The sequence below is a fragment of the Streptomyces sp. NPDC001728 genome, assembly GCF_040297565.1.
Lineage (GTDB): Bacteria > Actinomycetota > Actinomycetes > Streptomycetales > Streptomycetaceae > Streptomyces.
Map to the genome: position 1 here is coordinate 1 of NZ_JBEOZK010000020.1, position 56,356 is coordinate 56,356.

Genomic DNA, 56,356 nt, shown 5'->3' on the forward strand with positions numbered 1-56,356 from the left:
GCGGCATTGGCGGCGGTCGCCTGCTCCTTGGAAGCGGTGACCAGCGCCTGGACCTTGCCCCGGGCCTTCGCGAGGTCCGTCTTCGCCTTGTCGAAGAGGGCCTGCTTGGGCTTGAGGATGTGGTCCGGGTCCCGCTCCAGCTCGTCGTGCCAGTACTTCTGCCAGCGCAGGATCTGGTCGGCGAACCAGGCCTGGCCGATGGCCTCGACCATGTTGTCGGTGGCCTTGCGGGTGGCCGCGGCGGCGTCCGCCTCGGCCTGCGTGATCAGCGTGCGCGGGGCGGCCTGACCGGCGTACTCCGCCTCCCACTCGGCCGAGGCCTGCGAGACGGCCTCGCTCAGGGCGTTGCGCGGGTCGGTCGGGTCCGCGTGGTTGCACGTGGCCCACTGCTGCTTGAGGTCCTCGACCTCGACCCGGAACTCGGGCGAGCCCTCGGTCAGCTTCTGCCGGGCGAAACCACCGTTGCGCAGGTACGTGGCGATGTCGGCGGACGTGGTGCCACCGGAGAACCGCGTCTGGTTGACGCTGGAGTCCCGCAGCATGACGTCGGCGGCGAAGTCGTGCCAGCTGTCGAGGCCGCGGTTCTGCTCGGTGATCTGGCGGGCCTTGGCGACGGCCTCGGGGCTCGCGTTGGTGTGCGCGTCCCAGCCGATGCGGTCGGCCATCTTCGCCTGCGTGGAGTACGTGTAGGCGCTGATGTCGGCGCCGAACTCCGGTGCGTGCAGCGTGATCCCGTCGTCGAACGAGCTCATCGCGTACGGGCGGTTGGCGTCCTCCAGGAGGGCCTTGCGTGCCGCGAACGTGTCGAGGTACGCGTAACCGGCCTCCCGGTCCTGGTCACTGGCCTGCCCCAGGGGCATGAAACCGATCCAGCCGATGTCCCCGATGACGGCCTTCAGGTCGTCGTTCGTCCCGGACAGGCCCTGGATCGCGATGGCCTTGGTCTTGGCGCCGCCCGCGTGCAGGGCGACACCGGCGAGGCACCGGTTGAGACGCGGGGTGCTGCGGACGTCACGGATGACGGCCGTCAGCTCGGTCAGCCGCCGCAGGGCGTTGTCGGCGTCGTCGAAGATCTTCCGCAGGCCCGTGGAGACCTGCTCGATCGCCAGCGCGAGCGCGGGCATACGACCCACGATCACGGCCGACGAGGGGATGTCGACGAGCTCCCACAGGCAGTCCTCGACATCGGAACCGGCCAGGCAGTCCTTGACCTTCGCGGCGTCGAGCTGCTCGAAGAGGATCTGCCCGCCGTTCGCGGTCGCCCACTCGACGATGTCCACGGAGACGGCCGCGAGGCCCTTGCGGTAGTCGTCGACACAGGTCTGGCCGCAGGCGTCGAGGAGGATCTTCTCCTCGCGCTGCCCGAGGACCGGCCAGTTGGACGCGCCGCCCTTGATGGGAGTGACGCCCTGGGCCAGCGCGTCCTTGTGCGCGGCCTCGTTGCGGTCGCGCTGCTGCTGCTCGGCGAGCCTGGCGGCCTCCTCGGCGGCCGTGCTGTTCCCGGCCGCGTCGGACGCCTTCGTCTCGGCGTCCTTGGCATCCTGCTCCGCCTGGGACGCCTTGTCCTGCGCGCCCTTGGCGGCATCGGCGGCCCGCCCGGCCTTCTCGTTCGCCTCGGCGGCGTGCCGCTCGGCGTCCGTGGCCTCACGGTCGGCCTCGATGGCGGCGTTGCTCGCCTCGTCCGCCGTGAGGCGGGCGGAGACGGCGTCGTTGCCGGCCTGGGTGGCGTGGCCCGAGGCGGCGTCGGAGGCAGCCTTCGCGCCCTTCTGGGCGCCGGAGGCCTCGGCCGCCGACGCCTGGGCGCGGGTCACGGCCTCGACGGCGCGGACCGAGTCGGCGGCGGCGCGGGCCGCCGCCTGGGCGGCGAGCTTCGCGTCACCGGTGGCCTGCGCGGCGGTCTGCTGCGCGGACGCGGCGGCCTCAGCGGCCTCCGTCGCCTTGGCCTCGGCCGCGGCGGCCTGCTGCTCGGCGACCGTCTTCGACGACTGGCCGACGAGCACGGCGAACGCGGCGGAGCTGTCCTTCTCCTGGTACGGCGTACCGATCGCGATGGCGTCGCTCGCGGCGGCCACCGCCTCCTTGGCGCTGTCACGGGCGGCGAGCGCGGCCTGACCGGCGGCGTACGCACGGCCCAGCACGGTCGCGGCCGACTTCAGTGCCTCGGCGGCGCTCGTACCGGCGGCGAGCGACTCCTGCTCGGCCTTCTTGGCGAGCGCGGTGGCGTTCTCCGAGGCCGTGGCGGCGTTGTCCGCGCGGGTCGCCGCGTCCTGGGACGCGTCGAGCGCGACGGCGGCGGCGGCGTGCGCGGTGGAGGCCGCGCCGACCGACGTGTAGTACGCCGACCAGGCGCTGCCCGCGGAGGCCTGGGCCCGCTCGGCGGCGCCCTCCGCCGTGGTGGCGGCGGTCCGCGCGGTGACGGCGGCGGCCGTGGCCTGGTCCGCCGCGGTCTGCGCGGCGGTGGCGGCTGTGGCGGCCTGGGTCGCTGCCGTACGGGCCGCCGTGGCGGCGGCCCGGGTCTCGGCGGCGGCGGCCGAGCCGGCGGCGGCGGTGGCCGCCGCTTCGAGGGCGGCGGCACGGGCGGCGGTGGCCTGCTTCGAGCGGAGCGCGGCGACGGCCTGCTCCCGGGCGGTCTGCGCGGCCTGCGCCCTGGTGTTCGCCAGGGTGCGCTTCGCGGTGGCGTCGGTGGTCGCCGTACCGGCGGCCGTATCCGCGCTCTGCGCCGCGGTCTTCTGCGTACCGGCCCGCTGCTCGGCCTCCACCGCCTTGGTGCGCTCGGTGGCGGCCTTGGCGCGGGAGGCGACGGCGGTGGCCTGCTCCGTCTGCGCCTTGGCGCGCTCGGCGGCGGCGGTCGCGGCGGCCGTCTTGGCCTTGTCGCGCTTCTGCTCGGCCGTCGTACGGGCGGCCTTCGCGGTGTTCGCGCTCTCGGTGGCGGCCGTGGCGTTGGCCTCGGCGCTGTCCGCGGCGGCCTTCGCCTGCGCGGCGGCCTCCTCGGCGGCGACGCGGCGGAACTCCGTGCTGATGGCGTGCGACTCGGTCTGCGCCTTGGCGAGGAGCGCGTCGCTGGTGGCGATCGTCGCGTTCGCGGCGGAGAGCGCCGTCTCGGTGGCCTTCGCCGCGGCGGTGGCCGCGGCGGCGGAGGCGCGGACGACCTGCACCGACTGCTGGGCGTACATCAGGCCCCGGCCGCGCGGCACGTGCGCGGTGTCGGCGACGGCCCACGCCTCCTGCTGCGCGGTGGCCGCCTGCGTCGAGGCGGTGGCGGCCTTCGCCGCCCACGCCTTGGCCGAGGTGACCGCGGCGGCGGCGTTGGCGCGGGCCTGCGCGAGGTCGGCGGTGGCCTTGTCGTAGAACGCCTGGTCGGGCTTCTCGAAGATGGTGTCCGGGTCGTTCGCGAGGGTGTCCACCCAGTGCTTGCGCCAGGTCAGGATCTGGTCGGCGAGCCACGCCTGCCCGATGGCCTCGACCATGTCGTCGGCGGCCTCGCGGGTCGCCTTCGCGGCGTCGGCCTCCGCCTTGATGATCGTGGCGCGCTGGGCCGCCTGCCCGGCGTACTCCTGCTCCCACTCGACCATCGCGGTCATGACCGGCTCGTTGAGGACGCGGCGCGGGTCGAACGGGTTCTGGTAGTCGCAGCCGGCCCAGGCCTGCTTGAGGTCCTCGACCTCGACGCGGTACTCCGGGGAGTCCTTGGCGAGGGGGGCGACGACATAGCCGCCGTGCTTCAGGTAGGACGCGATGTCGCTGGAGGTCGTCCCCCCGGAGTACCGGGTGTTCTTGACCTCGCTGTCCCGCAGCATGATGTCCGCGGCGAAGTCGTGCCAGTCGTCCTTGCCCGTGTTCTCCTCCATGAGGGCACGGGCGCGGGTGACGGCCTCGTCGCTGGCGTTGCTGTGGCCGTCCCAGCCGAGACGCCAGGCGAGCTGGGTCTGGGTGACGAGGGTGAAGTGGGAGACGTCCTCGCCGAAGGCGGGGGCGTGCCACTCCATGCCCTCGTTGTTCCAGGCGGACTCGCGGTAGGGCTCGTTGGCGGTGTCGAGGCCGTTGGTGCGGGCCTGCACCATGTTGGCGTAGGCGCTGCCGGCTTGTTTGTCGGCGTCGGCGGCGAGGCCGAGGGGGCCGAAGCCGATCCAGCCGATGTCGCCGATGGCGTCGCGGAGCTGGGTCTCGGTGCCGGTGAGGCCCTCGATGGCCTTGGCCTTCATCTGCCCGGCGCCGAAGTGGAGCGCCACTCCGGCGAGGCAGCGGTCGAGCCGTCGTGACGCGCCGATGCTGTTGCGGGTGAGGCCGGTGTCCTCCTCCGGCACCGTGTCGGCCGTGGCCGGGGGTGCCTGGACGAGGCCGGTGAGTACGGCCGCGGCGGTGACGAGGGCCACCGTGCTGGTGGCTCTGGTCACGGTGGACCGTAGGCGACGCCGGCGTCTGCCGGCGTCTCTGAGCAATGACATGGTCTGCCTTTGATCTCTCGATCGACCGGCAGTTTCAGCCATGGGCATGACAGCAGATCCCCGGGCACGGCAAGTGCCGGCGCCTTCGTCCCCCACGAACCGACACTGCCGCTTACCCTGCGACGATGTCACGCGTGATTGCTCGCGTGAAGATCAAATAAATGCCGCCAACCGCGTACGGGACACCGAGTGCGGACAAAGCAATCGCTCGGTTGATCATCTTGTTACCGGTTGTACGGAACCTCCGCGCATCCGGCCGTCCCAAATGTCGAGATCCCCGCCGGTCCGGGAATGACAGGCACAAACCCCAGGTTGACGCATGTCATGCCGTCAACCTCCGCCGAGCCCACCGACCCCACCGACAAGACCCCCGGGGCCACCGGGACCGCCGACGCCCACGGAGCCGGGCCCGCGCCCGTGCCCGGCGGCGACCGTCGCATGCCCCTCGCCGTCTACATCCTCGGCCTGTCCGTCTTCGCCCTCGGCACGAGCGAATTCATGCTCTCCGGCCTCCTGCCGCCCATCGCGGAGGACATGAACGTCTCCATCCCCCGCGCCGGACTGCTCATATCCGCCTTCGCGATCGGCATGGTCGTCGGCGCCCCGCTCCTCGCGGTGGCGACCCTCCGCCTCCCCCGCAAGACGACCCTGATCGCCCTGATCACCGTCTTCGGACTCGGGCAGGTGGCCGGCGCCCTCGCCCCCAACTACGCCATCCTCTTCGTCTCCCGGATCGTCAGCGCCCTCGCCTGCGCCGGCTTCTGGGCGGTCGGCGCGGCCGTCGCCATCGCGATGGTCCCGGTCGGCTCACGCGCCCGCGCCATGGCCGTCATGATCGGCGGCCTCTCCATCGCCAACGTCCTCGGCGTCCCCGCCGGCGCCTTCCTCGGCGAACACCTCGGCTGGCGCTCCGCGTTCTGGGCGGTCGGCCTCGCCTCCGTGATCGCGCTCGTCGGCGTGATCACCCGCATCCCGCACATCCCGCTCCCCGAGACCAAGCCCCGGCTCAAGCGCGAGCTCGCCATCTACCGCGACCGCCAGGTGCTCCTCTCCATCGTCGTCACCGCCCTCGCGGCGGGCGGGGTCTTCTGCGCCTTCTCCTACCTCGCCCCGCTCCTCACCGACGTCTCCGGACTCGACGACGGCTGGGTCTCCGGCGTCCTCGCCCTCTTCGGCATCGGCGCCGTCGTCGGCACGACCATCGGCGGCCGTGTCGCCGACGCCCACCTCTTCGGCGTCCTGCTCAGCGGCATCGCCGCCTCCACCGTCTTCCTGGTCGCCCTGGCCCTCTTCGCGTCCAGCCCGGCCGCGACGATCGTCCTGACCTTCCTCCTCGGCGTCTCCGCCTTCTACACGGCCCCCGCCCTCAACGCCCGCATGTTCAACGTCGCGGGCGCCGCCCCCACCCTCGCGGGCGCCACCACCACCGCCGCCTTCAACCTCGGCAACACCGGCGGCCCCTGGCTCGGCGGCACCGTCATCGACGCGGACCTCGGCTACGCCTCGACGGCCTGGGCGGGCGCGGCGATGACGGCCGTGGGCCTGGTGACGGCGGCGGTGGCACTCAAGCTCCACACATCCACCTCCCGCGTGGTGACGGCCGGAACCCCCCGGCGGGAGAAGGCCGTCTCGTCCTGCTGAACCCCTCGCGGACGCGCGCGGACGGCCCGCGCGCGTCCCCGGAAAATCGCGACGAGGCGGGCCGTCACCGGCCTAGGGTGGCGCGGTGACAACCCAGATGATCATTCTCAACGGTGGTTCCAGCGCCGGGAAGTCCGGCATCGTGCGGTGCCTCCAGGCCGTACTTCCCCAGCCTTGGCTGGCGTTCGGGATCGACTCCCTCATCGACGCCATGCCCGCCGCGATGCGGAGCTCCGACGACGGCATCGGGTTCGCCGCCGACGGCGGCGTCAGCGTCGGGGGCGACTTCCGCGCCCTGGAGGGCGCCTGGGCCCAGGGCCTCGTCACCATGGCCCGCACCGGCGCCCGCGTCGTCGTCGACGACGTGTTCCTCGGCGGCGCCGGGTCCCAGGAACGCTGGCGGGGCTTCCTCGGCGACCTGGACGTGCTCTGGGTCGGCGTCCGGTGCGAGGCCACCGTCGCCGCGGCCCGCGAGACCGCCCGGGGCGACCGCGTCGCCGGGATGGCCGCGAAGCAGGCGGACCTCGTCCACCGGGGCGTGGCCTACGACATCGAGGTCGACACCACCCACACCGAATCGCTCGACTGCGCCCGCGCGATCGCGGGGCGCGTTTCCTGAGGCGTACGGCTCGGTAGCCGGTACCGCTGAAGGACGCGGAGCGTCAGGCGGCGTGGACGTCCGAGCCGGAGACGGCCGCTTCCGGAAGCGCGTCCGGCACGAAGTCCGCGCCGAAGGACGGCGCCGGGTACATGAGGTGGGCGAGGCGGGACTGCTCCTGGCGCATGTGCATGAACGATTCCAGGATGTACCCGACCAGGAGCACGAGCACCGCGATGATCATGACGGAGGCGGCCAGGATGGCGGTGGGGAAACGCGGAACGGTGCCGGTCTCCACGAACTCGGCGATCACCGGCACGCCCATCGCGAGCGACACGAGGGCCAGCAGGCCGGCGATGGTGGAGTGGAACAGGGAGGGGCGCTGGCGGCGGGCGAGGCCCATGATCAGCTTCAGGATGCGCCAGCCGTCCCGGTAGGTGCGGAGCTTGCTGACGCTGCCGGCCGGCCGGTCCTTGAAGTCGACCTCCAGCTCCGCGGTGGGCAGACGCAGGCTGAGGGCGTGCACCGTCATCTCGGTCTCGGTCTCGAACTCCCGCGAGAGGGCGGGGAACGACTTGATGAAGCGGCGGGAGAACACCCGGTAGCCGCTCAGCATGTCGCTGACGTCGTTGCCGAACAGCGACCGCACGGCGCCGGTGAGCATCTTGTTGCCGACCGCGTGACCGGCCCGGTAGGCCGTGTCGGTTATCTCGCGACGGGCGCCGACGATGTGGTCGTAGGGGCCTTCGAAGAGCAGGTCGACCATCTCGCGGGCGCGCGTGGCGTCGTAGGTGTCGTCGCCGTCGATGATCAGCAGCGCGTCGGCCTCGACGTCGGCGAAGGCCCGTCGGATCACATTGCCCTTGCCCTTGCGCAGCTCCTGCCGCACGATCGCTCCGGCCTTGAGGGCCTCGGCGATGGTGTTGTCCGTGGAGGCGTTGTCGTACACGTAGATGACGGCCTCCGGGAGTGCTGCGCGCAGGTCACGGACGACCTTGCCGATCGCGGCCTCCTCGTTGTAACAGGGGACGACGCAAGCGATCACGGGGCTCATGTGAAGGTTCCTCTTGGTTACAACGAACGATGTGGAGTGTTCGAGAAATTCGTGGGGATGCTACCTCGCGTTTGTAGATTCAGGTCGCACAAGTTTACGTTTCCGCCATGATGCGGTTGACGGCTTGGAGCCGACGTGTGCCCGCCTGGGCGCGGAACATGGGGCGGGAGGTCGCGGCCTTCGGCGTGGTCGGAGCGCTCGCGTTCGTCGTGGAGACCGCGAGCTTCAATCTGCTGGTCTTCGGCCTGCCGTCCTCCGACGGCGGGACTCTCGGGAGCATGCCGGTCGTCGCATCGGTCGTCGCCACCCTGCTCGCCATGGCCGTGAGCTGGGTCGGCAACCGCTACTGGACCTACCGGGACCGCCGTGGTGCCGTCGACCGGCGTGAGCTCACGCTGTTCGTGGGCGTCAACCTGGTGGGCATGGCGGTCACCGCCTTCCCCCTGTACATCTCCCACGAACTCCTCGGTCTCGGGTCGCCCTTCAGCGACAACGCGGCCCGGCTCGTCGGCTGGGCCGCGGCGACACTGCTGCGCTTCATCGCCTATCGCAGCCTCGTGTTCACCCGCTCCTGAGAGGACCCGACCCACATGCCCGGCACCATCGACCGGTGGACCGCGACGCTACGCGACGCCCGACGGCGCGGCTCGCTCTGGCCGTGCGCCCTGGCAGCCATCGCCGCGGTCTGCGCCTACGCCGTGTCCGTCGTGTTCCACCCCGGATACTTCAGCGCGGACAGCCTCGTACAGATGAGGCAGGCGCTGGGCGAGATGCCCATGGAGGACTGGCACCCTCCGGTGATGGCCCTCCTGTGGAAGATCCTCATCGACTCCACGGGCGCCGTCTCGGCCATGGCCGCTCTGCAGACCGTCGCGCTGTGGGTGCCGCTGTGGCTCCTCGCCACGCTGGTGTGGAAGAAGACCGGCAGTCGCGGACTCTCCCTCGCGATGCTCGCCGTCGGCCTGGCCCCGCACGTCGTGACCTTCACGGGAGTGGTGTGGAAGGACGTGCACCTGGCGTACGCCCTGCTCGCGGTCTGCGTGGTCGCGCTCCTCGCACGTGAGCTGCCGGCGACCGGCCGGACCAGGACCCGCTGGGCCCTCCTCGCCCTGGGCGTGCTGTTCCTCGCGTACGCCGTCCTGGTCCGCAAGAACGCCTTCCCCGCCGTCATCCCGGTCTTCGTCCTGCTGGTCCTCGCGCTCTGGCCCGCCCCGGGCCGCCGTCGCTGGCTCGTCGCCACCGGTGTGCTCGTCGCGGTCACCGTCGGCGCCGACACCGCCGTGAACGCCGCCACCGACCCGCGGCCCACCCGCCAGTACGCGCAGATCCCGCTGGACGACCTCGTCCACGTACTCACCCCGGTCCAGGTGCGCGCCGCCGCCGACAAGGCCGGCGCCGATCCGGCCCTGCGTGACGGCCTGGCCACCGCCGCCGCCACGTGCCAGACCAAGAAGATCCCCTCGGACGCCTACTTCCACTGCTACCAGCGCGACACCGCACCGGACCCCCTGTCCCCGCGGAACGTCGACGTCATGCTGGAGATGTGGACCCAGCAGATGCCCAAGCACTGGCAGAGCTACGCCGAGTACCGCCTCCAGCTCTTCGGCAAGCTGCTCTTCCAGACCAACTACCCCTTCCAGAACGGCACACGGGCACAGCCGTCGCAGCAGCCCGACGCCATCGTGAACACCCCCTCCAACGAGTTCCTGAAGTCCACGCTCCGGTACTACGTGCTCGGCTTCGTCCGTGACGTGCCGTTCCTCTTCCAGGGGTGGTTCTGGCTGGCCGTCTCCATGGTCCTCGCGCTGCGCCGCCGGTGGATCGGCCCCTACACCCGAGAGCTCCGGCTGCTGGGCGCCAGCTCGGCCCTGTACATCCTGGCCTACCTGCCCGTCTCGCCCGAGTCCAACTACCGCTACGTGTACTGGCCCGCGATCGCCGGGACCGTCGCCGTGCTGCTGATCGTCTCCGCCCACGTGGTGAAGCGTCGGGCGAAGGCCGCCGCGAGCGCCGCGGCCGACAGGACGGAGGCACCCGAGGCGGACGAGGCCCGTCCCACCGAGTCCTTGGCCACGCAGCCGGCGTGAACGTCCGAAGGGGGGGTCCGGAGTGATCCGGGCCGCCCCTTCGGCGTGCCAGGAGGCCGACGGACCGTCAGGGCACGGCCCACCCCCGTAAACCGGCAGACCCCCCTCAGGGCGCCGGCCGCCCCTTCGGCCGGCGCAGCCCCGCCTCCGTGAGCCGCCGCAGCAGTTCCTTCGAGCCGACCTCGACCGCGCCGCCCTCCACCGCGTCCCGGTACCGGTCGGAGGGGATGTCGTAGTGGTCCCGCTCGAAGGCGCGGGGCGGGGCGCCGATCGAGGCGGCGAAGGCGTGCAGCTCGTCGAAGGAGACGTCGCTGACCAGGTGGGACCACATGCGCCCGTGCCCCGGCCAGGTCGGGGGGTCGATGTAGAGGGTCACGTCAGACCGCCCACCGGGGCGACGACCACGCCCTGCTTGCCGCAGACCCAGTGCGGGTCCGGGCCCAGTTCGGGTTCCACGTCCAGGGCGTGCGGGTCGCCGGTGGAGCAGACCGGGCAGAGCGGCCAGCGCCCGTAGCGTTCGAGCAGGGCGTCCTGGACGTCCTGGGCGACGAGTCCGGCGACGTACGTGACGCCCTCGGGCCACTGCTCGACCCACCAGCGCCGGTGGGTCACGGCGTCCTCCACCATCGACACGACCTCGGCGGCGGCGACGTCGCGGGCCACCAGGTCGGCCAGTACCAGCGCGCGAGCGGCGTGGAGAGCCTGCTCCACGGGGTCGATGTCGTCCATGGACTCATTGTCACTCGCCACGGGAGAACCGTACGAACGCCGCCGGCCGGCCGCACGACCGCCGCGCTGCCGACCGTACGAACGCCGCGCTGCCGACCGTACGAACGCCGCTGGTCGCCCCGTACGAAAGGGACCAAGGTCCCCTCCCGATCCGGGACCGACGGGGTCTTGTCGCCCACCCCCGCCGAAAGTATCTTTCAGATGTGACCAATATTGTGAAGGAAAGTTTCACGAGCGACGCGCCGCCCGCACCCGCCGCCCTCGCGGCCAAGGTCCGGACCCTCGCGCCGTCCATGACCCGCTCGATGCAGCGGGTCGCCGAGGCCGTCGCCGGAGACCCGGCCGGCTGCGCCGCGCTCACGGTCACCGGCCTCGCCGAGCTCACCGGGACCAGCGAGGCGACCGTCGTCCGCACCGCCCGCCTCCTCGGCTACCCCGGCTACCGCGACCTCCGGCTCGCCCTCGCCGGGCTCGCCGCCCAGCAGCAGTCCGGCCGGGCACCCGCCGTCACCGCCGACATCGCCGTCGACGACCCGATCGCCGATGTCGTCGCCAAGCTGGCCTACGACGAGCAGCAGACCCTCGCCGACACCGCCGCCGGACTCGACACCGTCCAGCTCGGCGCCGCCGTCGCCGCCCTCGCCACCGCCCGCCGCATCGACATCTACGGCGTCGGCGCCTCCGGCCTCGTCGCCCAGGACCTCGGCCAGAAACTCCTCCGCATCGGCCTGCTCGCCCACGCCCACAGCGACCCGCACCTCGCGGTCACCAACGCCGTGCAGCTGCGCTCCGGGGACGTGGCCATCGCCATCACCCACTCCGGCTCCACCGGCGACGTCATAGAACCGCTCCGGGTGGCCTTCGACCACGGCGCCACCACGGTCGCGATCACCGGCCGCCCGGACGGTCCGGTCACCCAGTACGCCGACCACGTCCTGACCACCTCCACCGCCCGCGAGAGCGAACTGCGCCCCGCGGCCATGTCGTCCCGCACCAGCCAACTCCTGGTCGTGGACTGCCTGTTCACCTGCGTCACCCAGCGTACGTATGAGACGGCGGCCCCTGCCCTCGCCGCCTCGTACGAAGCCCTCGCCCACCGCCACTCACCCCGCAGCCGCTGACCGGCCCCACCAGGCCACTCACACCCGCACCCGCACCCGCCGACCGGCCGCACCAGGCCGCCCGAACCCCCCCGCACCCGCCGCACCACCCACGAAAGAGCCTCTCGTGTCCACCACGTACTCCGAACTGCGCGCCCAGCTGGCCACCCTCACCACCGAAGCGTTCCGTCCGGAACTGGCCGAGATCGACCAGCTCCCCACCGCCGAGATCGCCGCGCTCATGAACGGAGAGGACGCCACCGTCCCCGCCGCCGTCGCCCGGCAGCTCCCCGCCATCGCCGCCGCGATCGACGCCACCGCCGAGCGCATGGCCCGCGGCGGACGCCTCGTCTACATGGGCGCGGGCACCGCAGGCCGCCTCGGCGTCCTCGACGCCAGCGAATGCCCGCCCACCTTCAACACCGACCCCTCCCGGGTCGTCGGCCTGATCGCGGGCGGCCCGTCCGCCATGGTCAAGGCCGTCGAAGGCGCCGAGGACTCCAAGGAACTCGCCGCCGAGGACCTCACCACCCTCGGCGTCACCGCGGACGACACCGTCGTCGGCATCTCCGCCTCGGGCCGCACCCCGTACGCCATCGGCGCCGTCGAGCACGCCCGCGCCCAGGGCGCGCTCACCATCGGACTGTCCTGCAACGCGGACAGCGCGCTCGCCGCCGCCGCCGAACACGGCATCGAGGTCGTCCCCGGCCCCGAGCTGCTCACCGGCTCCACCCGGCTCAAGGCGGGCACCGCCCAGAAGCTCGTCCTCAACATGATCTCGACGATCACCATGATCCGGCTCGGCAAGACCTACGGAAACCTCATGGTCGACGTCCGCGCCTCCAACGAGAAGCTCCAGGCCCGCTCGCGGCGGATCGTCGCACTGGCCACCGGAGCCCCGGACGAGCAGATCGAGGCCGCCCTCACCGCCGCCGACGGGGAGGTGAAGAACGCGATCCTCATGATCCTCGCCGACCTCGACGCCCCGACGGCCGCCCAGCGGCTCACCGTCTCCCAGGGGCACCTGCGTGCGGCGCTGCACGCGAAGTCCAGTTGAGCCCGCTCCCCTCACAAGCAGGCACTGAGCCCGCTCCCCTCACAGCAAGGCATTGAGCCCGCTCCCCTCACAGCAAGGCACTGAGCCCCCCTCCCCTCACAGCAAGGCACCACCGCACCATGAGCACAGACGACAAGAACCGCGCCATCGCCGCCGCGATCCTCCCCCTCGTCGGCGGCGCCGAGAACATCAGCTCCGTGGCCCACTGCATGACCCGCCTCCGGCTGGGACTGCGTGACCGCTCGCTCGTCCAGGACGAGGCCCTCAAGGCCCTGCCCTCGGTGATGGGTGTGGTGGAGGACGACACGTACCAGATCGTCCTCGGCCCCGGCACCGTCGCCCGCGTGACCCCGGAGATCGAGGCCCTGGTGGCGGCGGCGCCGAAGCCGGCCCACCCCGCCGACGGCCTCGCGGCCCACTCGGCCGACGACCTCGCGGCGCAGGGCGCCGCGATCAGGTCGGCGCGGAAGGCGAAGAACGCCACCCCGTTCAAGCTCTTCCTCCGCCGGATCGCGAACATCTTCGTCCCGCTGATCCCCGCCCTCATCGGCTGCGGCATCATCGCCGGCCTCAACGGCCTGCTGATCAACCTCGGCTGGCTGCCCGGCGTCACCCCCGCGCTCGCGGCGATCGCCAGCGGCTTCATGGCGCTCATCGCCGTCTTCGTCGGCTACAACACGGCCAAGGAGTTCGGCGGTACGGCGATCCTCGGCGGCGCGGTCGCGGCGATCATCGTCTTTCCCGGCGTCGCGAAGATCGACGCCTTCGGCCAGACGCTCTCCCCCGGCCAGGGCGGTGTGCTCGGCGCGCTCGGCGCGGCGGTCCTCGCGGTGTACGTGGAGAAGTGGTGCCGCCGCTGGGTTCCGGAGGCCCTGGACGTCCTGGTCACCCCGACACTGACCGTACTGCTCTCGGGCCTGGTGACCCTCTTCGGCCTGATGTTCCTGGCCGGTGAGATCTCCACCGCCATCGGCGAGTTCGCCAACTGGCTCCTCGCGCACGCGGGCGCCGGAGCGGGCTTCCTCCTCGGCGGCCTGTTCCTCCCCCTCGTCATGCTCGGCCTCCATCAGGCCCTCATCCCGATCCACACCACACTCATCGAGCAGCAGGGATACACGGTCCTCCTCCCCATCCTCGCGATGGCGGGCGCGGGCCAGGTCGGCGCGGCCATGGCCGTCTACCTCAAGCTCCCCCGCAACGGCTCCATCCGCCGCACCATCAAGTCCGCCCTCCCGGCCGGCTTCCTGGGCGTCGGCGAGCCCCTGATCTACGGCGTCTCGCTCCCGCTGGGCCGCCCGTTCATCACGGCCTGCGTCGGCGGCGCGTTCGGCGGCGGCTTCATCGGGCTCTTCAGCATGCTGGGCAACTCGGTCGGCTCGACGGCGATCGGCCCCTCGGGCTGGGCGCTCTTCCCGCTCCTCGACGGCAACAAGGGCCTGGGCGAGACGATCGCGATCTACGCGGGCGGCCTGCTGACCGGCTACCTGGCGGGCTTCGTGGCGACGTACTTCTGGGGCTTCAGCAAGGAACTTCTGGAGGAGTTCAACGTGGAGACGGAGACGGCGGAGGCGGAGGTGACGGTGGCGGCCGGCACGGAGTCCCCGGCGCGGGAACCGGAACCGGCGAAGGTCTGACGAGCAAGGTGCCAAGCAGGGGGGGGAGGGCCCGGCCGGAGGAATCCGGTCGGGCCCTCCCCGTATACGTGTGGTCTGTCCTACCGGCAGAGAACGTCCGCCTCGGGCCGGACGCCCTCCGTGAGGTACCGGGTCACGGCGGAGTCCCCGCACGCGTTGCCGTTCCCGAGGTAGACCCCGTGGCCGCCGTGGTCGACGGAGACGAGCCGGGCCCGCTGGCCGAGGGCGGCGCGCATGGCGAGGCCCTTGGAGTACGGGGTGGAGGGGTCGCGCAGGTTCTGGATCATGAGGATGTTGGACGGCCCGTGGTCGGTGATGCGGACGGGCTTCTCGGTGGCGCCGCCCTTCCAGTACGCGCAGGGGGTGACGTTCACGGGCAGGCCGGCGGTCAGCGGGTGGGCGGCGCGGTCGGCGGTGACGGCCCGCTGGTAGGAGCGGACGGGGGACCGGGGCCAGTCGACGTCGTTGCAGATGACGCCGACGGTGATGGCGGCGGCGTCGTCGGGCATCGGGCCGGCGAGCTCGCGGGGCAGTACGGGCACGCCGGCGGGGTCGAGGGCGTCGGTCACGAGCTGGGCGAAGGAGGGGAAGAAGGCGTCGGAGTAGAGGGCCTGCTGAAGGGCCTGGAGGAGCATGGCGCCGGTCAGGGGCGCGCCGGGGGTGTTCGAAGGGTGCGGCTCCCGGTCGAGCCGGGCGGCGAGATCGAGCACCAACGGCCTTACGTCCTCGGCGCGTTCGGCGAGCCGCAGCCCCTGGTCGGCCCGGTCGGGGTGGGCGGCCCAGGCGGCGAAGTCCGGGAAGCGGTCCTCGGCGCCCTGCGCCATGCCCACGAGCCAGCCGCGGGCGACGCGCTTGGGGTCGGGGTCGTTGCTGCTGTCGAGGACCCAGCGGTCGGTGCGGTCCGGGTACTTCTCGGCGTAGGCGGCGGCGACGTAGGTCCCGTACGACACGCCCCAGGCGGACAGCTTGCGCTCGCCGAGGGCCTGGCGGAGGCGTTCGAGGTCGCGCACCTGGTTGGCGGTGGTCAGCCCGCGCAGCATGGCGCCGCCGTTGCGGGCACAGGCTTCGGCGATCCGCTTGGACCGGGCGACGTTCTCGTCGATGTCCCCGCCCGCGCCCGGCCAGGACCGCAGGGTGACCATCCACCGGTCGCCCTCGTCGAGCCCGCACCGCGCCTTCGCGGAGCCGCCGATGCCGCGCGGGTCGAAGGCGACGAGGTCGTAGGCCCCGTCCAGCTGCCCGTCGAGGACGGCTCCCTTCTGGGCGAGCCGCTGCACACCGGAACTGCCGGGCCCGCCGGGAATGACCATGAGCGCCCCGCGCCGCGCCTCGGGCCGGGTGCTCCGGAGGCGGGAGACCGCGAGCTGGATCTGTTCGCCGTCGGGATCGGCGTAGTCGAGGGGTACGGAGAGCTTGGCGCACTCCTGCGCGGGAAGCGGCTTCACGGCGGGGTCGCAGACCCCCCAGTCGAGCCCGGCGGCGACGGCGGGGGCACCCCCACCGGATACGACCCCGGCACCGGCGACGGCGACGACGGAGAGAGCGAGAAGCAGGGCCTTGCGTCCACGGTTCGTTGTCATGCGCACAGCCTTCCGGACCCGGGCCCCCCGCCCCATCCGGCGAACAGGCGGATCGAGGGTGGGGGCAACCCCCGGGAGGGGGAGGGGTGTTCGGGAGGGGAGGTGGGGTCGTGCGGGTCAGAACCAGTGGAGGCAGTGCGGGGAACGGTCGGAGCGGAAGAGGGCGTCGGCGAGGGCGGGGGCGGCCGGGTGGTGGGCTCGGACGTGCCCCGCGCGCACGAGGGTGGTCGGGGCGGTGCCGCCGAGGTAGATCGAGCCCACGTCCCGTATATCCAGGGAGAGATCGGGTTCCCGGTCGGTGCGGACGCAGTCGGCCTCGCCGTCGCGGACGGTCAGCAGGTAGCGGTCCCGCTCGCCGAGGAAGGGGTCGTCGATGTCGAGGACGAGCTCCCCGTCCGCGTACCAGCCGCGCGCGGTCAGTGCGCGCGGGACGTCGAGGATCCGCACCCAGAGCCAGTCGGTGTCGCCGCCCACCTGCCCGGCACGGAAGTCCGCGAGCTGCCAACGCAGGGGGTGCTCGGGCGGGACGTGCTTGAACACGACCTGAGAGACCAGGTCGTGGCCGAGGAGGAACCGGGCGAGGGCCGTGAAGACGGCGTCGTCGGCGGTGATGACCTCGTCGATGGTGAGGGCGTTCTCGGAGTCGTCGCGCGAGTAGCTGGCGTATCCGTCGGGAACGCCGTCGGCGTCGTGGTGGACGACGACGTAGCGCGGCGCCGAGGAGACCGGGGGCTGCCCGGCACCCAGCGCCCACCAGCGGTGCGGCCGGGAGAGCGCGCCGGGCTGGGCGCGACGGTAACGGTCGTAGACCGCTTCCAGGATGTCGCCGCAGTCGGCGCGACGGAGCACTTCGACGGAGCCGGCGCCGGGCGCCGTGCCGGGCGCTTGGCCGTCGGCGGTTCCGGCCGCCCGGGGAAGGGCGAAGGCGGCCTGATGACGCGGCACCGTGAGCCGCGCGGTGTAGGTCGCGGGCCCGTAGCCGAACCGGCCGTAGATCGGGGCCTCGGAGGCGAGCAGGACGGAGAGGAACTCCCCGCGGTCCCGCAGTTCGTCGAGCTGATACCGCATCATCGCGCTGAGCACGCCCTGCCGCCGGTACGAGGGAAGGACGCCGACGGCGCTCACGCCGGCGGCGGGGGCGAGGACCCCGCCGGGCAGGGTGAGCTCGAAGGAGTACGAAGCGGCGGTGCCGACGGGCACGCCGTCGGCGGTGGAAGCGAGCAGGCCCCGGTCCATCTCGACCGCCGACCACCAGAGCCCGCCACCCCCTTCGGCAGGCGTTTCGGCAAACCGCCCGAAGGCGGCGTGAAGCGTGTCGACGAAGACGCGGAGGTCCTGATCGGTAGTGGAACGAATCTGCATGACGTCGGCTTCCTCCTGGGGGACGCACGGACACGACGACGTGCGGTGCCCGGCCACAGTGCAGTGCGACCGGGAGACAAGGTCAACTGAATTACGCGGAGGGGCAGTAGCCCGCCGAGGGCCGATGCGCACGGCGCGATCCGGCTCACCGCCGACGAGCCGCCCCGCTCGACGGACTCCGTCCCGCCGGGGTTCGCGGTACGGCTGCGAGTGCCGGGCTCGCCGGGGCGGCTGCCTAGACTCGCTCCCCATGACGACCGCGAGCCCCACCACGAACCCCGTCGCCGCCGACCTCGCCCCCACCGGCGTCCTCCGGGCCTCCGTCAACCTCGGGAATCCCGTGCTCGCCCAGGGCACCCCCGAGGCGCCCTCCGGGATCACCGTCGATCTGGCGCGGGAGATCGGTGCGCGGCTCGGCGTACCCGTGGAGCTGCTGTGTTTCGACGCGGCGCGGAAGTCGTTCGAGGCGATGGCGGACGGCCGGGCCGACGTCTGCTTCCTGGCCGTGGACCCGGCGCGGGAGACGGAGGTCGCGTTCACCGCCCCGTACGTCGTGATCGAGGGCGTGTACGCCGTTCCCCGCGACTCCGGTCTGGCCTCCGTCGCCGACGTCGACGCCCCCGGCGTCCGGATCGGGGTCAAGCGCGGCTCCGCGTACGACCTGTTCCTGTCCCGGTCCCTCGCGCACGCGACGGTCGTCCGTGGGGAGGAGGGCGTCGACACGTTCCGCGACGAGGGTCTGGAGGTGGGCGCCGGGATCCGGCAGCCGATGGCCTCGTACGCCGCCGCGCATCCCGAAGTCCGTCTGATCGAGGGCCGGTTCATGGAGATCCGACAGGCGGTCGGCACGACGGTCGACCGCTCCCCGGAGACCGTCGCCTTCCTCCGCGACACCGTCGAGGAGCTCAAGGCGAACGGCTTCGTCACGGACTCACTCCGCCGCGCGGGCCAGGACACGGGCCTGCTCGCCCCACCGGCCTGACGGCCACGGCCCGACGCACCCCAAGACCCGCACAGTCCACCGCAAAACCCACCTTGACCTGGGCTTTTACTTCCCCTCCCCCTACCCTTGAGACGACTCGGAGGGGGATTCCCATGGATCTGAACAACCGTGACATCCGCACGGTCGACGACGTCCTGCGCCTGCTCGACGGGCTCTTCGCGCCCGGTGCCGACCGGTGGACGGAGGGTGGGGCGGACTGGTGGGACGGCTTCTACGACGACCGCGACAAGCCCGTCCCCTTCTTCGTCACGAAGCCGGACGAGAGCCTGGTGTCGTACGTCGAGCGGGACGCCCTGCCGACCCCCGCCGGCACCGGCCGCAGGGCCCTCGACCTCGGGTGCGGGCCCGGGCGGAACTCCCTCTACCTCGCCTCGCTCGGATACGCGGTGGACGCCGTCGACCTCTCCCCCACCGCGATCCGCTGGGCGGAGGAACGGGCCCGGGACGCCGGGGCGACCGGGATCCGGTTCGTGTGCGGCGACGCCTTCGCGTCCGGCACCGCCCTCGACGGCCCGTACGACCTGATCCACGACTCCGGCTGCTTCCACCATCTGCCTCCGCACCGCCGGATCAGCTACCTCGCCCTCCTGGACCGCGTCCTCGCACCCGGCGGCCACTTCTCACTGACCGCGTTCGCGGCCGGGGAGGGCGGGATGGGCTCGGAGGCCCCGGACGCGGAGCTCTACCGCCGGGGAACGCTCGAAGGCGGACTCGCGTACACGGACACGTCCCTTCGCGCGCTCTTCGCCGACCTGACGGAGATCGAGGTCCGCCGCATGCACGACGAACCCGCCGACTCCCCCGCCTTCGGCGAATCCTTCCTCTGGACGGCCCTCTTCCGCCGCGACTGACCGTCGACGCGGCTCGTCCTCGGTGGCCGGGCAATTCGGTGGTGGCGCGGCGCGCGTGCCCCCTACCCTCGCCCCATGGGCCACGCGAAGACCTCGTACGTCTGCCTGCCGTGCCGCGCCTCGTACAAGCAGCCCTACGACAACTGGCGCGAGCGGCGGTGTCCGCGCTGCGCGCGCACCCTCATCCATGTGGGGTCCGCCTTCGCTCCGCCCCGCCGCCGGGACCTCTCGGCCTGGCGGGCGCTGTCGGTCGTGCTCCATGCCGGCATCCGGTTCCACAAGTCCTGCTGCGGCGGCCCCGGTTACCGTCCCCGCACCCTCTCCGACGTGAAGGCGGGTCTGGCGCGCGCCCGTCGCACGGGCGAGCCGATCGCGAAGGCCCTGCTCCACCCCTGAGAGCGCCCGGACAAGCCCCCTCACATCGACCCCAGATACTCCGCCAGCCGGTCGTACTGTTCCCTTACCCCCGCCTCCATACCCGCTTCCAGCGCCTGGTCGCGGATCTCGTTCGAGGGCCAGAGAGACGTGCTGGTCAGGGCTGTGCCGCCGTCGGGGGTCGCGTCGAAGGTGAGGGTGACGTGGACCGGGGGCGCGTCCGGCATCTGTTCGAAGGTCTCGGTGTAGTCGAGGCGTTCGGACGGGACGATGTCCTCGTGCGTGCCGGAGAAGACGAACTCCTGGCCGTCGGGGGCGGTCTGGCCCCAGCGCCAGGCGCCGCCGATCCGCAGGTCGATGTCGACGACCGTCGTGGTCAGGGCGGACACCCCGTACCACTCCCGTACGTGCTCCGGGCCCGTCCACGCCTCCCACACCCGGGCCGTCGGGGCGTCGAACGTGCGGGTGACGACCAGCTCCCGGTCGGCAGGCGTCGTCAGGAGGGTGACCATGGCCCATTCCCTTCATCGGTCCAGCCGCACACGAATCCGGCCGCACACGGATCCAGCCGCACATGAATCCGGCCGCGCACGGATCCAGCCGCACATGAATCCGGCCGCGCACGGATCCAGTCATTCCAGGATCACCCCGGCGCTCCCCGTAAACCAAGTGAACATGTTCAACAAGTCAGCGCTACAGTGCTGCCACGCGGCCTCCCCGATCAGGGCGACGCCGCCATCACGACCTGTGGGGGGTCCCCTTTGCCGCGCTCTACGCGCAGGCTTCCGCACGCCCTCGTGCGTGCCGCAGCCGTTTTCGCTCTCTCGGCGGGCGTCATCGCGCCCGCCGTCATCCACGCCCCTGCCGCTCACGCGGACTGGACGTCCATCCAGGGCACCACCGAGGACGACGGCCGCTACACCGTCACCCTCCCGAGCGGCGCGCTCTGGGTGAAGGTCAGCGTGCTGGCCTCCACCGCCGCCGACGCCCCGGTCCTCGCCTCCACGGAGGAGGTGATCCCGAAGGGCAGCTGGGTGACGACCAAGGCGCCGATCACCCTCCCCGAGGGGACCGCCCTGGGCGACTACCCGGTCAGGGTCGACTACCGGCTCGCCGGCGAGACCACCAAGCAGTGGACCGGCACCTACGGCCACCGCACGCACATCGGCGTCGGGAAGCTGGCCTTCGACCGCTCCTCGACCGACTGGGACCACCGCGGGGCCGTGCTGACCGGCACCACCACCCTGTGGAACCCGGCCACGGGTGAGCGCACCGCCGCCCCCGAGGGCACCAAGGTGCTGGTCACCATGCCCGTCGAGGGCACCGGCTCCTCGCGGACGATCAGCGCGGTCGCCGTCGCCGGCGCCGACGGCGGCTTCTCGCTGCCGGTCACGCCGAACGGAAGCGTCCAGGGCGGTACGGCCAGGGTCGTCGAGACGGCGCCCGACCTCGACCCGGACAACGCCGCCACCGTGCCGTACCTGGCCGCGGACGCGACCCTCAAGTACCGGATCAGCTCGGACGTGAGCAAGCACCGCGTCCTCGCCTCGACCGACGTCCGGGTCACCGGACGGGTGGAGCGGCTGACCCCGGCCGGCTGGAAGCCCTTCCCGGGCGTGCCCGTCGTCGCCACCGGCGTCCAGCCCGGGTACGACGACACCGCGGTCAACGTGCTCGGCGGGATCAACAGCGCGGCGGACGGCTCCTTCTCGTTCCTCGCGCGCCCGTACTACTCGACCGCGGCCGTCTACACCTCGCTGCGGCCCTCGCCGTACTTCGCGGGAACGGTCCGCCCGTACGACAAGAACGACATCGCGGTCCCGCAGCAGTTCTCGTTCACCCCGTACAAGATCACTCTCGACGCGTACGGCAAGGTCACCGCGACCGGCAGGATCGCCGTCGGCGCCTCGCCCTACTGCGACACGCCGCAGCCGCTCGTCCTGCAGTACTCCCGTGACGGCGGACGCACCTGGGGTGCCCTGCGCTGGGGCACGACCGACTTCTACTGCAACTACACCCTCTCCGCCTGGGGCTACACCGACGCCCGCTACCGGGTGGTCCACCCGGAGACGGACCAGTTCGTTGCCAAGGCCGCCGCGATCGTCCGCCTCGCCCGCAACGAGACCCGCTTCTCCGCGTTCACCATCAGCCCCACCCGGCCCGTGGTGAACGGCAAGATGACCGTCTCCGGCACGGTGCAGCGCAAGCTCAACGGGGTCTGGAAGCCGTTCCCCGGCGCGAAGCTGACGCTGCTCTTCAAGCCCAAGGGCGACCCCAACTGGTACTGGGTCACCAAGAGCGTCACCACCAACACCAGCGGCAACTTCAGCTACCGCGCCACCGCCTACACGGACGGCTCCTGGGTCGTGATCCTCCAGCCGCCGGCGGGCTACTTCTACAGCGAGACCACCGTGAGGTACATCGATGCGCGCTGACCTCCGGCTCTCCCTGACCGCGCTGCTCACCGCCGCCGCCCTCTCCGCCGCCACCCTGCCCGCCCTCGCCGACGAGGCACCGGCCGCGCCGACCCCGATCGGCATCGGCCCCGCCCTCACCGACGACGTCCAGCGCGGCACGTTCCGGGTCGCGGCCTGGACCGACGCCCCGCAGGCCAAGGTCACCGCGGTGTCGGCCCGGGTCCGGCAGGGCGACACCGTCCTCGCCGAGATCCCCGCCCTGGCCCCGGGGAACCCCTGGGACCCGATGACCGCCGGCCGGTTCCTGGTGCCCTCCGAGGCCGCGCTGCGCCTCACCGAGGACGGCGGGACCATCCCGGCCCTCGGCAGGTACGCGATCGACGTCACGGCCACCGACTCGCTCGGCAACACCTCCACCCGCACCGACGCCGGGACGCTGGACTTCCGGCTGCTCCCCCGGCTGAACTCCTTCGGCATCGGCATCCCCGCCTGGGACGACCGCAACGCCCGCCCGACGGGCACGCTCGTCGGCGTCCAGCCCGGCTCCGGGGACCTGGTGCCGCTGCCCGGCCGTACGGTCACCGTCACGCCGACGGCCCGGACACCGGGCTCCGCCGTCACGGCGGTCACCGGCGACAGCGGCGCGTTCACCGGCGGTCCGCTGCCGGTGGCCGACGAGTACGCCACCTTCGAGGCCTCGTACACCGAGGACAGCGCCGAGGTGCACGGCTCGGCGTACGAGTACCGCCGGGCGTACGACCTCAAGGGCCGGGAGGTGAAGGTCACCGCCGCCGCGGACAAGAAGCGGGCGCTCAGCGGCGAGGCCGTGACCGTCAGCGGCCGCGTCACCGACCCGGCCGCCGGGAACGCCCCGGTCGCGGACCAGGCGCTCATGGTGACCCTCGGGGTGTACACGGACAACGCCCCGTACGGCACGACCGTCCACACCGACGCGGACGGGCGCTTCTCCGCGCGTCTGATCGCCGCCTCGGGCCTCGCGGACTACGGGGACTACTGGTCGGTGCGCTCCGCCGATCCGTATCTGCGGTTCGACCAGATCTCCGGTGTGGTCGCCATTCCGTGGGAGACCCGTATCGACCTGCTGACCGGCGGGCTGTCCGCCGACGGCAGGATCTCGGTGGCCGGCGTCTTCCGCCCCCGGTACGTGCCGGGTTCGCGCTCCTCCGCACCCAGCCAGTACCTCCAGCTGGAGCAGTCCGCCGACGGGAAGACCGGCTGGCGGAAGATCGCCAGTGCGCAGGCGTACGCCGCCTACTGGTCGACGTTCGCGCTCGCCGCGAACAGCGGCGGCGGCTACTTCCGCGTCCGGCACCTGACCAGCGACGCCTACGCGGAGTCCAGCAGCCGGGTGTTCCGGCTGGTCCGGACCCCGGTCCGGGTCGTCGGCATGAACGCCGGGCCCGAGCCGGTCCGCAAGGGCGCGAACGTCTACACGACGGGCACGCTCCAGCACTACACGAACGGCGTGTGGCGGGCGTTCGGGAACGCACCCGTGGCCCTGCAGTTCCAGGCGAAGGGTTCGACGACCTGGCGTCAGGTCGCCACCGGCCGCTCGGCTGCCAACGGCTGGGTCTCGCTGAAGGCGAAGGCCTCCGCCGACGGCAGCTGGCGCATCCGGTACTGGGGCGACTCCACGCACTTCCACTCGGCGGCCCCGTGGGCCGACTTCGTCGACGTGCGCTGATCCGTTCCCCGTACGGCCCGGCTCCGTACAACGCCCGAGGGCGGCACCCCCAGCAGGGGGTGCCGCCCTCGGTCCGTTCTTCTTCGCTTCCGCTCGCGCGTTCAGCGATGAACCACCGATCCCGGAGGATCAGAAGTCCATGTCACCGCCCGGCATGCCGCCGCCGGCCGGCGCGGACGCCTTCTCCGGCTTGTCGGCGATGACGGCCTCGGTGGTGAGGAACAGCGCGGCGATCGACGCGGCGTTCTGCAGCGCGGAGCGCGTGACCTTCGCCGGGTCGATGATGCCCTCGGCGATGAGGTCGACGTACTCGTTGGTCGCGGCGTTCAGGCCGTGGCCGACGGGCAGGTTGCGGACCTTCTCCGCCACGACGCCGCCCTCAAGGCCGGCGTTGACCGCGATCTGCTTCAGCGGGGCCTCAAGGGCCAGCTTCACGATGTTCGCGCCCGTGGCCTCGTCGCCCGTGAGGTCGGCCTCGAGCTTCTCGAAGACCGAGGAGGCCTGGAGCAGAGCCACGCCGCCACCGGCGACGATGCCCTCCTCGACGGCCGCCTTCGCGTTGCGAACGGCGTCCTCGATGCGGTGCTTGCGCTCCTTGAGCTCGACCTCGGTCGCGGCACCGGCCTTGATGACCGCAACACCGCCGGCGAGCTTCGCCAGGCGCTCCTGCAGCTTCTCGCGGTCGTAGTCCGAGTCGCTGTTCTCGATCTCGGCGCGGATCTGGTTCACGCGACCGGCGACCTGCTCGCTGTCACCGGCACCGTCGACGATGGTGGTCTCGTCCTTGGTGATGACGACCTTGCGGGCGCGGCCCAGCAGGTCGAGGCCCGCGTTCTCCAGCTTCAGGCCGACCTCCTCGGAGATGACCGTGCCGCCGGTGAGGATGGCGATGTCGTTCAGCATCGCCTTGCGGCGGTCGCCGAAGCCCGGGGCCTTGACCGCGACGGACTTGAAGGTGCCGCGGATCTTGTTGACGACCAGGGTCGACAGGGCCTCGCCCTCGACGTCCTCGGCGATGATCAGCAGGGGCTTGCCCGACTGCATGACCTTCTCCAGGAGCGGGAGGAGGTCCTTCACCGAGGAGATCTTGGAGTTGACGATGAGGAGGTACGGGTCGTCGAGCGACGACTCCATGCGCTCCATGTCGGTGGCGAAGTACGCCGAGATGTAGCCCTTGTCGAAGCGCATGCCCTCGGTGAGCTCAAGCTCCAGACCGAAGGTCTGGGACTCCTCGACGGTGATGACGCCTTCCTTGCCGACCTTGTCCATCGCCTCGGCGATGAGCTCGCCGATCTGGGTGTCGGCGGCGGAGATGGAGGCCGTCGAAGCGATCTGCTCCTTGGTCTCGACATCCTTCGCCTGCTCGAGCAGGGCGCCCGAGACGGCCTCGACGGCCTTCTCGATACCGCGCTTGAGGGCCATCGGGTTGGCACCCGCGGCAACGTTGCGGAGGCCCTCGCGGACGAGCGCCTGAGCGAGAACGGTGGCGGTGGTCGTACCGTCGCCGGCGACGTCGTCCGTCTTCTTGGCGACTTCCTTGACCAGCTCGGCGCCGATCTTCTCGTACGGGTCCTCGAGCTCGATCTCCTTGGCGATGGAGACACCATCGTTGGTGATCGTGGGGGCGCCCCACTTCTTCTCGAGGACGACGTTGCGGCCCTTCGGGCCGAGGGTGACCTTGACGGCGTCAGCGAGCTGGTTCATGCCGCGCTCGAGACCGCGCCGGGCCTCCTCGTCGAACGCGATGATCTTGGCCATGTGAAGTGGTCCTCCCGGACATGGGGTGGATAACGCTCCAGGACCGCGCCGACGCCCGCGACGGACGGCCTGCGTACCCGGCGGTTCCTTGCCCCACCTGGCCGCGGGCCTCATCTGCCCGATCCTCGTAAGCACTCTCACCTTCCGAGTGCTAACGCCAATGATTAGCACTCGGCATAGGAGAGTGCAAGCGACTCTCGACGATCGGGACGTGCCGGGAGGGGCGTACGGGGGAGTGCGGGAAGGCGCCGCGGGGCCCGTATCCGCCGGTCGCGCGGGCCCTGGTGCGGCCTGTCGTGCGGGAACGCACGAGGGGTCCGCATCCCCTCAGGGATGCGGACCCCTCGACGGCGTTGCGTCGTTGGCCGATCGCGCCGCGCTCAGACGGCGAGCTTGACCATGTCCGCCTGCGGACCCTTCTGACCCTGCGAGATCTCGAACTCGACCCGCTGGCCCTCTTCGAGACTGCGGTAGCCATCCATCTGGATCGCGCTGTAGTGGACGAAAACATCCGCACCACCGTCTACCGCGATGAAGCCGTAGCCCTTCTCCGCGTTGAACCACTTGACGGTGCCCTGAGCCATGCCTAACTCCCCTATTACTGGCCCTTGCGCGGGACCCGCACTTCGCGGACCCGGGTCAGACCCTGCGCCGGAACGCGTCGACCGCCGCTGAATGTATCTGCCCAACTGCCCTCTGCAACAGGTCATTCGAGCGAGAATTCTGGGCGCACCGGAAAGGGGAATTGGGGATAATCCCTGGAGTTACGGGGCAAGTCGGGCCCGGCAAAACGCGCAGAACGTACACAACGCGCAGGTACTTTGGCTGCTTCCTGACGCACAGGGACGCATTCTCATATGCATCCGGCATGAGCAGCGGAGGGGGCTTCCCCAACTCTACCGTGCTCAACCATGCAGAATTGCCCCTTCCGCTTATGGACGCGGAAGGGGCAATTCAAGAAACACAGGACAAGCGATACGGCTCAGCAGCCGCCGGCGACGGCCGGGATGATCGAGACGCCCGCGCCGGTCGGGGTGGCCGTCTCCAGGCCCTGCTCGAAGCGCACGTCGTCGTCGTTCACGTAGACGTTGACGAAGCGGCGCAGCTTGCCCTGGTCGTCCAGGACGCGGGCGGCGATGCCCGTGTGGTTCTTCTCCAGGTCCGCGATGACCTCGGCGAGGGTCGTGCCCTCGGCCTGGACCTCGGACCGGCCGCCCGTGTAGGTGCGGAGGATGGTGGGGATGCGGACGTTCACGGCCATGTCTTCGAAACCTTTCAGTGGGCCAGGAAAGCGGGCCGGCACCCTGCGGGCCGGCTCGGGGCGGACCGGCTCAGAGCGCCAGGCCGGCGTCGCGGAACGCGTCCAGGCTCGGGCGGATGGTGACGGTCGCCTGAGAGGTGTCGGCCACCGCGTCCAGGGTCTTGAGTCCGTCGCCGGTGTTGAGGACGACGGTGGTGAGGTCCGGGTCGATCAGTCCCGCCTCGACGAGCTTCCTGGTGACACCGACGGTCACGCCGCCCGCGGTCTCCGCGAAGATGCCCTCGGTCCGGGCGAGCAGCCGGATCGCGTCCACGACCTGCTCGTCGTTCACGTCCTCCACGGCGCCGCCGGTCCGGCGGGCGATGTCGAGGACGTACGGGCCGTCGGCCGGGTTGCCGATCGCGAGCGACTTGGCGATCGTGTTCGGCTTCTGGGGCCGTACGACGTCGTGGCCGGCCTTGAAGGCCACCGACACCGGGGAGCAGCCCTCGGCCTGGGCGCCGAAGATCTTGTACGGCTTGTCCTCGACGAGGCCCAGCTTGATGAGCTCCTGAAGACCCTTGTCGATCTTCGTGAGTTGGGATCCCGAGGCGATCGGGATGACCAGCTGGTCGGGGATGACCCAGCCGAGCTGCTCGCAGATCTCGTACGCCAGCGTCTTGGAGCCCTCGCCGTAGTACGGGCGGAGGTTGACGTTGACGAAGCCCCAGCCCTCGCCGAGCGGGTCGCCGATGAGCTCCGAGCAGAAGCGGTTGACGTCGTCGTAGTTGCCCTCGATGGCGACCAGGTCACCGCCGTAGACACCGGCCATGACGACCTTGCCCTGCTCCAGGTCGTGCGGGATGAACACGCAGGAGCGGAAGCCGGCGCGGGCGGCGGCGGCACCGACGGCGCCGGCCAGGTTGCCGGTGGAGGAGCAGGAGAGGGTGGTGAAGCCGAAGGCGCGGGCGGCCTCGATGGCCTGGGCGACGACCCGGTCCTTGAAGGAGTGGGTCGGGTTGCCGGAGTCGTCCTTGACGAACAGCTTGCCGGGGGCGACGCCGATCTCGCGGGCGAGGTTGTCGGCCTGGACGAGCTTGGTCCAGCCCGGGTTCAGGTTGGGCTTGTCGGCGACGTCGGCGGGGACGGGCAGCAGGGGGGCGTAGCGCCAGATGTTGGCGGGGCCGGCCTCGATCCGCTTGCGCAGCGCCTCGGGGTCACCGAGGGGGAGGTCGTACGCGACTTCGAGCGGTCCGAAACACAGTTCGCAGGCGAAAATCGGGCCGAGTGCGAACACTTCACCGCATTCGCGGCAGGAAAGCCCGGACGCGGGACCGAGGTCGACCGAAGTGGCGGGGGTGACAGTCTCAACAGCCATGGAGGCGAGGCCCTTTCTCCTCATCTTTCCCATGACGAATTTTTCGCCATGAGACGGATTTGGCACCTTCCCTAGCCGGGGGCCTCGCTGGAGGACGAGACAAACCGACTGGAGGGTTGCCGGGGCTTCAACGGGCCGTTTCCCTCTGCCCCTCTGGATGAGCGGTATTCGATTGTGAAGCGCGGTGGACTTCGTTCCTGCGCTCCGACGCGGTCGGCACCCCGACGTGCATCGGGGATCCGCGTTGTTCAAGACTGTAACCGAAGGCCCGGACGCTCGGACCGGCCGTCCGAACCGCGAGATGGAGATCACGTGCTGGAAGAGGTGGGGCGCTGGCTGGACCGGCGGTCCTGGTCCGTGGCGGACCGGCCGCTGGAGCGAATCCTCGCGGCCAAGCGGAACACGAAGGTCAGCGTCGTCCTGCCCGCGCTCAACGAGGAGGCGACGGTCGGCGAGATCGTCGACGTGATCCGCCGCGAGCTGATGACGGAGGCCGTGCCGCTGGTCGACGAGCTGGTGGTGATCGACTCGGGCTCCACGGACCGGACGGCGGAGGTCGCGGCGGCGGCCGGCGCGCGGGTGGTGGCGCGGGACGCGATCCTCCCCCGGATACCGGCGGTGCCGGGCAAGGGCGAGGTCCTGTGGCGGTCGCTGATGGTGACGAGCGGAGATGTCGTCTGCTTCGTGGACGCGGATCTGCGGGACTTCTCCGCGGACTTCGTGACGGGGATCGTGGGCCCGCTGCTCACGGACCCGGAGGTGGACTTCGTGAAGGCGATGTACGACCGCCCCCTGGGTGACACCCCAGGCCAGGGCGGCCGGGTGACGGAGCTGGTGGCGCGCCCGCTGCTGAACCTCCACTGGCCACAGCTGGCCGGTTTCGTACAGCCGCTGGGCGGTGAGTACGCGGCGCGCCGCTCGCTGCTCGAACGACTGCCGTTCCCGGTCGGTTACGGAGTGGAGCTGGCGCTGCTCGTGGACGCCCTGCACGCGGTGGGTCTGGACGCGCTCGCCCAGGTGGACGTGGGGGTGCGCAGGCACCGGCACCAGGACGGGCAGGCGCTGGGCCGGATGGCGGCGGCGATCTACCGGACGGCGCAGCTGCGGCTCTCGCGGGGCCATCTGGTGCGGCCGCGGCTGACCCAGTTCGAGCGGGGCGAGAAGGGCTTCGAGCCGCGGACGTACGCGGTGGACACGGAGGAGCGGCCACCGATGGCCGAAATCGCGGAGTACGCACACCGTCGCGTGGCGTAACGCACCACTATCATCCGTTTTGCATACATTTCTCTTTTATGCGCTTCAGACAACATCACTCGGGCAGGGTGCTCGCGGCGGCGGGACTGATCGGACTGACGGCGGGCTCGCTCGCGTTCACGGCGGCGGGACCGGCCGCCGCGGACGTGGTCGAGCCCTTCGGCGAGCGGTACGAGGAGACGCTGTACGGCGACTTCGCGACGCTCGGCAACACGGTCATGGGCTGTCCGGCCGCCCCCGCGGACATGGCGGCGCGCTGCGCGGCGGCGGCGGGCGGCCAGGGCCCGGACGGCAACAACGCCTTCGTGATGGAGCGGGTCGACACGGCGGGAACCGGGGGCGGCTACGGCTCCAGCACCGGCCACGTGGTGATCCCGGCGGGCGCCGAGGTGGCGTACGCCCGGCTCTTCTGGGGCGGCAACGACGGCACGTACAAGGGTCCGAGCGGTGCCCGGCTGAAGCGCTGCGACATCTCCGGCAAGGACGTCGGACGCTCCCCCGGCGACCCGACGACGACCGCCCCGGTGATCAGGGTCGGTTCGGGTCCGGCGGTCCCGGTCTCGATCGACAGCATGGTCGCGGACCCGGCGGACACCGACGGGCCGCACTACTTCACGGGCGAGTCGGACGTGACCGCCGCCTTCGCGGGCGTCTCGGGGACGGACGCGCGGATCGCGGTCGGGAACGTCTGGGCGCCCGACGGCAAGGGCTGCGTGGCGGGCTGGTCCCTGACGGTGGTCCACCGGTTCCCCGGCCCGGACCCGGTCAAGGCGCCCGTGCGCCGGAACGTCCACGTGTACGGCGGCCATGTCCTCCAGCGCGCGGCCTCCCCCGCGACCACGATCACCGTGGACGGCTTCCGCCGGGGCCCCGGCACGGTACGGGCGAGCGTGACGGCGTACGAGGGCGACCGGAACACCCCCGGCGACACGTTCCTCGTCGATGGCAGGAACGTCACCGCGGCCCACTCGGGCAACACCGACAACTTCTTCGCCGGCGAGAACGACGGCGCCGTCGCCCCCAGGACGACCAACAACCTGAGCATCGACGCCAAGGCCTTCGACGTCCCGGCCGGCGCGGTCCCGCCGGGCGCGACCTCGGCCGGTCTGACCTTCTCCACCAGCGGCGACACCTATGTGCCGTCCGCTCTCGCCCTCTCCGTACCGGTCCCCGACCTGGAGATCACCAAGACGGCGAGCCCGCGCACGGTGAAGCCGGGCGACACGCTCACGTACACGATCACCGCGAAGAACGTCAGCCCGCTCGACCACCCGAACGCCACGTTCGGCGACGACCTCACCGGGAACCTCGACGACGCCGACTACACCGGGGACGTGACGACGAAGGGCCCGGGCGCGGCGACGTACACGAAGCCGAGGATCTCGTACACCGGGACCATCCCGGCCGGGAAGACGGCGACCGTCACCTACTCGGTGAAGATCAAGAAGCCGCCGGCCGGGGACGGAAAGCTCCGCGGCGGCGTGGTGGTCGAGACACCCCGCTCGAACTGCGGCGCGGGCAGCGAGGACCCGTCGTGCGCGGTGGCCCCGGAGATCGACAGGCCGAAGCCGACCCCGAAGCCGACCCCGACACCCACCCCGGTAGACCCCACCCCGACCCCGACCCCGACGGACCCCGACCCCACCCCGACCCCGACCGACGACCCCAAGCCGCCGGTGACCGACGAGCCGCCCTCCCCCGCGCCCCCGGCCCCCGGCCCGCACGGAACCCGAAGCGGCCTGATGGCCGAGACGGGCGGCAACGGCGAGCGGCTGTGGCTGCTCGGCGCACTGGGCCTCGCGCTGGCGGCGACGGGCGTGGTGGCGAGAGCGGCGATGCGGGGCCGAGGGGACTGACGCGCGACCACACTGGGTGACCGGATCAGCCTGTCTCGTATACGTACGTTTGAGTGTTTACGGGACGGGCTAGGTTCGCCCCATGGCTTCTGTGCTTGTGGCATCCAACCGGGGCCCCGTCTCGTACGTCCTCGGCGACGACGGCTCGCTCGACGCCCGCAGGGGCGGCGGCGGCCTGGTCTCCGGGCTGAGCGCCGTGTCCGCGCAGGACAGACTGTGGGTGTGCGCGGCGCTCGGCGAGGGCGACCGGGAGGCCGTCCGGCGTGGGGTCGGGGAGCCGGGTGTACGGATGCTGGACATCGACCCGGAGGCGTACGCGGACGCGTACAACGGCATCGCGAACTCGGTGCTGTGGTTCCTCCACCACCATCTGTACGACATCCCGCGCGAGCCGGTCTTCGACGCGGAGTTCCGGCGCCGCTGGGAGTCCTACCGGAGCTACAACCGCGCGTTCGCGGAGGCGCTGGCGGCGGAGGCGGACGGGGGCGCGGCGGTCCTCGTGCAGGACTACCACCTGGCACTGGTCCCCGGGCAGCTCCGCGCGCTCCGCCCGGACCTGCGGATCGCGCACTTCTCGCACACGCCGTGGGCGTCCCCGGAATACCTGCGGATGCTGCCGCAGGACATCCGCGAGGAGCTGCTGTGGGGGATGCTCGGCGCGGACGAGCTGGGCTTCCACACCTGGGGATGGGCGTCGTCCTTCATCGACTGCGCGTCCGTCGACGGCGCGGACGGGACGGCGCGGGGCGTCCGGCGGAGCGGTGACCCGTGGCACGGCGTGGAGCACCGGGGGCGGGGCGGCACGAAGCGGCACACCCGGGTGCGGGCGTACCCGCTCGGCGTCGACGGCGAGGAGCTGCGGAGGCTCGCGTACCGCCCTGAGGTGGACGAGAAGCTGGCCGCGCTCCGTACGGAGACCGGCGGCCGGAAGACGATCGTCCGGGTCGACCGCACGGAACTCTCGAAGAACATCCTGCGAGGCCTGCACGCCTACCGCGAACTCCTCACCACCCACCCCGAGTGGCGCGACGGGGTCGTCCACCTCGCCTCGGCGTACCCCTCCCGCCAGGACCTGGAGTCGTACCGCGCCTACACGGCGGCGGTGACGGAGCTGGCCGACGAGATCAACGCGGACTTCGGCACGGCGGCCTGGCAGCCGGTCCTGGTCTCGGTCGAGGACGACTTCCCCCGCTCCCTGGCGGCGTACCGCATGGCGGACGTCGCCCTGGTGAACCCGGTCCGCGACGGCATGAACCTGGTGGCGAAGGAAATACCGGTGGTCTCGGAAGCCGGCTGCGCCCTGGTCCTGTCGACGGGCGCGGGCGCCCACGAGGAACTGAAGGACGACGCCCTCACGGTGAACCCCTTCGACGTGACCGAAACAGCCGAAGCCCTCCACAGGGCCCTGTCGATGCCCCCCGCGGAACGAGCGGACCGAACGAAACGCCTGGCGGCAGCGGCCACGGCACTCCCACCACAGCGCTGGTTCCTGAACCAACTGGAAGCGCTGGAAGGGCTGGAGCCCTGACCCCACGACTCCGCTGCCACACGAGCGCGCCCTCAGATGTTGCGCGGGTCGCCGCTCCTTTGATCGCGGTGTACGCGAAGGTACGAGAACCGCTCCTTCATCTGCCGAACTACGCGGTGGCAACCTTCGCTCCTGGTGACCGCGACGGCCGGCTGAACGGCCGGAGCGGAGGCTGTGCTCAGCCGGCCGCTTCCCGCCGCCCCCTCCCCCACTCCGCCAGCGGCTCCAGTGCCTTGTTGAGGCCGGTGCCGGCTTCCGTCAGGGAGTACTCCACTCGGGGTGGGACCTCCTCGTACGCGGTGCGGTGGACGATGCCGTCCGTCTCCAGTTCGCGGAGGTGGGAGGTGAGGACCTTCTCCGTGATGCCCGGGAGCAGTCGGCGGAGTTCGCCGAAGCGGCGGTGGGGGTGTTCGTGGAGGGCCCAGAGGATGAGGACCTTCCACTTGCCGCCGATGACCTCCATCGCCGCGTCGATGCCGCAGATGTGGCCGCCGTCGGCCTCGGGCCGGTTCAGTGTCGCCATGTGTCCCACCTCTCTGGCCTGCTTGCTCACCTCAGGGTAACCACCCACTTCCAAGTGGGTACTTGAGCAGGTCAGGGGCCTGGAGCAGCCTTGTGGGCATGACAGCGAACACGCCTGAGAAGACCCCCGTCACCCTCCTCGGCCTCGGTGCGATGGGTACCGCGCTCGGCCGTACCTGGCTCGCCGCCGGGCATCCCCTCACCGTCTGGAACCGATCCCCCGCCCGCGCCGAGGCGCTCGCCGCCGAAGGCGCGAAGGTCGCCGGGAGCGCCGCCGGGGCCGTCGCCGCGAGCGCCCTCCTCGTGGTCTGCCTGCTCGACGACGACTCCGTGGGCGCCGCGCTCGATGGCGTCGACCTGACCGGCAAGGACCTGGTCAACCTCACCACCACGACCCCCGCCCAAGCCCGCGCCCGCGCCGTCTGGGCCGAGGCACGGGGCGCCCGTTACCTGGACGGCGGCATCATGGCCGTACCGCCGATGGTCGGGGTTCCCGAGGCCGGCGGGTACGTCTTCTACAGCGGGTCCCGGGAGCTGTTCGAGCTGCACCGGGCGACCCTGGCCGTGCCCGTGGGCACGAGGTACGTCGGCGCGGACGCCGGGTTCGCCGCCCTGCACGACGTGGCCCTGCTCAGCGCCATGTACGGGATGTTCGCCGGGGCCGCGCACGCCTTCGCGCTGATCCGCCGGGAGGACATCGACCCGGTGGCGTTCGCCCCGCTGCTCGGGGAGTGGATCGGGGCGATGGCGGGTCCGGCCGTCCGGCAGACCGCCGCCCGGCTGAAGGACGGCGACTACACCACGGACGTGGTCTCGAACCTCGCCATGCAGGTGGCCGGCACACCGACCTTCCTCGCCACCGCCGAGGGGCAGGGCGTCAGCCCGGAGCTGCTCCGTCCGTACTTCGAGCTGATGCGGCGTCGCCTCGACGTGGGGAGCGGGGAGGAGGATCTGACAGGGGTGGTGGATCTGCTGCTGTTCGGGTGAACCGGTGAGGTCTCAGGCCTCCCGTACCGCCCTCGCCAGTTCCGTCAGGAAGTCCACCACCCCCGCCGGGCCCGGCACCGCCAGGTCCGCGCGGTCGGTCAGTTCCGGGACCTCCGTGGAGCCGCTGCACACCAGCAGGCCCGGGGTGCCGTCGGAGCGGAGTTTCTCCACGGCGGCGAAGGCCGGCAGGTCGCCCAGGTCGTCGCCCGCGTAGAGCACGGACCCGGCGCCCACCTCCCGTACGTACTTCGCGAGCGCCACGCCCTTGTCCATGCCCGGCGGCCTCAGCTCCAGGACCATGCGGCCCGGTTCCAGGACCAGACCATGGGCGACGGCCAGGTCGCCCAGCGGGCCCTTGAGCGCCTCGAAAGCGCCCTCCGGGTCCTGGGCGCGGCGGGTGTGGACGGCGACAGCGCGGCCCTTCTCCTCGATCCAGACGCCCGGCCAGGCGCCCGCCCGGTCCAGGAAGCCGGGGAGTTCGGCGCGGACGGAGGCGACGCCGGGGTGCGGGGCGGCGGCCCGGACGGTGCCGGAGACGGCGTCCCAGCGTTCGGCGCCGTAGTGGCCGAGGACCACGAGGTGCTCAAGACCGGGGACGCCGGCGAAGCCGCCGTAGCGGACGGCGACCCCGGCGGGGCGGCCGGTGACCACGGCGACCGAGGCGACCTCGGGGGCGAGGGCGGCCAGCGCGGGGACGGTGCCGGGGTGGGCGCGGGCCTGCTCGGGGTCGGGGACGATCTCGGCAAGGGTGCCGTCGAAATCGAGGGCGACGACGGCCTTCGACGGCCGCGCGAGGAGCGCGGCCAGACCGTCGCGGCCGGCGGATGTGGCCGGGTGCGGGAGGCTGCTGACCATGTTCCCGACCCTACCGACGCAGGGGCTCCGCGTCAGCGGCGCCGCTGGCGCTCGGCGCGGACGCGGCGGAGCCGGTTGACGGTCACCGGGTCGTGGGCGAGGGCGCGCGGGTCGTCGAGGAGGGCGTTGAGGAGCTGGTAGTAGCGGGTCGGGGAGAGGCCGAGGCGCTCGCGGACCGCTCGTTCCTTGGCGCCGGGGCCGGGCCAGGAGCGGCGTTCGACGGCGAGCAGGGCCTGCTCGCGCTCACCGAGCCCGCCCTCGTCGTCGCCCGCCACGCCCTGTTCCTCGCTCATACGACCAACTTATTACCCGGCGCTCCCGGCCGCTGTCGCCACCCGGGTCACTCCGCGCTCCCGGCCGCCGTCGTGACGGCGGTCGCCGCCGCCAGCCAGGTCACTCCGCCGTCGCGCCGCCGGTCACCCGGCTCACTCCGCCGCCTCCGCCGCCGTAGCCGCCCTGCCGATCGCTCCGAGCACGTCCGCCGGACGCCCCGCCGGGGTGACCGCCCTGCCGATGTTCTGCTTCACGTTCTCGCTGACCTTCGCCCAGGAGGTCTTGCCGACCGGCGGGAGCTGGCTGTCCGGGAGCGTCTTGAGGAAGACGCGCAGGTTGGCGTGCTCGGGCTCGGTCTCCATGCGGGCGGAGGCGCTGACGGTGACCGGGAGGAGGTCGTTGTCCCCGGCGAACTTGAGGACGTTCTCGTCGCTGAAGACGAAGTTGAGGAAGTCGCCGATCTCCTTGCGGTGACCGTTCTGCTTGAAGCCCATGATCCAGTCGGCGACGCCCATCGCGGCCTTCGCCGGGCCGTCGGCGCCGGGCAGCGGGACCTGGCCGACCTTGACGCCCTTCTTGGCGGCTTCCTTCAGGAGCGAGGGGTGGCCGTTGAGCATGCCGACCTCGCCGTTCGCGAAGGCGGCGAACGCGGCCTTGCGGTTGAGCTTGCCGGGGGCGACGGGGCCGGTGAGGCCCTTGCCGACGAGGTTCTTCTTGAGCCACTCGAAGGTGCGGACGTTCGCGTCGGAGTCGACCGCGTAGTGGTCGGTGCCGTCGGTCCAGCCGCCACCGGCGCTGAGCATCCACATGAGGGCCTCGGCCTGGGCCTCCTCCGGGCCGAGCGGCAGTGCGAAGGGGGTGCCGACGCCGTTGTCCTTCAGCTTCTCGGCGGCGGCGGCCAGCTCGTCCCAGTTGGTGGGGGCATCCACCCCGGCGTCGTCGAAGAGGGCCTGGTTGTAGAAGAGCGGCCGGGTGGAGGCGACGAACGGCAGGCCGTACTGGGTGCGCTTGTGCTCGCCGGCGGAGGCGAGCGGGGCGAGGAAGTTGGCCTGGACGGGGATGGACAGGAGTTCGTCGGCGGCGTAGAGCTCGCCGGCGGCGGCGTAGTCGGCGTAGGCGCCGATCTGCGCGATGTCGGGGGCCTTGTCGGCCTTGACCATCTCGGCGACCTTGCGGTCGACGTCGTCCCAGGACTCGATCTGCACCTCGACCTTGACGCCCGGGTGCTTCGCCTCGAAGGCGGCGACGAGGTCGGTCCAGTACTTCTTGGTGGTGTCGCCGCCCGTGAGGTCGTAGTCGGCGGCGACCAGTCTCAGGGTCACGTCGCCGGCGTCCCCGCCGAGGGAGCCGCAGCCGGCGACCGTGGCGGTCAGCCCGAGGGCGGCGGCGGCCGCGGTCAGTCCAAGGAATCGTCGCCGCTGCACGCTTTTCATCCACCTTTTGCTCGTCGTTGAGCTGCGTCGAGCCGCACGTTTGCTCTGCGCAGGGCCGTAAGTCTCTCCCGGCGGCGGGTATGAGGTCTACACCACTGGGGTATCACTTCCGCAACGCCAAGGGGACGATGGGCCCATGGCTGGTCCCGAATTTGTATCCGTACGCAACAATCCTCAGCAGTGGACTAGACCTTTTGGGTCCTCCCGCGCCAAACTGTCCCTCGTGAGACACGTCATCGCCCTGGATGTGGGCGGCACCGGTATGAAGGCCGCCCTTGTCGGGGCGGACGGCACGCTGCTCCACGAGGCCCGCCGCGCCACCGGGCGCGACCGCGGGCCCGAGGCCGTCGTGGAGACCATCCTCGGCTTCGCCGAGGAACTCGGAAGCCTCGGCGCCGAACGGTACGGAGAGCCCGCCGCGGCAGCCGGAGTCGCCGTCCCCGGAATCGTCGACGCCGAGAACGGCATCGCCGTCTACGCCGCCAACCTCGGCTGGCGCGACGTTCCCATGCGCGAACTCCTCAGCCGCCGGCTCGGCGGCATCCCCGTCGCCCTCGGCCACGACGTGCGCACCGGCGGCCTCGCCGAAGGCCGTATCGGCGCGGGCAACGGCGCCGACCGCTTCCTCTTCGTCCCGCTCGGCACCGGCATCGCCGGCGCCATCGGCATCGGCGACCGCATCGAGGCCGGCGCCCACGGCTACGCCGGCGAGATCGGCCACATCGTCGTCCGCCCCGGCGGTACGGAGTGCGGCTGCGGCCAGCGCGGCTGCCTGGAGCGGTACGCCTCCGCCTCCGCCGTCTCCCAGGCCTGGGCCGGGGCCAGCGGCGACCCCGAGGCCGACGCCGCCGACTGCGCGAAGGCCGTCGAATCCGGCGACCCCACGGCCGTACGCGTGTGGCAGGACGCCGTCGACGCCCTCGCCGACGGCCTCGTCACGGCGCTCACCCTGCTGGACCCCCGCACGCTCATCATCGGTGGCGGACTCGCCGAGGCCGGGGAAACCTTGTTCACACCACTTCGGGCCGCGGTGGAGGAGCGAGTCACGTTCCAGAAGCTGCCCGCCATCGTCCCGGCGGCCCTCGGGGACACCGCCGGATGCCTGGGCGCGGGCCTCCTCGCCTGGGACCTGCTCGCCGAACAGCGCCCCACCGACTCGGAGGTTTCCGCCTGATGGCCGATCACAAGGTTCTCGCCGGCGCACACGTCGTGCTGCCCACCGGGATCGTCGAGAACGGACGCGTGATCGTCGACGGCGACCGCATCGCGGGCGCGGCCCCCGAGGGCACCCCCGCCGTCGACCTGACCGGCCACTGGCTCGTCCCCGGCTTCGTCGACATGCACAACCACGGCGGCGGCGGAGCGTCCTTCACCTCCGGCACCGTCGACGACGTCCTCAAGGGCGTCCACACCCACCGGCTGCACGGCACCACCACCGTCGTCGCCTCCTTCGTCACCGGCGAGATGGACTTCCTCACCCAGCGGGCCGGGCTGCTCTCCGAGCTCGCCGAGCAGGGCGATCTGGCCGGCCTGCACTTCGAGGGCCCGTTCATCTCCCCCTGCCGCAAGGGCGCCCACGACGAGACGCTGCTGCGCGATCCCGACCCGGCCGACGTCCGCAAGCTGATCGACGCGGCCCGCGGCCAGGCCAAGATGGTCACCCTCGCCACCGAGCTGCCCGGCGGCATCGACTCCGTACGGCTGCTCGCCGAGCACGGCGTGATCGCCGCGATCGGCCACACCGACGCCTCGTACGAGCAGACCGTCGAGGCCATCGACGCGGGCGCCACCGTCGCCACCCACCTCTACAACGCGATGCCCGCGCTCGGCCACCGCGCCCCCGGCCCGATCGCCGCCCTCCTGGAGGACGAGCGGATCACCGTCGAGCTCATCAACGACGGCACCCATCTGCACCCCGCCGCCCTGGAACTCGCCTTCCACCACGCGGGTCCCGGGCGCGTCGCCTTCATCACCGACGCGATGGACGCGGCGGGCTTCGGCGACGGCCGCTACATGCTCGGCCCGCTGGAGGTCGAGGTGAAGGACAGCGTGGCCCGCCTCGTCGAGGGCGGCTCCATCGCCGGGTCCACCCTCACCCTGGACCGCGCGTTCAAGCGCGCCGCGACGATCGACGGCCTCCCCGTCGAAGCGGTCGTGCAGGCCATCTCCGCCAACCCGGCCCGGCTGCTCGGCGTGTACGACCGCGTCGGCTCCCTGGAACCCGGCAAGGACGCCGACATCGTGGTCCTCGACGCCGCGTTCGAGATCAAGGGCGTCATGCGCAAGGGCGAGTGGATCGTCGACCCGACTGCGGGCTCAGCCGTCTGATCAGGTGTCACTCAGGAGAGCGGTTGGCCCGGGGGTCTGGGCCAACCGCTTTTCGTTTGACATGATCGGTGCCCGTCGGCGCGGACGTTCCGCAGGACTTCACACGGAGTACGGAGGGTGGACAGGTCTTGATTCTCACGGTCACCCTCAACACGGCGCTGGACCTGACCTACCGGGTCCCCGCGCTCACCCCGCACGCCTCCCACCGTGTCACCCAGGTCATCGAACGCCCCGGCGGCAAGGGCCTCAACGTCGCCCGGGTCCTCGCGGCCCTCGGCCACGAGACGGTCGCCACCGGTTTCGCGGGCGGCGCCACCGGCGCCGTCCTGCGCGAACAGCTCGCCGCGACGCCCGTCCGTGACGCACTCGTCGACACCGCGGGCCCCACCCGCCGTACGGTCGCGATCGTCGACGCCACGACCGGCGACACGACCCAGCTCAACGAACCCGGACCGACCGTCTCGGCCGCCGAGTGGACCGCCTTCCGCGACCGCTTCACGGAACTCCTGGACGGCGCCTCGGCGGTCGCGCTCTGCGGCAGCCTCCCGCCGGGCATCCATGTGGGAGCGTACGCGGAACTCGTCCGGCTCTCCAGGACGGCCGGGGTCCCCGTCCTCCTGGACACCAGCGGTGAACCGCTGCGGCGGGGCATCGCCGCCCGCCCGGACCTGGTCAAGCCGAACGCCGAGGAACTCGCCCAGCTCACCGGCTCCCGCGATCCACTGCGCGCGACCCGCGAGGCACGTGGCCGGGGCGCCCGCACGGTCGTCTCCTCGCTCGGCCCCGAGGGCCTGCTCGCCGCCACCCCGGAGGGCCTGTGGCGCGCGGCCCCGCCGGCGGCGGTGAAGGGCAACCCGACGGGCGCGGGCGACTCGGCGGTAGCGGGCCTGCTCTCGGGCCTGGCCGACGACGCGCCCTGGCCCGAACGGCTGACCCGGGCGGTGGCCCTGTCGGCGGCGACGGTGCTCTCCCCGGTGGCCGGGGAGTTCGACCGCGCGGCGTACGAGGAACTGCTGCCCCGGGTGAAGGTGACCGAGGAGTCGGCGCGGGTGTAGCGACGACCGGGCCGTATCGACCGCGCCGTGGGGTATCAGCCCCACGGAACCGGCCCTACGGGGTCTGTCCTACGGGGCCTGGACGACTTCCAGCCAGTCGAGCAGCACGTTGCACTGGTTGCCCGTCTCGCACGAGATCTTGATCTCGTTCTCGCCCTTCTTGAGGTCGACCGGCGCCCAGGTGGTCTGCCAGTTCTTCTCCAGGTTCGGGTCCGAGGACTTGATGAAGTTCTTCAGTCCGATCGGCTGCGAGTTCGGCTCCCCGTTGACCGTCAGGGTGGCGAAGGCGTCGACCGCGGGAATCGTGTAGCGCACGGTGAGGCGGTACTTGCCGTCCACCGGCATGTTCGCCTTCCACGTCACCGAGGAACCGACCTGGTTGAAGCCGCCGACGTACGTGCCGTCCGCCCCCTCGGCGCCCTTGACGTCCTTGGCCAGGCTCGCGGAACCGCCCAGCTTCAGGGTGGCCGCCTCCTGCTTCGGCAGCTCCACCGGCGTCTTGTCGGGGCTGGGCTCGTCGCTCGGCTTCTCCGAGACCGTCGTGGGCGCGGTGGGGGCGGTGCCGCCGCCGGCCTGCTTGTCCTTGTCGTCGCCGCCAGAGTTGTTGATCACGGCGGCGGTGATGGCGATCACCACGACCGCGACGACCGCGACCGCGCCGATCAGCAGACCCTTGGTGTTCGGGCCGCGGCCGGGGCCGCCGTGGTGCTGCTGCTGCGGGGCCTGGCGGGGCGGCTGGCCGCCGTACGTCTCGGGGGCGGCGTACTGCGCCTGCGGCTGCCCGTAGGGGGCCTGCTGCTGCGGCGGCACGTAGGGCTGCTGGCCCTGCGGCGGCTGCCCGTACTGGCGCTCGCCGACCGTCCTGACCTGGTTGTACGAGGTGCGGGGGACGCCTGGCTGCGCCTGCGCGGGGCCGGGGTAGCCGTAGCCACCGCCCTGCGGGGGCTGGGCGCCCGCCGCCTGACCGTCCTCGTACAGGTAGCCGAACGGGTCGTCGTTCTCGGGCGTGTTCGCGCCGTCGTTACCGGCAGCCATCCGGGTTCCTCTCCATGCTCGCCAGCCGTCGCCGACCGGCCGAGCCTACCCCGAACGGAGCAGCCGCCGAAGCGGGCCCGGGCGTGTCCGGCGCCTCAGCCGGCGCGGCGGTGGACCTTGGCGCGGGAGCGCTTCTCCACGTACATCCGCTGGTCGGCGGAGTTCAGGACCTCCTCCACCGTCATCCCGCATTCGGCCCATCCGATGCCGAAGCTCGCCCCCACCCGAACGGCCCGCCCGTCCACCCGGATGGGCGGAATGATCGCGTTGCGGAGGCGTACGGCCAGGTCAGCGGCGTCGGCCGCGCCGAGGCCGTCGGCGAGGACGACGAACTCGTCACCACCGAGCCGGGCGACGGTGTCCCCGTCGCGGACGCCGGTGGTGAGCCGGCGGGCCACCTCGATGAGGACGGCGTCGCCGGTGTGGTGCCCGAAGCGGTCGTTGATGGACTTGAAGCCGTCGAGGTCGCAGAAGAGGACGGCGAGCCCCTTGGTGCCGTCGTCGACGTCGCCGCCGGTGGGCGCGACGGTGTGGACGTGGTGGTCGTACGGGCCGACGCCGGCCGGCTCGAAACCGAAGCCGTGCTCGGGGGCGTGCTCGTACGGGGAGCCGCCGTAGCCGGAGGGGGTGGCGGGAGCGGGGTCGTGGCCGGGGCGGGCGGGGTCGCCGGAGTCGTACGAGGGGTCGTACGCGGGGTCGTAACCGCCGTCGTGCCCGGTGACGGGGCCGGTTCCGGGCCCGTATCCGCCGTCGCGCTGGGAGTCGTACCCCTCGGTGCCGTACCCCGCCGTCTCGTACCCGCCGTCGCGCTGGGAGTCGTACCCCGGCGTCTCGTACCCGCCGTACGCGACCTCGACGGCGGGGCCGGGCGCCGTCGGGCGCTCGCAGAGCCGGGCGGAGAGCCGGGAGCGCAGCTCGGCGCTGTTGGGGAGGCCGGTCAGGGCGTCGTGCGAGGCGCGGTGGGCGAGCTGGAGCTCGTGCCGCTTGCGCTCCTCGATGTCCTCGACGTGGGTGAGGAGGAAACGGGGGCCGTCGGCGGTGTCGGCGACGACGGAGTTACGGAGGGACACCCACACGTACGTGCCGTCGCGCCGCCCGAGCCGCAGCTCGGCCCGGCCGCCCTCGGCGGAGGTCCGCAGCAGCGTCCCTATGTCCTCGGGGTGGACGAGGTCGGCGAAGGAGTAGCGCCGCATGACGGAGGCGGGCCGGCCGAGGAGCCGGCACAGGGCGTCGTTGGTACGGAGCAGGCGGCCGTGCTGGTCGCCGCCCATCTCGGCGATGGCCATGCCGGAGGGGGCGTACTCGAAGGCCTGCCGGAAGGACTCCTCGCTGGCGCGGAGGGCCTGCTGCTCGCGCTCCAGGCGGACGAGGGCGCGCTGCATGTTGGAGCGGAGGCGGGCGTTGCTGATGGCGATCGCGGACTGGGAGGCGTACATCTGGAGCGCCTCCTGACCCCAGGGGCCGGGGTGCCGGCCGTTGCGCGGGCGGTCGACGGATATGACGCCGAGGAGCTCGCGGCCGGAGCCGGAGGCGTACATGGGGGCGTAGAGGCGGTCGTGGGGGTGCCACTCGTCCTCGAAACGGGGGGCGGGGCCGTCGGTGTGCCACTGGGGGACGTCGTCCTCCATGAGCACCCAGCCCTCGGTGTGCGGGATGAACCGCAGGTCGCCCCAGGCGTCCGCCATGGAGAGGCGCCGGTCCCAGGAGGCGCGGGAGCCGACCCGGCCGGTGATCAGGGCCTCGGCGGCGACGCTTCCGGCGAAGGCGGCGACGACGAGGTCACCGTCGGGGCGTACGAGGTTGACGCAGCACAGCTCGTAGTTGAGACCGGCGACCACACCGTCGGCGACGGTCTGCAGGGTGTCGGCCAGGCTGCGCGCGGTGTTGAGGTCCGCCACGACCTGATGCAGCTGCCGCAGGGTCGAGAGACGGACGTACGGCTCCGACTCGGTCTCCATCGCTCGCTCTCCCCGAGACCTCGACAGCAACTCCAGGGTTCTCATCGGCTTCGTGGTGCACAGTCACGACTTACCGTGCACTGTCATCGCCACTGAATCACAGTGAGCTGCGCACCCGGTACACAGGGTCAGCAAATACTAGCCTCTGTGACTCAAGTCACAGCAGGTCATGGGCGGGTCGCCTACACCCCGGTCGACCCTTGGGTGCCGGGACACCGCCCCGGCACGGGAACACCGGCCCGGCCCGCCGGGACCTAGGACCGGCGGGGGTCCCGGACTGGTCCCCGGGCCCGATGCGGGCACCGGAGGAACCGGACTAGCGTGCGGATGTGCTCCAAAAGACTCCAGCCACTCCCCCCGTGTCCGATCTGGCCATCCCCCATGCTGAGGGGGTGAGCAACGACGAGTTCCGGGCGGCGATGTCCCGCCTCGCGGCGGGTGTGGTCCTGGTGACCGCGCACGACCCCGACGACGGCCCGCGCGGCGAGGACGTCGGCATGACGGCGACCGCCTTCATGTCGGTCTCCCTCGACCCGCCACTGGTCCTGGTCAGCCTCCGCAACGGCTCCCGCATGGACGACCTGCTCGCCGAGGTACCCGTATGGGCGGTGTCGATGCTCGCCGAGAACCAGCGGCACATCGCCGGCCGCTTCGCGATGAAGAACCGCGTGAGCGACCGGCTGCTCTTCGCGGACCTGCCGTACACCCGGGGCGAGGAGAGCGGCGCCCCGCTGATGGACGGCGCGCTCGCGGTCCTGGAGTGCCGCACGGAGAGCAGGGTCGTGGCGGGCGACCACACGCTGGTGGTGGGCCGGGTCCTGACCGTCGACCCGCACTCGGGGGGCGGCCCGCTCATGTACTACCAGGGGAAGTACCGGCACCTGTCCTGAGGCTGGAAGGGGACGGAGAGGCGGTGGATGCCCCCGACGCCATCCGTACCGCCCTGCGGTTGTCGGCCGCCGAGCGCGTGATCGTCAGACGTCGGCTGATCCTGCTCGACGACCGGCCCGTGGAACTGGCCGACTCGTACTACCCCGTCCCCATCGCGGGCGGCACGCCCCTGGCGGAGCCGGGCAAGGTGCCTGGCGGCGCCGTCACCCTGCTCAAGAACCTGGGGTACCCCGGCACCGAGGTCGTCGAGGACGTGAGCGCCGCCCTCGCCACCACGGAGGAGCGCGAGCACCTGGAGCTGCCCGAGGGCAGTGCCGTCCTCCACCTGCTCCGCCTGACGCGGACCGCCGACGGGACTCCGATGGAGGCCTCACTGATGACCATGCCGACGGGCAGACACCTCACGTATCGGCTCGGAAAGCAGGGCGTGTGATGGCGAAGGAGTTCAAGGATCCGAGATCCCCGCACCAGGAGATCGCGGCGGAGCTTCGACGGCAGATCACCCGCGGTGACCTCCCTCCGGGAAGCAAGCTGGGCTCGACCGCCGAGCTGATGAAGCAGTACGGCGACGTGGCCGATACAACCGTCCAGAAGGCCCTCCAGGCGCTGAAGGCGGAGGGACTCCTCGAAGGGCTCCCGGGCAAGGGCGTGTACGTGCGGCAGCACGCGCAGCGGTCCGTCGAGCCGATCGCCTTCATGAGGCCGGCCGGGCCGGGCGAGCCGTACCCCTGGATGTCCGAGGCCGCGAAGCGGCAGCAGGTCGGCAGGTCCCAGCTCCTCGGCGTCGAGGTCGTCGTCCCGCCGCAGGAAGTGGCCGAAGCCCTGCACCTGGAGGACGGCGAGCGGGCCGTGCTCCGCAAGCAGATCCTGTTCCTGGACGGAGAGCCGACGGAACTCACCCGGTCGTACTACCCGCTGAGCCTGGTCGAGGGCACGGCCGTGCTGGAGAAGAAGCGGATTCGGGGCGGTACGCCGGCGCTGCTCGACTCCATGGGCTTCCCTCCACGCGAGTTCGTGGACGAGCTGTCGTCCGAGATCCCGACGGAGGAGGAGGTCGTGGCGCTGGAGCTTCCGAAGGACATGCCCGTGCTGGTCGCCTTCCGGGTGGTCTGCTCCGACGCCCGGCGTCCGATCGAGGTCACACTGATGACGAAGGCGGCACACCGCTACCGGATGCGCTACAGGCTGCCTGTGATGTAGCGCGCACTCCCTGGTACGGGGGCGGCGGCCCGGGGCACAGCCCCCGTCAGCCCCAGTCGCGCGACTGACGGGTCTTCTTCGTCTCCGAGCGCTGTTTCTTCTCCCGCAGGCGGCGTTCGTTGATGCCCCGGGGGATCTTCGTCGGTCTGCGGGGTTTCGGGGGCGGGGCCGTCGCCTCGGCCAGCAGTGCGGCGAGGCGGACCGCCGCCGTCTCGCGGTTGCGCCACTGGGAGCGGTGCTCCGAGGCCCGGACCGTCACGACGCCGTTGACCAGGCGGGACGCCAGGCGCTCCAGCGCGCGGGCCTTCCACACCTCGGGGAGCGATTCCGTGGCGGCGAGGTCGAAGCGCAGCTCGACCTGCGAGTCGCTGGTGTTCACATGCTGTCCGCCGGGACCCGAGGAACGCGAGAAACGCCACTGGAGCTCGGCCTCGGGGAGCGAGACGGAGCCGCGGATGGGATACGGACCGGACATGCCCTCCATGTTCCCCGTACAGGGCCATCGGAGTCATCCTGTTTTCGCACGGAAGCTTCCGGGAACCGCTGGAGGCGCACGCGCGTTCCTCCAGGCAAGACATCACGATGAAAGGGACTTTCCATGGCTGTGAGCCTGTCCAAGGGCGGCAACGTCTCTCTGACCAAGGAGGCCCCGGGCCTCGCCGCCGTCACCGTGGGCCTCGGCTGGGACGTCCGCACGACCACCGGCACGGACTTCGACCTCGACGCCTCCGCCATCGGTGTGGACGCCGCGGGCAAGGTCGCGTCCGACGCGCACTTCGTCTTCTTCAACAACAAGTCGACGCCGGACCAGACCATCGTCCACACCGGTGACAACCGCACCGGCGAGGGCGGCGGCGACGACGAGCAGATCAACGTCAACCTCGCGGCCCTCCCGCCGACCGTCGACAAGATCGTCTTCCCGGTCTCCATCTACGACGCGGTGAACCGCTCGCAGAACTTCGGCCAGGTACGCAACGCGTACATCCGCATCGTCAACCAGGCCGGCGGCGCCGAGCTCGCGCGCTACGACCTCTCCGAGGACGCCGCCGTCGAGACCGCCATGGTCTTCGGCGAGCTGTACCGCAACGGCGCCGAGTGGAAGTTCCGCGCGGTCGGCCAGGGCTACGCCTCGGGCCTCGAGGGCATCGCCCGCGACTTCGGCGTCAACCTCTGACCGACGCCCCGCGGCACCCCTGAGCCCCGGCCGGATTCCCGGCCGGGGCTCTACCCTTTGGCGCGTGATCGTCGAAGCCCTCGCACCCAAGGCCCTGGAGGACGGTGCGGCCCTCCCCGGCCCGCTGCTCACCGAACTCACCGCGCTGTACGCCTCCAACGAGGAGTTCCACCAGCTCAGCGGAGAATTCCCGGACCCGTCCGACGTCCGGCCGGAGCAGATCGCGGCCTCCCTCGCCGACGAACTGGCCCAGCCCGGCTCCGAGGTTCTCCTCGCCCGCTCGGAGGGCCGGCTCGTGGCGGTCGCCGTGACCCTCGCCCACCACCCCGACCCGGCCGATCCCGATCCGTGGCTCGGCCTCCTCCTGGTCCACGGGGACGTCCGGCGCGCGGGCCACGGACGTCGGCTCGCCGCGTACGTCGAGGACCGCTTCCGCGCCGCCGGCCGCACCGGCCTGCGGCTCGCCGTGCTGGAGAACAACCCGAAGGCCCTGGTCTTCTGGACCTCCCTCGGTTACGAGGAGATCGCCCGCCGCCGGGACCGGGAGCGCGACCGCCCGTGCCTGGTCATGCGCAAGAGCCTCACGGAGGAGTAGAGGACCGCCCGCCTCTCGCGTCGCCTTCTTGGTGGCGGCCGGACATCGCCCTGCGCTTGACTGGGGGTCAAGTAATCAGCGATGTAGGGGGGTTGCGGTGCGCGCGACGGTACGTTCGATGGCCATGACGGCGGTTCTCGTGGCCGCGCTGACGGCGTGCGGGGGCGGCGGGGACACGACCGGCCTCGACCCGGTGAACAGCGGGCGGCAGAACGGCGACTCGCTCGAAGGACACGAGGACACGGCCCCGGCCGTGCTGACCGGGACCCAACTGCAGACCGTCCTCTCCGGTGACGCCGGGATCCCCGAGGCGTGGGGCGGTCGCGGTCCCGAGGCGGCCAAGGAGGGCGCGGAGGCCGTGGAGCGCTGCGGAGCCGACGCGGGGACGGGATGCGCGGGGCTGACGGCGATGGCGCTCAGGGTGCTGGAGAACCAGACGCTGGAGCAGCTCAAGGCGGGCGCCGACGGGCAGACCATGTTCGTCAACGTCTACTCGTTCGACTCCGCCCAGAACGCGGCCGTCACCGCCAAGGCCCTGTCGGCCACCGAACGCAAGGACGCCCGGGACGCCCGGCCTCTGAAGATCACGACGGGCGCGGAGGACACGGACGCCTTCTCGGAGAAGCTCGCCGAGGACGAGTACGGCGCCCATGCCGTTCTGCGGGCCGGAACGGTGGTCATCACCCTGTGGGGGACGGACCTGAAGGGCACCGGGGACATGCAGCCCATCGCGAAGAGGATGGTCGACCGCGTCCTCAAGGTCGCGGCGGGGAAGAACCCCGACGCGTGACCGTTCCTGGCGGCTAGGAGGTCGCCGGACGCTCGTCTCCAAACAGCCACACGTCCCACAGGGAGTCGAGGTTCCGGCCCGCCACGGATTCCGCGTAGGCGGTGAAGTCGGCCGTGGTGGCGTTGGCGTGGCGGTACTTCGCCGGCCAACCGCGCAGGATCTCGTCGAAGGTCGCGTTCCCGACCGTCTCGCGCAGCTTGTACAGGACCATCGCGCCCCGCTGGTAGACCGGCGGGTCGAAGAGGTTCTCGGCGGAGGGCGGTGCGGCCGGCGGGAAGGCCCAGTTGGCCTCCTGCGCGAAGGCCCGCTGGAAGTGCGTCCGCGCGGGGACGTGTTCGTACTCCTCCGTGTACAGCCACTCGGCGTAGGTCGCGAAGCCCTCGTTCAGCCACAGGTCCCGCCAGGTCGCGGGCGTCACCGAGTTCCCGAACCACTGGTGGGCCAGTTCGTGGACGAGCGTCGTCCGGTCGAAGGAGGCGGCGGGGAAGACCGGGCGCGTCTGGGTCTCCAGGGCGTAGTCGAGGGTGCTGTCGGCGGTGACCGTCGCCCCGGCGGCCGAGAAGGGGTACGGGCCGAAGCGCCGTACCTGCCTGCCGATGATCTGCGGGACCTCGTCCCGCAGCGCCGCACTCCGCGCGGCGACCGACCGCTCGGCGGCGGTCAGGACCGGCACCGCCGGGTCCGGGGTGCTCGCCGCCTTCGTCTCGTACCGGCCGATCGCGACCGTCGCCAGATAGCTCGCCATCGGCTCCGGCTCGTGCCACACCGTGGTGACGCGGCCGTCCGGCTCGGTCCGGCGGGCCGTCCTGACGCCGTTCGAGAGGGCTTCGAGACCGGCCGGGACGGTCAGGGTGATGTCGTACGCGGCCTTGTCGGAGGGGTGGTGGTTGCCCGGGAACCAGGTCATGGAACCGGTCGGCTCGCCGACCGCGACCGCCCCGTCTGCCGTCCGCAGCCAGCCCTCCTCGGAGCCGTCCGCGTCCGTGACCCGCTCGGGCACCCCCGCGTAGGTGACGACCGTCCGGAACTCCGCGCCCTCCGCGATCTCCTCGTGCGGCCTGAGCGTCAGCTCGTTCCCCGCCCGGTTGGCCGCGGCGGGCGCGCCGTCGACCGTCGCCCCCTCGACGGTGAGGCCCGCCAGGTCGAGGTTGAAGGCGCTCAGGTCCTGGGTGGCGCGGGCGGTGATCTCGGCGGTGCCGGTGAGCCGACCGGTCCCGGGGTCGTACGCGAGGTCCAGGGCGTAGTGCCCGACGTCGTAGCCGCCGTTGCCGAGCTTCGGGAAGTACGGGTCGCGCACCCCGGCCGAGCCGGGCGTACCCCTGACACCTCCGGTGGAACCACTGCAGCCGCCCGCGAGCAGCGCGAGGGCGGTGAGGGCGGCGGCGAGGCCGCCTGCGGCTGTTCCGGTGCGGCGGCGCTGGGTCACGTATCGATCCTAAGCAGGATGGACACGGAAGAGGCGATGGCGCCCGGCGGGGGATCCGGGCGCCATCACCAGCTGTGGGGTCGGCCGACCGGGAGGTCGGACCGACGGGACGGCCGACGGGTCGGCCTTCCGGTTACCTGCCGAGCGTGGCGACGCCGGCCTGGGCGAACTTCTCGTCGAGGTCGCCGGAGGGGGCGGCGGCCGGGGCGGAAGCGTTCGCGGAGACCGCGCCGAAGGTACCGGCGGTGATGACGGCGGCGGCGGTGGCACCGAAGAGGATCTTCTTCATGAGGGACTCCGTGAGGGTGGATGCGGTGAGGAGGTCTGCCGAGCGGGCGGGGCTTCGTGCTGCTCCTTCGCTCTGCAACCCATCCTGTGGCCGCGACCGGGGCCGCCCGGTCCACGGTCCGGCTGCCCTCCTCGCGCACACTGGAGGACGGCCGGGTCAGCCGATCGGTTGATGCCCTCGTGGCCCCTCCGGGTCAGGATGGACTGATATCCCCAGGTCAGAACGGCCGGCGGGTCAGAACGGCCAGACGGGTCAGAACGGCCGACCAGGTCGGACCGGCCGGACCGGCCACGGGTCAGACCGGCCACGGGTCAGACCGGCCACGGGTCAGACCGGCCAGACAGGCAAGAAGGCAAGGAGGCGGGCGGCTTGAACGTGACACGGCCGACCGGGACCGTGCAGGACCCCGACGCCCGCTGGCTGGCGCGGGTCATGCACATCGCCTTCTTCCTCCTCCTCGGCTCCTCCCTCGCCCGGTTCCTGCTGCGCCATCCCTGGGAGGAGCGCAGCCCGTGGATCATCGCCCTCTCCGGCGCCCTCGCCTCCCTGTACCTCCTCGGCCCCGTCGTCGGGACCCGCGCCGGGACCCGCCGGATCGCGTGGCTGGGCACGGTCGTCGCCGTGTGGATCGTCCTGGTCGTCCTCGCGCCCAGCTTCGCCTGGTGCGCGGTGCCGCTCTTCTACACGGGCCTGCGCACGCTCCCGGCGCGCGCGGCGCTCGGCCTGGTCACGGTGCTCACCGCGTTCGTGGTGTTCGCGCAGGTGCAGCTGGCCCACGGCGGCTGGGACCCGAACCTGATCGTCGCCCCGCCGGCCGTCGCCGCCCTCGCCACCGGGGTGTTCGTGTACTCCGACCGGCAGGCGGCCCGGCAGCGGGCCCTCATCGACGACCTGATCCGCACCCGGCGCGAACTGGCCGCGATCGAGCGCCGCGAGGGCACGCTCGCGGAGCGGCAGCGGCTTTCGATGGAGATCCACGACACCCTGGCGCAGGGCCTGTCGAGCCAGCAGATGCTGCTCCAGGCGGCCGACCGCACCTGGGACAGCGACCCGTCGACCGCGCGCCGCCATGTCCGTACCGCCGAGTCCATCGCCGAACGCAACCTGGCCGAGGCGCGCCGCTTCGTGCACGACCTGGCGCCCGCCGACCTGGCCGAGGGCGGCGGTCTCGAAGAGGCGCTGCGCGGTCTGGCCGGCCGCGAGTCGGCGGCCTTCCGGGTCGACGGGACGGCCGTACCGCTGCCCGAGCGGGTGCAGTCGGCGCTGCTGCGGATCGCTCAGGGCGCCCTCGCCAACATCCGCGAGCACGCGGGCGCCGAATCCGCCGCGCTCACCCTCACCTACCTCGACGACCAGATCGTCCTGGACATCGCCGACGACGGGCGGGGCTTCGACCCGGTGGAGAAACCGGGCGGGGTACGGGGACACGGACTTCCCGCGATGCGCGTGCGGGCGCAACAGCTGGGCGGCACCCTGACAGTCGAGTCCACCCCGGGCGAGGGCACGGTGCTCTCGGTCGCGATCCCGCTCTCCCTGGAGTCCTGATGTCCGTACGGATCCTCCTCTGCGACGACCATGTCGTGGTCCGCGCCGGTCTGCTGGCCCTGCTCGGCAGCACCCCCGACATCGAGGTGGTCGGCGAGGCCGGCAGCGGCGAGGAGGCCGTCGCCATGGCGGCGAAGCTGAAGCCGGACGTCGTCCTGATGGACCTCCAGCTCGGCGCGGGCATCGACGGTGTGGAGGCGACCCGGCGGATCGCGCCGACGGGCGTGCACGTGCTCGTCCTCACCACGTACGACACGGACGCGGACATCACGCGGGCGATCGAGGCGGGCGCCACCGGCTATCTCCTGAAGGCGGAGCGGCCCGAGGAACTGTTCGCCGCCATCCATGCGGCGGCGCAGGGCCGCACCGCCCTCTCCCCGCCGGTCGCCAGCCGCGTCATGGACCGGATGCGGGGCGCTGCGGGCCCGAGCCTCACCGACCGGGAGCGGGACATCCTGGGCCAGCTGGGCCGGGGCCTGGGCAACCGGGAGATCGCGCGGGCGCTGTTCATCAGCGAGGCGACGGTGAAGACCCACCTGGGCCGGATCTACGCGAAGCTCGGCGTCGACACGCGCGCGGGCGCGGTGGCGGTGGCGAAGGAACGTCGGCTGCTGCCGTAGGCGCCGAGTGCCGTGGCCCGTACCCCGCGCGGACGGCGGGACCCGTGCTCCGTCCGCCCGCGCTTCGCCGCCGTGAACGCCCCCCACCGCTGCTACCCTGCGTTGCCATTCGACCGCACGGTGTCATGTCTCAGTGGGAGCGCACGTGAAGTTCGCGATCGTCGGCGGCGGCCCCGCCGGCCTCTACCTCTCGATCCTCCTGAAGCGGCAGGACCCCGCCCACGAGATCGCCGTGTACGAACGGAACCCCGAAGGTTCCACGTACGGCTGGGGTGTCACGTACTGGGCGGGGCTCCTCGACAAGCTGCGCGACGGTGACCCCGAGTCCGCCGCCGCCGTCGCCGAGGCGTCCGTGACCTGGACCGACGGCGTCGCGATCGTCCGCGACGAGCGGACCGTGCACCGCGGCGACGCGGGCTTCGGCATCGGGCGCCGGCGGATGCTCGCGCTCCTCGCCGACCGGGCGGAGCAGCTCGGCGTACGGGTCCGGTTCGAGCACGAGGTGACCGGTCCGGACGCGCCCGAACTGGCCGACGCTGACCTGGTGGTCGCCGCCGACGGCGTCAACAGCGCTCTCCGCGAGGCGCACGCCGGCCACTTCGGCGGCGAGATCGCGAGCGGCCGCAACCCGTACGTCTGGCTCGGCACCACCAAGGTCTTCGACTCGTTCAGCTTCGCCTTCAAGGAGACGGAGCACGGCTGGATCTGGTGCTACGCGTACGGGTTCAGCGGCGAGCGCTCCACCTGTGTCGTCGAGTGCTCCCCGGAGACGTGGACCGGCCTCGGGCTCGACGCGCTCGGCGAGGCGGACAGTCTGCGTCTCCTGGAGAAGCTGTTCCACGACCTGCTCGACGGGCACGAGCTGATCGGCCGGGGCCGGGCCGGCGAGCCCGCCCAGTGGCTCACCTTCCGCACCCTCACCAACCGGGTCTGGCACCGCGGCAACCTCGTCCTCCTCGGCGACGCCGCCCACACCACCCACTACTCGATCGGCGCGGGCACCACCCTGGCTCTGGAGGACGCGCTCGCCCTCGCGGACGCCCTGCGCGGCCTCGGGAGCGGCGACGGCCACCGGGACCTCGACGCCGCCCTCACCACGTACGGGAAGCGGCGCCGCGCCGAACTCGTCTCCGCGCAGAGCGCGGCGCGGTACAGCGCCCAGTGGTACGAGAACCTGCCGCGTTACATGCGCCTGGAACCGGCGCAGATGTTCGCGCTGCTGGGCCAGCGCCACTCGCCGCTGCTCCCCCACATCCCGCCGCAGCTGTACTACCGGATCGACCGGGCCGCCGGGCAGCTGGAATCCCTCCGCCGCCTGAAGCGCTGGCTGGGTCCGAGGGTGGCCCGAGCGGTCCACGGGCGGCGCTGAGGGGAGCGGAGGCCGGGGCGAGGCCGGGGCCGGGGGCGGCGTGAGGCCCAGGCGGCTCGGGGGCGGCGTGAGGCCCAGGCGGCTCGGGGGCGTACGCCCTCACACGTCCCTGCGCCCCACCGCCACGAACGCCACCGCCGCCGCGCCCAGCGCCCACACCGCGTACACCGTCCACGCCCCGCCCGCCGTCCACGGGAAGTCCACCGGAACCGGAGATTCCCCCACCTCTGTGAGCCGCCTCCACGCCCCCTGCGGCAGGGCGTGGAGGAAGGTCGCGCCCCAGCGGTTGCGGTCGTCCATCAGCGCCGGCAGCAGGAGGAGTACGCCGGTGAGGGTGACGATCGTCGTCGCCGTGTGCCGGAGGAGCGCTCCGAGGCCGAATCCGGCGAGCGCGCACACCGGCGCGAGCAGCGCTGACCCGGCGACGGCCCGCAGAGCGCCCTCGTCGCCGATCGCCATGCCCACGCCCCGGTCGTCGAGCACGGCCTGCGTCGCCGCGAACGAGACCCCGGCGACCAGCGTCCCGTACGCCGTCATCACGGCGGCGAGGACCAGCGTCTTCGCCGCGACGACCGCCCGGCGGGCCGGGACGGCCGCGAAGGTCGTACGGATCTGGCCCGTGCCGTACTCGCCGACGATCATCAGCGCGCCGATGGAGCCGGTCGCGAGCGTGAACACCATGGCCCCGCCGAGCGTGAACGCGTCGCGCATGGCCCAGATCGGCACGAAGAGTTCCTTGATGCCGTCCGCGTAGTTCGGGTAGTTGCGGTGGTCGGCGAGGGTCGCGTTGAGGTTGACGCCGAGGGCGGCGACCGCGCCGACGACGAAGGCCCAGGGTGTGGAGCGCAGCGACCACAACTTCATCCACTCGGCGGCGAGGAGGTCACGGAAACGGGCGTCCATCAGCGGTACTCCACGGTGTCGGCGGTGAGTTCCAAGAACGCCTCTTCGAGGGAGGAGGCGTTCGGGGTCAGTTCGGCGAGCGGGACGCCGTGCCGGAAGGCGAGGACGCCGATCCGGGCGGCGTCCGCCCCGGTCACGACGAGTACGGCCCCGGCGGTCTCCGTGCCCGGGGTCTCCGTGCCCGGGGTCTCCGTGCCCGCGATCTCCGTGCCCGCGGTCTCCGTGCGTACGGTCGCCCCCTCGGCCCTCAGGGCGGCGGCCAGGGCCGGCGCGCCTGCCGGGTCGGCCGTCCGTACCGTCACGCTCCGCCGGGTCCCGCGCGCCGCGAAGTCGGCCACGCTCTCCGCCGCGACGAGCCGCCCGCGGCCGATGACGACGAGGTCGTCGGCGGTGTGCTCCATCTCGCTCATCAGATGGCTGGAGACGAACACCGTACGGCCCTCGGCTGCGAGCCGCCGGAACAGTCCGCGCGCCCACAGCACCCCCTCCGGGTCCAGACCGTTGACCGGTTCGTCGAAGAGCAGCACGGGCGGGTCGCCGAGCAACGCGGCGGCGATCCCGAGCCGCTGCCGCATGCCGAGCGAGTAGCCACCGATCCGCCGCCGGCCCGCCTCGGCGAGCCCGACCTCGTCGAGGACCTCGCCGACCCGGCGGCGCGGGATGCCGTTGCCGCGGGCGAGCGCGGCGAGCTGGGCCTCGGCGGTCCGGCCGCCGTGCACGTCGTGCGCGTCGAGCAGCGCCCCGACGTGCCGCAGCCCACGCGGCAGCTCCCGGAAGCGCCGCCCGCCGACGGTGGCGGTGCCGGACGTCGGCTCGTTCAGCCCCAGGATCAGCCGCAGGGTCGTCGACTTCCCGGCCCCGTTGGGCCCGAGGAAGCCGGTCACCCGCCCGGCCTTCACGCCGAAGCCGAGCCGGTCGACGGCGAGCCGGCCCCGGCCCGGACGGCCGTACCGCTTGGTGAGTTCGTGTACTTCGATCATGCGTCCCACGCTCCCGGCACGGCGCCGCCCGGCGCATCGGCCCGCCGGGCACAACCGGGGGGAGGGGGTGGCCCGGGGGCGTACGCCCGTGGGCCGATGTCCCGTCGAGGGGCCGGTGCCTACGATCGGGCCATGCCCGCCACTCCGACCCCCCTCCCTTCCGGCGGGCGGGTGGCGGCGGTCCTCGCCTGGTGCGCGGCCGTCGCCCACCCCTTCGCCCTGCTCTCCGCCCTGCGCGCGGGGCCCTACCGCTCCACCGAACTCCGGCTCTTCCTCGCCGCCGTCGCCGTGGGGCTGACGCTGCCGCTGGCGCGCCGCAATCCGCTCGCCGCGCTCGGGCTGCTGCTCGCCGGGCTGTTCGCGGCGGCGACCACCCGGCCGGACGCCACGCTCCTGTACCTGCCGGTGCTCGCCGCCGACGCCGTCGTCGGGTTGCTCGCCGCCCGGCGTCCGCTCCGGGTGCTGCTGCCCGCCGCGCTCGGAGCGCTCGCCGTGCAGGTGGCCGCCGCGACCTACACCACCTCCGGGCAGGACGTCTTCGTCAGCACCGTGGCGGCCCTCGCGCTCGCCCTGCTGACGGCGGGGCTCCTCGGCCGTTCGGTACGGGACCGGCGCGGCCACGCGGCGGAGCTGCGGGCGGCGACGGCCGCCGAGGCCGTCGCCGCCGAACGGCTGCGGATCGCCCGCGAACTGCACGACGTGGTCGCGCACAGCATCGGCGTCATCGCCATCCAGGCGGGCGTCGGCCGCCGGGTCATCGAGACCCAGCCGGCCGAGGCCCGCAACGCGCTCGCCACCATCGAGACCACCAGCCGCGAGACCCTCGCCGGTCTGCGCCGCACCCTGGGCGCGCTGCGGGCCACCGCGCGGGAGGCCGACGGGCACGCGCCGCCGCCGCGCGACCCCGCGCCGGGCCTCGCGGACCTGGAGCGGCTCACCGCGTCGACGGCGGACGCGGGCGTACGGGTCGAGGTGCGGCACGTCGGGGACCCCGGCCGGCCGCTGCCGCCGGAGGTCGACCTGGCGGCGTACCGGATCGTGCAGGAGTCGCTGACGAACGTCGTACGCCACGCGGCCACGCCCACCTGCCGGGTGACCGTGGAGCGGGGTGAGGACAGCCTGGTCGTCGAGATCGCGGACGACGGCCCGGCGAGGCCGGCGGGCTCCCCCGCCGGCGGCGGGTACGGCCTCGTCGGCATGCGGGAGCGGGCCGCGCTCCTCGGCGGCCGTTTCTCCGCCGGGCCGCGCCCCGGCGGCGGCTTCCACGTCACCGCGCTGCTGCCCCTGCCCACCACCCACCCGGAAGGAACCCGCCCGTCGTGAGCCCGCACACGGATGGCACGGCCTCTACGGCGTCCAGCCCCATGAGCGACCCCACCCAGGCCCCGAGCCCCGCCCCCAGCCAAGTCCCCGGCCCCGCCCCCGTCCGGGTCCTCCTCGTCGACGACCAGCCCCTCGTACGGGCCGGCCTGCGCG

51 protein-coding genes, 1 pseudogene and 1 riboswitch (1 of these 53 cut by a window edge) are annotated in these 56,356 nt (G+C 72.2%); of the genes and pseudogenes, 30 read left to right on the plus strand and 22 right to left on the minus strand.

The window, feature by feature from the left end; translation table 11 throughout:
• A pseudogene (locus tag ABT154_RS25875) lies at positions 1-4,394 on the minus strand (polymorphic toxin type 27 domain-containing protein); the annotation flags it as partial.
• Positions 4,395-4,883: 489 nt separating this feature from the next.
• Between ABT154_RS25875 and ABT154_RS25880 the strand changes: the two are divergent.
• Positions 4,884-6,086, plus strand: coding sequence for a Cmx/CmrA family chloramphenicol efflux MFS transporter (locus ABT154_RS25880; protein ID WP_351859784.1), 1,203 nt, complete (start codon positions 4,884-4,886; stop codon positions 6,084-6,086).
• An 85-nt stretch (positions 6,087-6,171) separates the two neighbouring features.
• Positions 6,172-6,705 carry a chloramphenicol phosphotransferase CPT gene (gene cpt / locus ABT154_RS25885; protein ID WP_351859543.1) on the plus strand — a complete coding sequence of 178 codons (534 nt, stop codon included), beginning with the start codon at positions 6,172-6,174 and terminating at the stop codon, positions 6,703-6,705.
• Positions 6,706-6,748: 43 nt separating this feature from the next.
• On the opposite strand, the gene ABT154_RS25890 is transcribed toward cpt, so the two are convergent.
• Complete coding sequence (locus ABT154_RS25890) at positions 6,749-7,738, minus strand: glycosyltransferase family 2 protein (protein WP_351859545.1); 990 nt, start codon at positions 7,736-7,738, stop codon at positions 6,749-6,751.
• A 107-nt stretch (positions 7,739-7,845) separates the two neighbouring features.
• Here ABT154_RS25890 and ABT154_RS25895 point away from each other — a divergent pair, with 107 nt between their 5' ends.
• A complete protein-coding gene (locus ABT154_RS25895) occupies positions 7,846-8,313 on the plus strand; it encodes a GtrA family protein (protein WP_351859547.1) in 468 nt (155 codons plus the stop codon).
• Positions 8,314-8,328: 15 nt separating this feature from the next.
• Positions 8,329-9,825, plus strand: coding sequence for a hypothetical protein (locus ABT154_RS25900; protein ID WP_351859549.1), 1,497 nt, complete (start codon positions 8,329-8,331; stop codon positions 9,823-9,825).
• Between the two features lie 106 nt (positions 9,826-9,931).
• On the opposite strand, the gene ABT154_RS25905 is transcribed toward ABT154_RS25900, so the two are convergent.
• The gene (locus ABT154_RS25905) at positions 9,932-10,201 is read right to left on the minus strand and encodes a DUF4031 domain-containing protein (RefSeq protein WP_317877529.1); all 270 of its coding nucleotides are present in this window, start codon (positions 10,199-10,201) and stop codon (positions 9,932-9,934) included.
• On the minus strand, positions 10,198-10,554 hold the full coding sequence (locus ABT154_RS25910; RefSeq protein WP_351859786.1) for a DUF8819 family protein: 357 nt from the start codon (positions 10,552-10,554) through the stop codon (positions 10,198-10,200). The genes ABT154_RS25905 and ABT154_RS25910 overlap by 4 nt, the downstream gene beginning before the upstream one ends.
• Before the next feature lie 203 nt (positions 10,555-10,757).
• Here ABT154_RS25910 and ABT154_RS25915 point away from each other — a divergent pair, with 203 nt between their 5' ends.
• From ABT154_RS25915 to ABT154_RS25925, 3 genes are all read left to right on the plus strand, one after another.
• Complete coding sequence (locus tag ABT154_RS25915; protein ID WP_351859551.1) at positions 10,758-11,675, plus strand: MurR/RpiR family transcriptional regulator; 918 nt, start codon at positions 10,758-10,760, stop codon at positions 11,673-11,675.
• A gap of 106 nt (positions 11,676-11,781) precedes the next feature.
• Positions 11,782-12,711: an N-acetylmuramic acid 6-phosphate etherase gene (gene murQ / locus ABT154_RS25920; RefSeq protein WP_351859553.1), complete on the plus strand. Its 930-nt coding sequence runs from the start codon at positions 11,782-11,784 to the stop codon at positions 12,709-12,711.
• 119 nt (positions 12,712-12,830) lie between these two features.
• A complete protein-coding gene (locus tag ABT154_RS25925; protein ID WP_351859555.1) occupies positions 12,831-14,345 on the plus strand; it encodes a PTS transporter subunit EIIC in 1,515 nt (504 codons plus the stop codon).
• Positions 14,346-14,425: 80 nt separating this feature from the next.
• Here the strand turns inward: ABT154_RS25925 and ABT154_RS25930 are convergent, their stop codons facing one another.
• Positions 14,426-15,925 carry an alpha/beta hydrolase gene (locus ABT154_RS25930; RefSeq protein ID WP_351859557.1) on the minus strand — a complete coding sequence of 500 codons (1,500 nt, stop codon included), beginning with the start codon at positions 15,923-15,925 and terminating at the stop codon, positions 14,426-14,428.
• A 117-nt stretch (positions 15,926-16,042) separates the two neighbouring features.
• The gene (locus ABT154_RS25935; protein ID WP_351859559.1) at positions 16,043-17,287 is read right to left on the minus strand and encodes a GNAT family N-acetyltransferase; all 1,245 of its coding nucleotides are present in this window, start codon (positions 17,285-17,287) and stop codon (positions 16,043-16,045) included.
• A gap of 250 nt (positions 17,288-17,537) precedes the next feature.
• On the opposite strand from ABT154_RS25935, the gene ABT154_RS25940 reads away from it, so the two are divergent.
• The 3 genes from ABT154_RS25940 to ABT154_RS25950 all read left to right on the plus strand — a co-directional run bounded on the left by ABT154_RS25940 (position 17,538) and on the right by ABT154_RS25950 (position 19,537).
• Positions 17,538-18,269 (plus strand): transporter substrate-binding domain-containing protein, encoded by a 732-nt coding sequence (locus ABT154_RS25940; protein WP_351859561.1) that lies wholly within the window; start codon positions 17,538-17,540, stop codon positions 18,267-18,269.
• A gap of 113 nt (positions 18,270-18,382) precedes the next feature.
• Positions 18,383-19,141 (plus strand): class I SAM-dependent methyltransferase, encoded by a 759-nt coding sequence (locus ABT154_RS25945; RefSeq protein ID WP_351859563.1) that lies wholly within the window; start codon positions 18,383-18,385, stop codon positions 19,139-19,141.
• 75 nt (positions 19,142-19,216) lie between these two features.
• On the plus strand, positions 19,217-19,537 hold the full coding sequence (locus ABT154_RS25950) for a deoxyxylulose-5-phosphate synthase (RefSeq protein WP_351859565.1): 321 nt from the start codon (positions 19,217-19,219) through the stop codon (positions 19,535-19,537).
• A gap of 20 nt (positions 19,538-19,557) precedes the next feature.
• On the opposite strand, the gene ABT154_RS25955 is transcribed toward ABT154_RS25950, so the two are convergent.
• Positions 19,558-20,028 (minus strand): SRPBCC domain-containing protein, encoded by a 471-nt coding sequence (locus ABT154_RS25955; RefSeq protein ID WP_351859567.1) that lies wholly within the window; start codon positions 20,026-20,028, stop codon positions 19,558-19,560.
• A 285-nt stretch (positions 20,029-20,313) separates the two neighbouring features.
• Here ABT154_RS25955 and ABT154_RS25960 point away from each other — a divergent pair, with 285 nt between their 5' ends.
• A complete protein-coding gene (locus ABT154_RS25960; protein ID WP_351859569.1) occupies positions 20,314-21,951 on the plus strand; it encodes a hypothetical protein in 1,638 nt (545 codons plus the stop codon).
• Positions 21,941-23,638, plus strand: coding sequence for a hypothetical protein (locus ABT154_RS25965; protein WP_351859571.1), 1,698 nt, complete (start codon positions 21,941-21,943; stop codon positions 23,636-23,638). Before ABT154_RS25960 ends, ABT154_RS25965 begins: the two co-directional genes overlap by 11 nt.
• Before the next feature lie 129 nt (positions 23,639-23,767).
• On the opposite strand, the gene groL is transcribed toward ABT154_RS25965, so the two are convergent.
• The 4 genes from groL to thrC all read right to left on the minus strand — a co-directional run bounded on the left by groL (position 23,768) and on the right by thrC (position 28,014).
• Entirely contained in the window at positions 23,768-25,396 is a 1,629-nt protein-coding gene (groL, locus tag ABT154_RS25970; protein ID WP_351859573.1) for a chaperonin GroEL, read from the minus strand.
• Between the two features lie 380 nt (positions 25,397-25,776).
• Entirely contained in the window at positions 25,777-25,980 is a 204-nt protein-coding gene (locus ABT154_RS25975; RefSeq protein ID WP_015035246.1) for a cold-shock protein, read from the minus strand.
• Positions 25,981-26,378: 398 nt separating this feature from the next.
• Positions 26,379-26,657 (minus strand): MoaD/ThiS family protein, encoded by a 279-nt coding sequence (locus tag ABT154_RS25980; protein ID WP_351859575.1) that lies wholly within the window; start codon positions 26,655-26,657, stop codon positions 26,379-26,381.
• A 70-nt stretch (positions 26,658-26,727) separates the two neighbouring features.
• Positions 26,728-28,014, minus strand: a complete 1,287-nt coding sequence (thrC, locus tag ABT154_RS25985; RefSeq protein WP_351859577.1) for a threonine synthase — start codon at positions 28,012-28,014, stop codon at positions 26,728-26,730.
• Between the two features lie 17 nt (positions 28,015-28,031).
• Positions 28,032-28,178: riboswitch (SAM riboswitch) on the minus strand.
• 148 nt (positions 28,179-28,326) lie between these two features.
• Between thrC and ABT154_RS25990 the strand changes: the two genes are divergently transcribed.
• The 3 genes from ABT154_RS25990 to ABT154_RS26000 all read left to right on the plus strand — a co-directional run bounded on the left by ABT154_RS25990 (position 28,327) and on the right by ABT154_RS26000 (position 32,652).
• Complete coding sequence (locus tag ABT154_RS25990) at positions 28,327-29,268, plus strand: glucosyl-3-phosphoglycerate synthase (RefSeq protein ID WP_351859579.1); 942 nt, start codon at positions 28,327-28,329, stop codon at positions 29,266-29,268.
• Between the two features lie 38 nt (positions 29,269-29,306).
• Positions 29,307-31,124 (plus strand): DUF7927 domain-containing protein, encoded by a 1,818-nt coding sequence (locus tag ABT154_RS25995; RefSeq protein ID WP_351859581.1) that lies wholly within the window; start codon positions 29,307-29,309, stop codon positions 31,122-31,124.
• 82 nt (positions 31,125-31,206) lie between these two features.
• A complete protein-coding gene (locus ABT154_RS26000) occupies positions 31,207-32,652 on the plus strand; it encodes an alpha,alpha-trehalose-phosphate synthase (UDP-forming) (RefSeq protein ID WP_351859583.1) in 1,446 nt (481 codons plus the stop codon).
• A gap of 178 nt (positions 32,653-32,830) precedes the next feature.
• Here the strand turns inward: ABT154_RS26000 and ABT154_RS26005 are convergent, their stop codons facing one another.
• Positions 32,831-33,175 (minus strand): winged helix-turn-helix transcriptional regulator, encoded by a 345-nt coding sequence (locus tag ABT154_RS26005; protein WP_351859585.1) that lies wholly within the window; start codon positions 33,173-33,175, stop codon positions 32,831-32,833.
• A 98-nt stretch (positions 33,176-33,273) separates the two neighbouring features.
• On the opposite strand from ABT154_RS26005, the gene ABT154_RS26010 reads away from it, so the two are divergent.
• Complete coding sequence (locus tag ABT154_RS26010; protein ID WP_351859587.1) at positions 33,274-34,161, plus strand: NAD(P)-dependent oxidoreductase; 888 nt, start codon at positions 33,274-33,276, stop codon at positions 34,159-34,161.
• A 12-nt stretch (positions 34,162-34,173) separates the two neighbouring features.
• Here the strand turns inward: ABT154_RS26010 and otsB are convergent, their stop codons facing one another.
• From otsB to ABT154_RS26025, 3 genes are all read right to left on the minus strand, one after another.
• Entirely contained in the window at positions 34,174-35,016 is an 843-nt protein-coding gene (gene otsB / locus ABT154_RS26015) for a trehalose-phosphatase (protein ID WP_351859589.1), read from the minus strand.
• A gap of 32 nt (positions 35,017-35,048) precedes the next feature.
• Positions 35,049-35,309, minus strand: a complete 261-nt coding sequence (locus ABT154_RS26020; RefSeq protein ID WP_317878252.1) for a DUF3263 domain-containing protein — start codon at positions 35,307-35,309, stop codon at positions 35,049-35,051.
• A 132-nt stretch (positions 35,310-35,441) separates the two neighbouring features.
• A complete protein-coding gene (locus ABT154_RS26025) occupies positions 35,442-36,722 on the minus strand; it encodes an ABC transporter substrate-binding protein (RefSeq protein WP_351859591.1) in 1,281 nt (426 codons plus the stop codon).
• 223 nt (positions 36,723-36,945) lie between these two features.
• On the opposite strand from ABT154_RS26025, the gene ABT154_RS26030 reads away from it, so the two are divergent.
• The 3 genes from ABT154_RS26030 (at position 36,946) to ABT154_RS26040 (ending at position 40,105) form a co-directional block, all read left to right on the plus strand.
• Positions 36,946-37,896 carry an ROK family protein gene (locus ABT154_RS26030; RefSeq protein ID WP_317878254.1) on the plus strand — a complete coding sequence of 317 codons (951 nt, stop codon included), beginning with the start codon at positions 36,946-36,948 and terminating at the stop codon, positions 37,894-37,896.
• A complete protein-coding gene (gene nagA, locus ABT154_RS26035; RefSeq protein WP_351859593.1) occupies positions 37,896-39,050 on the plus strand; it encodes an N-acetylglucosamine-6-phosphate deacetylase in 1,155 nt (384 codons plus the stop codon). Before ABT154_RS26030 ends, nagA begins: the two co-directional genes overlap by 1 nt.
• Positions 39,051-39,178: 128 nt before the next feature.
• Positions 39,179-40,105, plus strand: a complete 927-nt coding sequence (locus tag ABT154_RS26040; protein ID WP_351859595.1) for a 1-phosphofructokinase family hexose kinase — start codon at positions 39,179-39,181, stop codon at positions 40,103-40,105.
• A gap of 69 nt (positions 40,106-40,174) precedes the next feature.
• On the opposite strand, the gene ABT154_RS26045 is transcribed toward ABT154_RS26040, so the two are convergent.
• Together ABT154_RS26045 and cdgB are read right to left on the minus strand one after the other, a co-directional pair.
• Positions 40,175-41,140 carry a CBM35 domain-containing protein gene (locus ABT154_RS26045; protein WP_351859597.1) on the minus strand — a complete coding sequence of 322 codons (966 nt, stop codon included), beginning with the start codon at positions 41,138-41,140 and terminating at the stop codon, positions 40,175-40,177.
• Positions 41,141-41,235: 95 nt separating this feature from the next.
• Entirely contained in the window at positions 41,236-43,098 is a 1,863-nt protein-coding gene (gene cdgB, locus ABT154_RS26050; protein ID WP_351859599.1) for a diguanylate cyclase CdgB, read from the minus strand.
• A gap of 329 nt (positions 43,099-43,427) precedes the next feature.
• Here cdgB and ABT154_RS26055 point away from each other — a divergent pair, with 329 nt between their 5' ends.
• From ABT154_RS26055 to ABT154_RS26065, 3 genes are read left to right on the plus strand one after another with little or no spacing between them, the layout of a single operon-like run.
• A complete protein-coding gene (locus tag ABT154_RS26055) occupies positions 43,428-43,988 on the plus strand; it encodes a flavin reductase family protein (protein WP_351859601.1) in 561 nt (186 codons plus the stop codon).
• Between the two features lie 23 nt (positions 43,989-44,011).
• Entirely contained in the window at positions 44,012-44,422 is a 411-nt protein-coding gene (locus ABT154_RS26060) for a UTRA domain-containing protein (RefSeq protein ID WP_351859603.1), read from the plus strand.
• Positions 44,422-45,189 carry a GntR family transcriptional regulator gene (locus ABT154_RS26065; RefSeq protein WP_351859605.1) on the plus strand — a complete coding sequence of 256 codons (768 nt, stop codon included), beginning with the start codon at positions 44,422-44,424 and terminating at the stop codon, positions 45,187-45,189. Before ABT154_RS26060 ends, ABT154_RS26065 begins: the two co-directional genes overlap by 1 nt.
• A 46-nt stretch (positions 45,190-45,235) precedes the next feature.
• Here the strand turns inward: ABT154_RS26065 and arfB are convergent, their stop codons facing one another.
• Positions 45,236-45,673, minus strand: coding sequence for an alternative ribosome rescue aminoacyl-tRNA hydrolase ArfB (gene arfB / locus ABT154_RS26070; RefSeq protein ID WP_351859607.1), 438 nt, complete (start codon positions 45,671-45,673; stop codon positions 45,236-45,238).
• Between the two features lie 114 nt (positions 45,674-45,787).
• Here arfB and ABT154_RS26075 point away from each other — a divergent pair, with 114 nt between their 5' ends.
• The 3 genes from ABT154_RS26075 to ABT154_RS26085 all read left to right on the plus strand — a co-directional run bounded on the left by ABT154_RS26075 (position 45,788) and on the right by ABT154_RS26085 (position 47,748).
• The gene (locus tag ABT154_RS26075) at positions 45,788-46,363 is read left to right on the plus strand and encodes a TerD family protein (RefSeq protein WP_030321928.1); all 576 of its coding nucleotides are present in this window, start codon (positions 45,788-45,790) and stop codon (positions 46,361-46,363) included.
• 64 nt (positions 46,364-46,427) lie between these two features.
• Positions 46,428-46,958, plus strand: coding sequence for a GNAT family N-acetyltransferase (locus ABT154_RS26080; RefSeq protein ID WP_351859610.1), 531 nt, complete (start codon positions 46,428-46,430; stop codon positions 46,956-46,958).
• A gap of 124 nt (positions 46,959-47,082) precedes the next feature.
• Positions 47,083-47,748, plus strand: coding sequence for a hypothetical protein (locus ABT154_RS26085; RefSeq protein ID WP_351859612.1), 666 nt, complete (start codon positions 47,083-47,085; stop codon positions 47,746-47,748).
• A gap of 13 nt (positions 47,749-47,761) precedes the next feature.
• On the opposite strand, the gene ABT154_RS26090 is transcribed toward ABT154_RS26085, so the two are convergent.
• Complete coding sequence (locus tag ABT154_RS26090) at positions 47,762-49,174, minus strand: M1 family metallopeptidase (RefSeq protein ID WP_351859614.1); 1,413 nt, start codon at positions 49,172-49,174, stop codon at positions 47,762-47,764.
• 133 nt (positions 49,175-49,307) lie between these two features.
• Entirely contained in the window at positions 49,308-49,463 is a 156-nt protein-coding gene (locus ABT154_RS26095; protein ID WP_351859616.1) for a hypothetical protein, read from the minus strand.
• Between the two features lie 375 nt (positions 49,464-49,838).
• Here ABT154_RS26095 and ABT154_RS26100 point away from each other — a divergent pair, with 375 nt between their 5' ends.
• The 3 genes from ABT154_RS26100 to ABT154_RS26110 all read left to right on the plus strand — a co-directional run bounded on the left by ABT154_RS26100 (position 49,839) and on the right by ABT154_RS26110 (position 52,997).
• Complete coding sequence (locus ABT154_RS26100; RefSeq protein WP_502969594.1) at positions 49,839-51,008, plus strand: sensor histidine kinase; 1,170 nt, start codon at positions 49,839-49,841, stop codon at positions 51,006-51,008.
• Positions 51,008-51,628 (plus strand): response regulator, encoded by a 621-nt coding sequence (locus ABT154_RS26105; protein ID WP_056553350.1) that lies wholly within the window; start codon positions 51,008-51,010, stop codon positions 51,626-51,628. Before ABT154_RS26100 ends, ABT154_RS26105 begins: the two co-directional genes overlap by 1 nt.
• A gap of 145 nt (positions 51,629-51,773) precedes the next feature.
• Positions 51,774-52,997 carry an FAD-dependent monooxygenase gene (locus ABT154_RS26110; protein ID WP_351859618.1) on the plus strand — a complete coding sequence of 408 codons (1,224 nt, stop codon included), beginning with the start codon at positions 51,774-51,776 and terminating at the stop codon, positions 52,995-52,997.
• A gap of 99 nt (positions 52,998-53,096) precedes the next feature.
• Here ABT154_RS26110 and ABT154_RS26115 read toward each other — a convergent pair whose 3' ends face one another.
• Complete coding sequence (locus ABT154_RS26115; protein WP_351859620.1) at positions 53,097-53,900, minus strand: ABC transporter permease subunit; 804 nt, start codon at positions 53,898-53,900, stop codon at positions 53,097-53,099.
• A complete protein-coding gene (locus ABT154_RS26120; RefSeq protein WP_351859622.1) occupies positions 53,900-54,880 on the minus strand; it encodes an ATP-binding cassette domain-containing protein in 981 nt (326 codons plus the stop codon). Before ABT154_RS26120 ends, ABT154_RS26115 begins: the two co-directional genes overlap by 1 nt.
• Before the next feature lie 132 nt (positions 54,881-55,012).
• On the opposite strand from ABT154_RS26120, the gene ABT154_RS26125 reads away from it, so the two are divergent.
• Positions 55,013-56,203, plus strand: a complete 1,191-nt coding sequence (locus ABT154_RS26125; protein ID WP_351859624.1) for a sensor histidine kinase — start codon at positions 55,013-55,015, stop codon at positions 56,201-56,203.
• Positions 56,204-56,244: 41 nt separating this feature from the next.
• On the plus strand, positions 56,245-56,356 hold the 5' end (the start) of the coding sequence (locus ABT154_RS26130; RefSeq protein ID WP_351859626.1) for a response regulator. Its footprint extends 602 nt past the window's final position; 112 of the gene's 714 nt are visible here — the first part of the coding sequence; the start codon lies at positions 56,245-56,247; its stop codon lies beyond the right edge, outside the window.

Coding starts and splice junctions, on each gene's coding strand:
- ABT154_RS25940 (WP_351859561.1), top strand. CDS start 17,538: ATGACGACCGCGAGCCCCACCACGAACCCCGTCGCCGCCGACCTCGCC.
- ABT154_RS25945 (WP_351859563.1), top strand. CDS start 18,383: ATGGATCTGAACAACCGTGACATCCGCACGGTCGACGACGTCCTGCGC.
- otsB (WP_351859589.1), bottom strand. CDS start 35,016: ATGGTCAGCAGCCTCCCGCACCCGGCCACATCCGCCGGCCGCGACGGT.
- nagA (WP_351859593.1), top strand. CDS start 37,896: ATGGCCGATCACAAGGTTCTCGCCGGCGCACACGTCGTGCTGCCCACC.
- ABT154_RS26065 (WP_351859605.1), top strand. CDS start 44,422: ATGGCGAAGGAGTTCAAGGATCCGAGATCCCCGCACCAGGAGATCGCG.
- arfB (WP_351859607.1), bottom strand. CDS start 45,673: ATGGAGGGCATGTCCGGTCCGTATCCCATCCGCGGCTCCGTCTCGCTC.
- ABT154_RS26025 (WP_351859591.1), bottom strand. CDS start 36,722: ATGAAAAGCGTGCAGCGGCGACGATTCCTTGGACTGACCGCGGCCGCC.
- groL (WP_351859573.1), bottom strand. CDS start 25,396: ATGGCCAAGATCATCGCGTTCGACGAGGAGGCCCGGCGCGGTCTCGAG.
- cdgB (WP_351859599.1), bottom strand. CDS start 43,098: ATGGAGACCGAGTCGGAGCCGTACGTCCGTCTCTCGACCCTGCGGCAG.
- ABT154_RS25965 (WP_351859571.1), top strand. CDS start 21,941: ATGCGCGCTGACCTCCGGCTCTCCCTGACCGCGCTGCTCACCGCCGCC.
- ABT154_RS26005 (WP_351859585.1), bottom strand. CDS start 33,175: ATGGCGACACTGAACCGGCCCGAGGCCGACGGCGGCCACATCTGCGGC.
- ABT154_RS25900 (WP_351859549.1), top strand. CDS start 8,329: ATGCCCGGCACCATCGACCGGTGGACCGCGACGCTACGCGACGCCCGA.
- ABT154_RS25880 (WP_351859784.1), top strand. CDS start 4,884: ATGCCCCTCGCCGTCTACATCCTCGGCCTGTCCGTCTTCGCCCTCGGC.
- ABT154_RS26000 (WP_351859583.1), top strand. CDS start 31,207: ATGGCTTCTGTGCTTGTGGCATCCAACCGGGGCCCCGTCTCGTACGTC.
- ABT154_RS25980 (WP_351859575.1), bottom strand. CDS start 26,657: ATGGCCGTGAACGTCCGCATCCCCACCATCCTCCGCACCTACACGGGC.
- ABT154_RS26085 (WP_351859612.1), top strand. CDS start 47,083: ATGACGGCGGTTCTCGTGGCCGCGCTGACGGCGTGCGGGGGCGGCGGG.
- ABT154_RS25930 (WP_351859557.1), bottom strand. CDS start 15,925: ATGACAACGAACCGTGGACGCAAGGCCCTGCTTCTCGCTCTCTCCGTC.
- ABT154_RS26010 (WP_351859587.1), top strand. CDS start 33,274: ATGACAGCGAACACGCCTGAGAAGACCCCCGTCACCCTCCTCGGCCTC.
- ABT154_RS26125 (WP_351859624.1), top strand. CDS start 55,013: ATGCCCGCCACTCCGACCCCCCTCCCTTCCGGCGGGCGGGTGGCGGCG.
- ABT154_RS26105 (WP_056553350.1), top strand. CDS start 51,008: ATGTCCGTACGGATCCTCCTCTGCGACGACCATGTCGTGGTCCGCGCC.
- ABT154_RS25950 (WP_351859565.1), top strand. CDS start 19,217: ATGGGCCACGCGAAGACCTCGTACGTCTGCCTGCCGTGCCGCGCCTCG.
- ABT154_RS26120 (WP_351859622.1), bottom strand. CDS start 54,880: ATGATCGAAGTACACGAACTCACCAAGCGGTACGGCCGTCCGGGCCGG.
- ABT154_RS25925 (WP_351859555.1), top strand. CDS start 12,831: ATGAGCACAGACGACAAGAACCGCGCCATCGCCGCCGCGATCCTCCCC.
- ABT154_RS25910 (WP_351859786.1), bottom strand. CDS start 10,554: ATGGACGACATCGACCCCGTGGAGCAGGCTCTCCACGCCGCTCGCGCG.
- ABT154_RS25995 (WP_351859581.1), top strand. CDS start 29,307: ATGCGCTTCAGACAACATCACTCGGGCAGGGTGCTCGCGGCGGCGGGA.
- ABT154_RS26045 (WP_351859597.1), bottom strand. CDS start 41,140: ATGGCTGCCGGTAACGACGGCGCGAACACGCCCGAGAACGACGACCCG.
- ABT154_RS26115 (WP_351859620.1), bottom strand. CDS start 53,900: ATGGACGCCCGTTTCCGTGACCTCCTCGCCGCCGAGTGGATGAAGTTG.
- ABT154_RS25895 (WP_351859547.1), top strand. CDS start 7,846: ATGATGCGGTTGACGGCTTGGAGCCGACGTGTGCCCGCCTGGGCGCGG.
- ABT154_RS25935 (WP_351859559.1), bottom strand. CDS start 17,287: ATGCAGATTCGTTCCACTACCGATCAGGACCTCCGCGTCTTCGTCGAC.
- ABT154_RS25955 (WP_351859567.1), bottom strand. CDS start 20,028: ATGGTCACCCTCCTGACGACGCCTGCCGACCGGGAGCTGGTCGTCACC.
- ABT154_RS25975 (WP_015035246.1), bottom strand. CDS start 25,980: ATGGCTCAGGGCACCGTCAAGTGGTTCAACGCGGAGAAGGGCTACGGC.
- ABT154_RS26020 (WP_317878252.1), bottom strand. CDS start 35,309: ATGAGCGAGGAACAGGGCGTGGCGGGCGACGACGAGGGCGGGCTCGGT.
- ABT154_RS25890 (WP_351859545.1), bottom strand. CDS start 7,738: ATGAGCCCCGTGATCGCTTGCGTCGTCCCCTGTTACAACGAGGAGGCC.
- ABT154_RS26075 (WP_030321928.1), top strand. CDS start 45,788: ATGGCTGTGAGCCTGTCCAAGGGCGGCAACGTCTCTCTGACCAAGGAG.
- thrC (WP_351859577.1), bottom strand. CDS start 28,014: ATGGCTGTTGAGACTGTCACCCCCGCCACTTCGGTCGACCTCGGTCCC.
- ABT154_RS26095 (WP_351859616.1), bottom strand. CDS start 49,463: ATGAAGAAGATCCTCTTCGGTGCCACCGCCGCCGCCGTCATCACCGCC.